Here is a 56692-nt window from a genome sequence, read left to right on the forward strand (position 1 = left end):
CAGCCAGACCAATGAGGTGGCCAGCATCATCAGCCAGCAATTGATCGCCATCAGGGCCGCCGGAACATGCAAATAGATGATCTTGACCGTCGACCCCTGCTTGTAGTCGTCCGGTGTAAAGAAAAAGCCCCAGGTCAGACCGACAACGATGCAGATGGTCGAGACGATCCAGAAAAACGGCAGGACCCGTTCGCTGGTTTCAAGAAACTTGCGCGGGTTGGCATATTCCCAGAGGGCGTTGGCTTTGGCTGCGATTGACATAGGCCCTATCTAGTCCGAGTTGGGGTGGTTCTCAATTGACATCCATCAAACTTGTCGCGGTTCACCGCAGATTGATACGTAGCACGGCAGCACTGGCAAAGGGCAACAATGCGATGGTTGCCGCCGTGATCCCGGCCAGCATCAGCAGTGGCGTCTGCACTTCCATCCCTGTTGCTCCACGCCGGGCAACTTCGGCCCCGAAAATCAGGGTGGGGACGTAAAGCGGCAACACCAGAAGCGACAGCAATAGCCCGCCACGTTTCAGACCAACGGTGAGCGCAGCACCAAATGTCCCGATGACGCTCATGGCCGGGGTACCGATCAGGAGCGAGATCACCAGCCAGAAAAACCCCGGTATCGGCAGGTTCAGCAAGACACCCAGAAACGGCGCGGCCAGAACCAGCGGCAGACCAGTGGTCAGCCAGTGGGCCAGCGCCTTAACTGTGACAACCGATTCAAGCGGCAGCGGTGCCGTGGCCAGCAGATCGAGCGAGCCGTCTTCCCAGTCCAGTGCCAGCAGGCGGTCAAGCGACAGAAGGCAGGCCAGCAAGGCCCCCAGCCAGAGCACACCGGGCGCAATCGTGGACAGCAGCGAGGATTGCGGCCCCACCGCAAATGGCACCATCACAGTCACGATCAGGAAAAAGGCCAGACCCAGCCCAAACCCGCCGCCTGCGCGGAAAGCCAGTTTCAGGTCACGCAGCAACAGGGCGATCACAGGAAACCTCCGTCGAAATCGTCGATGGGTTTGGGTTTGGCCTTGTTAGGACCGACGTCCAGAACCTCGCCATCAAGGCCAAGGTCGATATGGGTCGCGATCAGGGCTGACCCGCCCTGACCCAGATGTGCCCCCACCGCATCGGCAAACATTTGCACCGCATTCCTGTCCAGCGAGACGGTTGGTTCGTCCAGCATCCAGATTGGCCGCCCTGTGACCAGCATCCGCGCCAGCCCCAACCGCCGTTTCTGGCCCGCCGACAGATTGCCGGCGTGACGGTCGGCGAGTTCGTTCAACTCAAAAGCGTCCAGCGCCGGCTGGATGTCATAGGTGCCAAAGACCGCTGCCCAGAATGTCAGGTTTTCAGTCACCGACAATGTCGGTTTGAGCCCGTCCGAATGGGACGCGTAGGCGATCCGGTCCTCGGCCCCTTCGATCTTGCCTTCCAGCGGAGGCTGCAAGCCAGCCAACGTGCGCAGAAGCGTCGTTTTGCCGATACCGTTCGGCCCCCGCAGGATCAGAGCCTTGCCCGGCGACAGCTGAAAGCTGAGGCCCTCAAGGACGGGAACACCGCCACGTGTGATCGACAGATCTGTTACAGTCAAAGTCATGAGACCCGCTTAGCGGATTGTCAGCAGGGGCAAAAGGCGAGATTTGCCGCAGGATGCCAGCGCACCACAGCTGGCACATGTCGGAGTGAGGGGCCAGCCCCTCACACTCCCCGGGATATTTTCGGCCAGATGAAGAGGATCCCGTCAGACAGGGATCAGCGCAAGTGCGATGCGGCGGCCTTCAGCGAGCAGCACATTGTAGGTGCGACAGGCGGCGGGAGAGTTCATGACTTCAACACCAAGTCCGGCATTTTCCAACTCAACCCGTAGCGATTGGGGGATGTGGGCCATGTCCGCGCCCGTGCCGATAAGCAGGACGTCGATTCTGCCCGCCAGGTCCAGAAGGGGGTGTCGGTCGTCATAGCCGCCCCACTCTGCCGGGCCTTCCGGGCCTGTCAGGACAGCGCCGTGGAAGACATCGCCGCCAATTCGAAAAAAACCGGGGCCATAACCGTGTATGGGTTTGGCATCTGTAAAAGTAATCTGATTCAGACGCATGATGTCCCTTCTTCAATCCAGAAGCGGCAGCCCGGAAATGACGGCGATCAGGATGACCGAATAGGCCGCGAGGCGGTAGATCCGTTCCAGTTTCGGGTCGAACATTGCTTTGCCGATAAGCGTAGTGATCAGATAAGGCACGCACAGCAGCAGGACAATCCATAGGATCGACAAATCTGCGGCACCGCTGATGAGGATGTTGAAAACGATGACAACGTCCAGCAATGCCAAAAAAATGATGGTGTTGGCACGAATCTTGCGCACGTCGGTGGAACTGGCCAGATAAAACACGATGACAACCGGGCCGGTCAGCCCGGTCATGCCGCCGACAACGCCTGCGCTACCGCCGATGGCGAGACGTCCGGGCAGTCCCAGTTTACCCTCCCACCGCCAGCCAGTAACCACGGCCAGCAGGGTCAGACCGGTAATGCCGCAAACAACCCAGCGCAGCGCAACCGAGTCCACCTGCACCATGATCCACAGCCCCAGCGGCACGGTTATCGTTGCGGCAAAGCCCAGAGTGCTGATTTCGACCTTGTCACAATCCCGCCACGCCTGCGGAGCCAAGGCAAAGGTTGATGCAATACCGGTGGCGGCCATCAGAAAGACCACTTCTGCAATAGGCAGGAACTGGGTCGCCACCGGCACAAAGATCATCGCGGTGCCAAAACCTGTGAAGCCGCGGACAAGTCCCGCGGCTCCGATGGTAAGGATCAGCCAAGTGAGGCCCGGCAGGGCCAAGGCCTGTTGTAGAGCCTCAGGCATCAATATTGGCAAACTGGTTGCCCGCCGTATTCGACGGTTTGGACCAGTCGCGCTTGACCCCCAGCCAAAGCAGGATGGTCGAAGCCACGAAGACCGACGAATAGGTCCCGACAACGACACCCCAGATCATCGCGAAGACAAAGCCGCGGATGACGTCGCCACCCAGAACATAAAGTGAGATCAAAGCCAGCAACGTAGTAACCGAGGTCATGACAGTCCGGCTCAGGGTCTCATTGATCGAGATGTTCAGAACCTCCTTGAGGTCCTTCTTTTTGTATTTCCGCAGATTCTCGCGCACCCGGTCGAAGACGACAACCGTGTCGTTCAGCGAATAGCCGACGATGGTCAGCAGCGCCGCGATGATCGCCAGATCGAAGCGGATTTGCAGTTCCGAGAAGATGCCGATGGTCAGGATCACATCGTGCACCAATGCGGCAACTGCCCCCAGTGCAAACTGCCATTCAAAGCGCAGCCAGATGTAGACAAGAACGGCACCAATGGCCAAGACAACCGCGATCACAGCCGTCTGGATCAACTCGCCCGACACTTTTGGGCCAACGGATTCGACACTTTCAAAGGGCAGTTTTAGTCCGGGGTCTGCGGCAGCCAGCGCTTCGCCGACCTGGGTGATCACGTCTGCAGTGACCGCTTCGGCGTCTTCCTGAGCCTGAATACGGATCATCGCGACATTTTCATCGGGACCGAAGCTTGGATCAAAAATCTCGGTGATGGTGACGTCACCCAGTTGCAGCGGAGACAAAGCATCGCGGTAAACACCCACGTCGATTGCTTGCGTGCTTTGGGTCCGGATCGTGGTTCCACCGCGGAAATCGATCCCGAAATTCAGCCCCTGCAGCAGAAATGAGGTGAACGCGATCACCATCATCAGGCCGGAGATTCCAAGCCAGATTTTCCAACGATTGAAGAAGTCGAACGAGGTGTTCTGCGGTACGAGTTTCAGTCTCATGTCAAACCTCGATCGTTTTCGGTCGGCGGCGTTCGAACCACATGACAACCATCAGGCGCGTCACGAAGATCGCGGTGAAGACGGATGTCAGGATACCCAGGCCCAGAGTGATCGCGAACCCGCGCACAGGGCCGCTGCCCATGGCAAACAGGATAACGGCGGTGATGAAAGTGGTTATGTTGGCGTCCAGAATGGCCGACAACGCCTTTTCATAGCCCAGATCGATGGCGCGGGCCGGACCTCTGGCGGATTTCAGTTCTTCGCGGATGCGCTCAAAGATCAGCACGTTGGCATCCACTGCCATACCGACCGTCAGAACGATCCCCGCAATCCCCGGCAGTGTCAGTGTTGCGCCGATCAGGGACAGCAAGCCGAACAACAGGCCCACGTTGATGATCAGCGCGATATTGGCGAAGACACCGAACAGGCCATAGCTGAGCGCCATGAATACCAGCACCGCGACAAAGGCCACGATTGTGGCAACTTTACCTGCGTCGATACTGTCCTGCCCCAGTTCGGGGCCGATGGTGCGTTCTTCCAGGAACTCCAGCCCCGCAGGCAAAGCACCGGCACGCAGCAGGACGGCCAGATTGGTGCTTTCCTCAACGGTGAAGTTACCGGTGATGATGCCCGACCCGCCCGGGATATGGCTTTGGATCACGGGGGCCGAGATCACTTCGTCATCCAGCACGATGGCAAAGGGTGCGCCGATATTGTCACGGGTAAAATCCCCGAACTTGCGCGCACCGGATGTGTTGAACCGGAAGTTGACCGCAGGGCGGCCGTTCTGATCGAAGGACGGCTGGGCGTCGACCAGTTCCTCTCCTGTCACGACCGGAGCGGATTCGATGTTGTAATAAACTTCGTTTTCGTCAATCGACGGCACGATTTTTTCACCGACGCCTGCGACGGCATCCGGATCGGTTCCGCGCCCGACAACCGGATTAAACGTCAACTGTGCCGTTGTTCCGATAATTTCCTTAAGTTCGCCCGCACTGCCGATACCCGGCACCTGAATCAGGATGCGATCCGTCCCCTGACGCTGGATTGTGGGCTCTCGCGTACCGACTTCGTCGATCCGGCGGCGGATGATTTCCAGCGCCTGACGCACCGTGCGATCATCCGAGGCCAGTTTTTCTGCCTCGGACAGTTGAACAACAATCGTGTCGCCATCCGCGCGGGCTTCGATATCTGTGGCACCTACACCTGTCAGGGTCTGCACCTGCCGGGCCAGACCGCGAACAACCTCCAACGCCTGTGGCATTCCTTCGGGCTGGCTGATGCGCACGCGAATCTCATCCGCGGCCGAGTCCTGACGGCGGATGGTTCCCACCGTGGCACGTTCATCGCGCAGCGCGTCGCGGATTTCCGGCCACATCGCCTCCATCCGGGATTCGTAGACGTCCTGCACCTGAACTTCAGCCAGCAGATGCGCACCGCCGCGCAGGTCGAGGCCAAGATTGACCAGGGATGACGGCAGCCAGTTCGGCCATTGCGCGGCTTCAGCCTGTATCTGCGGCGTGTCATTGCCCAGCTCGATCGCAGCCTTGGCGTCGTTGGATTGCTCGACCCGCGTGTAAAACGCGTTTGGCAGGGCCATGAGCAGACCGGTCACGCAGACCAGCCAGATCAGAACCCGCTTCCAGGTATCAAATTGCAGCATTACCCTGCCTTTTCAAGGAATTGTCGCGCGAAGTTACTTCGCCGGCTCGGTCTTGTTAAGAACCTGGGCGATGGTCGATTTGACCACGCGAATCTTGACGCCCTCGGCGATTTCGACCTCGATCTCGTTATCGCCTTCCTTGACCTTCGATACCTTGCCGATCACGCCGCCTTGCGTGATCACCTGATCACCCCGACGCACGGCATCAACCATGGCCTGATGTTCCTTCATCTTCTTTTGCTGCGGACGGATCAGCAGGAAATACATGATCGCGAAGATCAGGATCAGCGGGAGAAACTGGGCGATTGCGCCACCATCCATGGGACATTCCTTTGTTCTAGTCTTGCGGCACAGTTCCGCAAATTTGGGCGGAACCTATGCTTTGAAATGTCGGTTTGCAAGCAAAGGCGGTCATGTAACCCACTTGAATACAGGCATGTCCCGGCAACTACGGGCAAAGCGTTGCAGATATGTCCTAGGAACATAACCGAAACCGGGTATAGTTTATCTGAAGGGGGACACATGACACGGCCACTCAAGCCTTTCCTTTCGTTGCTTTATTTACTGACTGCCCTGTCGGTGAGCGTGTGGCTGTCTGGTGCGGCCTTGTCGCAGGAAGCACCCGCTGAATCGCCCCTGTCCGAGACTTCGGAATCGGACACGTTCATGGCCCCGGTCATCGTGGACGGGGACGTTCTGTTTCAGGTGCGAGGATCAAGCGCTCTGCCTGCTCCGGAGCGCGCCGAGGACGTACAGAACAAGATCATTGCGGTTGCGGAAGCGTCGGAAGCACCTTTGGTCGAGATCACATATGAAGAGACCGAATTTGGCATCTGGATTCTGGCCGATGGCCAAAGAATCTCGATCGTTACTAAAGCTGACTCTGAACTGGATCAGATGGAACTAAGTGTTCTGAGCGTTTTGCATGGCAATGCGATCAAACAATCCATTGAGGCGTATCGAGCCAACCGAACCGATCAGGCGCGCGTTTCCGGTGCTATCGAAGCGGCTGCCTGGACGTTGGGATTTGCCCTGTTTGTTGTCACAATCCTGTGGCTGCACCGTCGGATCAGGCGTCGCACATTGAAGCTGGTAAAACGCTACTTAAAGGATGTCGAAACGGCGACAGCCAAAAGCGTTCAGGCCGAAGCAATCGCGGCCCTTATCCGCTATGGTCTGAACTTCGTGCTGCTGATCATCTTCTTTCTCGGTTTCTACTATTACCTGTCCTTTGTTCTTTTGGCTTTTGCGGAAACCAGATATTTCGCACAGCTTCTGCTAACCTATCTGACCGAGCCGGTGCTGCTTATCTTCCGGGGCATCCTCAGCTATATCCCCAATCTGATTATGCTGGGCCTGATCACATGGGTCACGCTGTATATCATCAAAGGTCTGCGCGTGTTCTTTGATGCGGTCGAAGCCGGTTCGTTCGAAATGGGTGATTTCGAAAAACACTGGGTCAACCCGACGTTCAACATTGCCCGTGTCGTCGTTATTCTGATCGCGCTGGTTTTTGCGGTTCCCTATATTCCGGGCTCAGACTCGGCCGCGTTCCAGGGATTGACCATTCTGGTCGGCGCCATGCTGTCTTTGGGCGCGAATTCGGTCGTGTCCAATATGCTGGCCGGGCTGTTTGTGATTTACCGCAGGTCTACCTCGATCGGCGACCGCATACAGATCGGAGACCATATCGGCGATGTCGTTCAGATCAAACTGATGGAGACCCATCTTAAGTCGATCAAGAACGAACTGATTTCAATCCCCAATGCACAGTTGATGAATTCAGATGTCGTGAACTTTTCGAAGAAAACTGATGGTAACGGGCTGTTGCTGCACACGACCGTTGGCATCGGCTACGAAGAACCCCCTGAAAAGGTTGAGGCGATGCTGATTGAGGCCGCCAACCGCACCAAAGGTATCAAGGCCAATCCCGAACCTTTTGTGTTGTGGACGGCGTTGGCCGATTACGCGATCAACTATCAGATCAACGGCTATACCACCCGCGGCAGCATCATTCCCAAAATCCGCTCGGACCTGCATCGAAACATTGTTGCGGTATTTAACGAAAACAATGTGCAGATCATGACGCCTTCTTATGTGGCTGACCCGCCTGAGCCTAAAATACCGGCCGGGGCATGGGAGGGCCATCTGGCGCATGAAACCCACGAAGACGCTGATAAGTCGTAACCGGTGCTACACCCTGCCCCGCAGATGGTGCATAAGCGGGTTCAGTGATTCACGCATTCAAGGATCTGAGACATGCACGACATCCGCGCCATTCGCGAAAACCCTGCCGCTTTCGACGCCGCCCTAGCGCGCCGTGGGGACGCGCCGGTGTCGTCAGATCTGCTGAGGCTGGACGAAAGCCGGCGTTCCAAGATTCTGGCTGCCGAAACCGCACAGGCCGAACAAAACAAGGCCAGCAAGGAAGTCGGTGCAGCCAAAGGGCGCGGCGACGAGGCTGAATTCGAACGCCTGCGCGCGCTGGTCGCCGAGAAAAAGGCCGAAGTCGCCCGGATGCAGACCGAGGCCAAGGATCTGGATGCCTTGCTAACCGATCAACTGGCCCGCATCGCCAACCTGCCCGCCGATGACGTGCCGCAAGGCGCGGACGAAAACGACAATGTCGAAGTCAACCGCTGGGGCACCCCGCGCGATTTCAGCTTTGCACCGAGAGAGCACTACGACATTCCCGCCGTCGCAGCCGCAATGGATTTCGAAACCGCCGCCAAAACCAGCGGCAGCCGGTTTGTGAACCTGTCCAAGGGGGTTGCCCGGCTCCACCGTGCGCTGGCCCAGTTCATGTTGGACACACATATCGACAAGAACGGTCTGACAGAAATGCAGACACCGGTTCTGGTTCGGGATGAGGCGATGTATGGCACTGATAAACTGCCTAAATTCGGTGACGACAGCTATCAGACGACCAATGGCTGGTGGCTGATCCCGACCTCCGAGGTCACGCTGACCTATTCAGTGGCCGGTGACATTCTTGAAGAGTCTGCCCTGCCCATCCGTATGACCGCCCATACCGTCTGTTTCAGGTCCGAGGCAGGAAGCGCGGGCAAGGACACTGCAGGAATGCTGCGCCAGCACCAATTCGAAAAGGTCGAGATGGTCTCGATCACCCATCCCGACGCGTCAGATGACGAACAAAAGCGCATGTTGCGCTGCGCCGAGGATCTGCTGGAACAGTTGGGCGTCCCCTATCGCACTGTTGTTTTGTGCACCGGTGATATGGGCTTTGGCGCGCGCCGCACTTATGACATCGAAGCGTGGCTGCCCGGACAGGACACCTATCGCGAGATCAGCTCGGTCTCGACTACAGGCGCGTTTCAGGCACGCCGGATGAATGCCCGGTTCAGGCCTGAAAGTGGTGGCAAACCCGAATTTGTTCATACTCTGAACGGTTCCGGTCTGGCTGTCGGACGTTGCCTGATCGCAGTTCTGGAGAATGGTCAGAATGAAAACGGCACTGTTTCGCTGCCCGAGGTACTTGGCCCCTATCTGGGCGGCAAGCTGACCCTACAACTTGACGGTACTTTGGCCTGACACACAAAACCGGCACCGTCAGGCACCGGTTAGGACATCAACTGAAGGCGAAGAGGTTTTAATTCTTCGCTTTTTTCTTGTCCTTCTTCTTTCCGCCTTTCTTGCCGTCTTTCTTTTTTCCGTCCTTTTTTGACTTTTTGTCCTTTTTCGACTTGGCTTTCACCTTGTCTTTGGCCTTGGAAAAGGCGGCTTCCATCTCTTTGCGCTTCTTCGCGGCTTTTTCGGCCTTGGCCTTGGCTTTGGCCTTTTTCTTTTCAGCAGCCTCGGCTTTTTCGGCGGCTGCTTTTTCTTCTGCCGCCTTGCGTGCGGCTTCCTCGACCCGTTTCTCGACTGCGGCTGCGGCGATTGTTTTGCGGGGTGCGGCTTTGCGTGCGGTCGGTCTGCGCGTCGCGGGCGTCCGGGCCGCAGTTCGGCGTGTTGCCGGTTTCGCAGCAGGCGGTTTTGCAGCAACGGCATCTTTGGCAGATGCAATCAAAACCAACGCGCGCGCCTCACCGATCCGAGGGACCTTGACCAAATCAGCAGGAGTGGCCTTGGCTATCGCCTCGGCCGTCTTGAAGCCATTGGCAACAAGGGCCTGGCCAAGTGCCTCTCCTACACCTTTTATGTCGGTCACAGCGGTCATTATAGGTCCTCTCTCTGTCTCGCTACCGGCTCGTATATACAAAAGATACACGAGCCCGCAAGCTGTGTGGTGGTCGCCCCTGTTCTGCCAGCTTAGTTATGGGCAAGACCAGCGGCTCGGTTGTCTCTCGGAAAGGGTACAAGGCGCTTGGCATTTTCGTCCCATAGCTTCAGGTTCAATGCTGCCACGGCCTCGGGAAATTTGATCCGGCGGGGGGTATATTCCGGCGGCAGGTTATAGTGGCAGGCACGCAGGCGATATGATGGGATACGCGCGTTGAAATGGTGGATATCATGCAACGTGATGCAAGCCACAGCCATATCGAACCACCATCCGAAATCCAGCGCGGATGACCCCTCAAGCGCTGCTGTCTGAGGATTCAGGTCAGGGCGGCGATCCCAATAGGTGTCTTCGAAGTTGTGCTGAAGATAAACGAGGAAGACGCCCAGCATTCCACCCAAAAAGGAAAACACCAGCCAGACCCAAATGCCCGTCATACCCGCGATCAGATACAACAATCCAAGAAAAACAACGATCGACAGGTTGTGCAACACCACACCTTTGGCGCCAAAACGCGCCGTATTCTTGGGCCAGCGGTATCGGATGAAGTAGGTGAACAACGCGCCGACCGGAACCAGGATGAACGGATTGCGATACAGCCGGTAAAACAAACGTGTTTTCCAATCAGCTGCATTCCACTCTCGCAGGGTCATCGTGTGAATTTCACCTGTCTCGCGGTGCTCAAGATTTCCGATGCCCGCATGGTGCAAATTGTGGTTCTGTTTCATCACCTCGAACGGGGCGAAAGTGAAGGGAGACAGGCCATGCCCTGCCCATTCGTTTTGCATACGTGTCTCGAACAGAGAGTGGTGCCCGCAATCATGTTGCAGCACATAAAGCCGTACTGCGGCAAAGGCGAACACGATCCCGGCGGGTATCATGATGTACCATCGATCAACAAATGTGATCGCAACGGTCAGCGACGCGAAATACACCGCAAATGTGCCAAAATAACTTGCCGCGGCCAATCTGTTGTCCTGCACCGCGTAATGTCTTGTATATTCCCTCAAATCCATCCAGCCGTCTCCTTACGATGGCCGTTCAGTTTTCTGTTCAAATCTAGGTGCGGCTAGTCCGCGTGCAAGCAGTGCTTGCCCAAACAAATGCACACGCATGAATGCTAGCGCGGAGAACAGAAACTGTCACGCCCCCGTGAGGTAAGATGCTGAAAATTGGCGCAGTTACGCGCGGCCCTTGAGATGCTTGGCCAATGCGCCCGCATTTTTCTTGCGCCGCCCCTTATACGGGTTCTTGTCGCCCTGCCCGCGCAGCGTCAGACGGATTGGGGTGCCAGGCATGTCAAAGTCCTGACGCAACCCGTTGACCAGATAGCGGGTATAGCTTTCGGGCATCTTATCGGGATGAGAACACATCACAACAAAACCCGGCGGCCGCGTTTTCGCCTGGGTCATATAGCGCAGCTTGATGCGGCGGCCCTGTGGGGCTGGCGGCGGGTGTTGTTCCAGCATGGCAGTCAGCCACCGGTTCAACGCCGCGGTTGGCACACGGCGGTTCCAGACGTCATGGGCGCGCAGGATGGCGGCGCGTAATCTCTCAAGCCCGCGGCCCGTTTTCGCCGAGACGGTAACCAGAGGGGCCCCGCGCAGCTGCGGCAGCAAGCGATCAAAGGCATCTTTCAGTTCCCGCAGCTTTTCCTGCTTGTTTTCCTCGACGTCCCACTTGTTTACAGCAACAACAACAGCCCGGCCTTCACGTTCGGCCAAGTCGGCAATTCTCAGGTCCTGTTGTTCAAACGGAATGGCCGCGTCCAGCAGTACGACGACAACCTCGGCGAACTTCACCGCGCGCAGACCGTCTGACACGGAAAGCTTTTCCAGCTTTTCCTGTACCTTTGCTTTCTTGCGCATTCCTGCCGTGTCAAAGATCCGCATCGGAATGCTTTCTCCATCCGGGTCGGCCCAATCGATCCGCAGGCTGATAGCGTCACGGGTGATCCCGGCCTCAGGTCCCGTCAACAGGCGGTCTTCGCCGATGATCTTGTTGATCAGCGTGGACTTGCCCGCATTCGGACGGCCAACCACGGCCACTTGCAAAGGCTTGGCAGCGGTGATCAGGGGCATTTCGCCCTCACCGTCTTCATCCAACTCAATATCTGTTTCCGGGGCTTCTTCGACCTGCTTTTCCTCGGCTGCATCCGCCAATGGCATCAGCTGAGCATAAAGGTCGGTCATCCCCTCGCCATGTTCACCCGACATGCGCACCGGTTCACCCAGACCCAGATTGTATGCCTCGAGCACCCCGGCATCCGCTGCGCTGCCTTCAGCCTTGTTGGCCGCAAGGATCACGTGCTTGGACCGCTTGCGCAGGATTTCTGCAAACATCTCATCCGTGGGCGTCAGCCCGACCCGCGCGTCGATCATGAACAGGCAGACATCGGCCATGTCCACGGCGCGCTCGGTCAGGCGGCGCATCCGGCCCTGCAAACTGTCATCTGTCGCGTCTTCAAGCCCGGCCGTGTCGATTACGGTAAAGCGCAGATCGCCCAGACGCCCTTCGCCCTCGCGCAAGTCACGCGTCACACCAGGCTGATCGTCGACCAGCGCCAGACGTTTGCCTACGAGGCGGTTGAACAATGTGGATTTGCCCACATTCGGGCGCCCCACGATGGCGAGGGTCAGCGACATGATACTCTACTTTCAAGACTCAAGTTGCGCCCTTTAACGCATCTTGCCGTCAACGGAAAGCGTGTAGATCACCTTTGGTCGAAACAACATACAGCGTCTGCCCGGCCACAACGGGGGATGCTGTCGCGCCTCCGGGAACTTCAGCCTGATGTACCAGTGTTCCGTCAACTGGATTGAAGAACCGCAGATACCCGTCGTTGGATGCAACGACAATACGACCCCCGGCCAGAATTGGGCCGTAGTGCGCGAAGATCGGTCCCCGGCGGCCACGCTTGTCCTTGACAAAGCCCGGCAGGTCCTGCGCCCAGATGACAGACCCGTCCGCCGCGTTCAGGCGCACCAGCTGGCTGCGATCACTGATCAGGAAAATGCTGTTGCCCGCAGGCCAGACTGTATCGACCGCACCTTCATCCGCCGTCCACTGGCGCTCGCCGGAAGCGGCATCAAATGCGACGGTCCGGCCCGAGTGATTGCCGATGTAGATACTGTTGCCAACAACCATCGGACCGCCGGTCACATCGACGATTTGTGCCGCAGCGCGCCCGCGACGCCCCCCTGCCACAGACGCGTTCCATCGACGGATACCGCCGCGGCGGAACGTGGCGGCTACGTCGCCCGAGCCAAAGGCAAATACGGCCAGATCAGACGCTATTGCAGGCGCAGGCGCACCCAGAACGTTCCCGACGCTTGGTGTGCCTTCGAATTGCCAGGCTATGCGTCCGTCCTTGGTGTTTACAGCCCAGCCGGTTTCGTCTCCGGCCACAACGTATAACAGCCCGTCGTTCACCAGCGGTGCGCCGCTGCCAGTCGCTTCCAAGCGTTTTTGCCAGCGCACAGAACCCGATTTGGCGTCCAGCGCAGTAAGCCGACCGAACCCTGACGACACATAAAGGACGCCGTCGGCATAAGCCAAACCACCACCTGTTGCATCCGAGTCGCCATCACTTGGCGGGATCAGGTCGGTCTCCCATGCCAACTGCCCCTGCGGTGTGACCGCTGAAACGGTCGCCCCCGAATCCAGTGTAAAAATCAATCCTCCCGCAACCACCGGCTCGGCGGTAATGCGCTGCTTGCGCGAGTCACCCTGCCCAATCGAAACAGACCAGATCCGCTGTGGCGTCGCGCGCAAGGCGGCATGCGTGGTCCGGTACGCGGGCGTTCCCGGACTTTGGGACCAATTGGCGTTGACCTGTTGCCCCGGCAAGCTGATCGGTTGCGAGCCGCGCTTTTCGACCGTTTCAAGATCTGAAACAGGGCGAATATCCTCGCGTTCACCCGGCAGAATGGCTTCGGGCGGCTCACAGGCCGCCAATGCGGTCAGGGCCAGCGCCGCAAAAGGCATTCCCGTGCGGGAAAAAAATCTTTTTACCATGATACTCCGAACTCGCCTGTCGTTAAGTCTTTTGTCCCGCCTGGTCAGCCTTGCTGCGCCACCAAAGGTTCAGGTTCACCACCCAAAGCAATGATCATTTGCGCGGCGCGCTGTTGCAGGTCGATACCCACCTCGGCATCCTGCCGCAGTGCCTGCAACCGGTCCAGCGCAGCATCGACATTGCCATCGGCCACGTCAATCAGGGCCAACTGCTCTTCCGCCAGCAACCGCAGCGGGGCTCCGGGGGCTGCCAACGCCTCGAACTGCTGGCGTCGGTCGGCGGCAGGCAAGGTATCGCCTTGCAACAGCAGCGATTTGAAGCTTGCAATCGCGCGGTAAATCTCGGGCAGGTCGCCCTGAACGGCCACCGCGTTCAGGCTGTTGACCGCGTCCTCTCGGGATCCGGATTCGACCTGTGACGCGGACAGCAACATATCCAGCACGGCTTTCCCGCCCGGTGACATCGCCTCTGCCTGCGCAAGACCTGCAGCCCTTGCAGCCGGGTCATTTTCGGACAACGCAGCAAGAATCGTGTCACCCAATTGCTGAGCTTGCGCCGTGGCCCGAGCCTTGCGGTATTCATTGAAAGCCGCACCGCCTACGATCAACACGACCGCGACGACGCCCACCCAGCCCCAGCGACGCAACAGCAGATAGATCCGGTCGCGGCGCACCTCTTCGGTGACCTCATCAATGAAACTGTCAGTATCGCTCATCCATGCCCCCGGGCTGTCAATCTTGTATAAGTGCGCCATGTCATACCCCGGCACCAACGCCAAGCCAAGGGTCCGATTTTGCACATTTTGACCGCTTTGCTTCCCTCTTGCGAAAAAAAGAAAACCGAACTATTCAGTTCAGTATGGAAAAGATGCCGAACAAACCCCATTTCAAGGCGTAACAGCCCAAGTTTTAATGGCGTAGATTCTTAGGAGAAACACTGTATGCGTTTGATTTCTTTCATCAACGCTCTTCTCGTGATTGTTGCACTGTATTTTTTGGTGTTTGAACGTGACACCTTGTTCGCCTTTGCCGGGCGCGGTGAAGCCGGGGAAGCGACACAAGACGAAGCAGCGGAAACCGATAACTCCGATATCTCTGCAGTGGGTGTTGTCGCCCTGCGCTCGCAAGCGCGTGAAATTGACAGCGCCGTGCTGCTGCGCGGTCAGACCAAGGCAAACCGGCAGGTCGAAGTACTTTCGGAAACCACGTCCACCGTTATCTCTGAACCTAAACGTAAAGGTGCGTTTGTTGAGGCGGGCGATATATTATGCGAGCTTGATCCCGGCACGCGCCCGGCACAACTGGCCGAAGCCATGGCGGGCAAACTGGAAGCCCAGAGCCGCATACCCGAAGCCGAAGCACGCCTGACAGAGGCACATGCGCTTGTTGCCGAGGCCGAGATCAATCTGACAGCCTCGCGCAAACTGGCTGAAACCGGCTATGCGTCGGAAACCCGTCGCATCTCCAGCGAAGCGGTGATGAGCTCAGCGGAAGCCGGTGTGAAAACAGCCGAAGCCGGACTGGAAGCCACGCGTGCAGGCATCGAAGCAGCCGCGGCAGCAGTCGAGGCCGCACAGCGAGAGGTTGGCCGCCTGACCATCAAAGCCCCCTTCAAGGGCTTGCTGGAAAGCGACACTGCAGAACTGGGAAGCCTGATGCAGCCTGGATCACTTTGCGCGACTGTCATTCAACTGGACCCGATCAAGCTGGTCGGCTTCGTACCCGAGACCGAAGTCAATCGGGTGCTTGTTGGGTCCGAAGCATCGGCAACACTTGTGACCGGTCGGCAACTGGGCGGTCGGGTCACGTTCCTGAGCCGGTCCGCGGACGAGACAACACGTACATTCGAGGTGGAAATCACCGTTCCGAACCCCGACTTGACCATTCGCGACGGTCAGACGGCGACAATCAGCATCGCCGCCGAGGGCGCGAAAGCCCACCTGCTGCCGCAATCGGCGCTGACTCTTAGCAACGAAGGGCAATTGGGTGTGCGCACAGTTGGCGCAGGCAACGTTGTTGACTTCATGCCAGTCCGCATCCTGCGCGACACCGCCGAAGGTATCTGGATCGACGGTCTTCCGGAAACGGTTGATATCATCGTGGTCGGGCAGGAATTCGTGATCCGCGGTGTTACCGTTGCACCAACTTATCGGGAAGCCTCGCAATGACGGGTATCGTCGCATGGGCCGCAGGCAGGGCCCGAATGGTTATGGCGTTCATCGCCATTTCACTGGTCGTAGGCGGCTTAGCCTATGTCTCGCTTCCGAAAGAGGGTGAACCGGATATCGAAATCCCTGCCCTTTTCGTTTCGGTGCAGTTTCCCGGGATTTCAGCGGAAGACTCAGAAAACCTTTTGGTCAAGCCGATGGAGACCGAACTGGCGGATCTCGACGGGCTCAAGGAAATGACGTCGACTGCGGCCGAAGGTTATGCCGGGGTCGCGCTGGAGTTTGAATTTGGCTGGGACAAAACCTCGATCATGGCGGACGTGCGCGATGCCATGAACACGGCCCAGGCTGATTTTCCCGAAGGTGCGGAACAATACTCGCTGACGGAAATCAACTTTTCCGAGTTCCCGATCGTCATCGTCAATCTGACCGGTGCCGTTCCGGAACGCACAATGGCCCGTGTCGCCAAGGATTTGCAGGACGAGCTTGAGGCGCTGGATTCCGTTCTCGAAGCGGGTATCGCGGGCAATCGTGACGAGTTGCTTGAGGTCGTTATCGACCCATTGCGGCTTGAAGCATACAACGTGACCGCAGACGAGCTGATCAATGTCGTGCGAAACAACAACCAGCTGATCGCGGCAGGCGAGGTCGAAACTGCGCAGGGTACATTCTCGGTCAAGATTCCATCGTCGTTCAAAACGGCGCAGGATGTTTATGGCTTGCCGATCAAGGTCAATGGCGACCGGGTTGTAACGCTGGGTGAGCTTGCGCAGATCAACTACACATTTGAAGATCGCGAAGGTACCGCCCGCTTCAACGGCGAGGCGACCGTCGCGCTGCAAGTTGTCAAACGCAAGGGCTATAACCTGATCGACACCGTTACGCAGGTGAAAGAAACCATAGCTCAGGCCAAGACCAAATGGCCGCCCGAGCTTCAGGCCGCGGTCGAGCTTGGAACGTCGAACGACCAGAGCCGCATTGTCGGTTCGATGGTCAGCCAGCTTGAAGGCTCGGTTCTGACCGCAATCGCTCTGGTGATGATCGTGGTTCTGGCCTCTTTGGGTACGCGGGCCGCGCTTTTGGTGGGCTTTGCAATTCCGACCTCGTTCCTGCTGTGTTTCGCATTTCTGGCGGTCATGGGCATCAGTATCTCGAACATTGTGATGTTCGGCCTCATTCTGGCCGTAGGGATGTTGGTCGACGGTGCCATCGTGGTCGTGGAATATGCTGACAAGAGAATAAAGGAAGGCGTCGGCCCGATGCATGCCTATGTCGAGGCGGCCCAACGCATGTTCTGGCCCATCGTATCCTCGACCGCGACGACGCTATGTGCCTTCCTACCCATGCTCTTCTGGCCCGGCGTTCCGGGCGAATTCATGGGGATGTTGCCCGTCACGCTGATCTTTGTTCTGTCGGCTTCGCTGATTGTGGCGCTGATCTACCTGCCGGTCATGGGCGGTGTTTCGGGACGTCTGAGCCGCGTTTTCGACCGGTCTTCGAACTGGCTCCGTGCGCGTACCCGGTGGTGGGTTCGGGCAGTGATGGTGCCCCCGTCGCTTTATATGATCTTCTTGGGTGCGATGCAGGTTCTGAACCCTGACTATCTACTGCCCGGAGGAGTGGTCGCTGGTGCCCTGCTGTTCCTGTTCGGGGCCTTTGCCGGGTCTGTAACACTGAGCGCGGCCAAGTTCGAGCGGGCGGAAGAAAACCACGTCCACACCGCTGACGAACACACACCTTTCGGGCATGTGATCCGGTTCCTTGTCGGCAACCCGATCATGCCGATCGTGTCGCTGGCGGCAGTTTTCTCTGCCGTGTATTTTGTGACCTTCGTCTGGTTCCCACAGGAATCAAGAGGTGTCGAATTTTTCGTTGAAAGCGAACCGGAACAGGCAACAGCTTACGTCCGTGCCCGTGGCAACCTGTCACTGGCAGAAAAAGACAAGATGGTCCTGCAGGCCGAACAGATCATTGGATCTCATCCGGCGGTAATCAACGTCTTTTCCTTTGCCGGCGAAGGCGGTCTTGACCAGAATACCGGCGGCGCGCAGGCACCGGCGGACACGGTGGGGCGGGTCCAGTTTGAAATTATCCCATGGGAAGATCGTCCGAACGTTTCGGAATCCGCTTTGTGGGGATTGTTTGAGCGCCACTTTGTGGCACCCGAATATGATGGCGATTACGTAATCGGCGATCTTAACGCCAAACTGGCGACAATACCCGGTATCGTTGTTGAAATCCTGGCATTGGAACAGGGCCCGGCCTCGGCCAAACCGGTTCACCTGCGTATCAAGGGGGACGGTTGGGACGAATTGAGATCGGCCACCGTCGCCGCGCGCCAGGTCTTTGACGAAACGCCGGGGCTGATCAAAACCGAAGATACCCTGCCCCTGCCTGGTATCGATTGGCAGATCGATGTCGACGTGGCCAAAGCTGGTCGGTTCGGCGCTGATGTAGCCACTGTTGGTGCCATGGTGCAGCTTGTGACACGCGGCATCCTGTTGGGTGAGATGCGCCCAGACAATACGGATGAAGAGATCGAGATCCGTGTCCGATTGCCGGAAGAGGATCGCGTGCTGTCGACTTTGGATACGCTCAAGGTCCGCACTCCGGACGGGTTGGTTCCGCTGTCGAACTTCGTGACCCGGGAACCCGTGGCCAAACTGGCCCAGATCAACCGTGTCGACCAGCAACGTTACTATGACGTCAAAGCGGATGTTGAACCGGGTCTGAGCAAGGTTGTGACCAAAGGGCCGGACGGGAAAGAAGAACGTCTAGCTGTAATGCGCGAAGTGACCGACGTCTACACTCCAACCGGCACCGTGTTGGACGGCGACGTAGGAAAGTCCTACGAACTGGTTCAACTGACCGGTGCAGAGAATATAGACCAGCTACGTAGCGTGATTGACGCGGGAGACGCGCAGTTCGCCCTGATCAACCCGAATGAGCGGATCGCAGTACTGACCGAATGGTTGGAAACCAGCCCCTTTGCCAACTCGATCAGCTGGCAATGGACCGGTGATCAGGAAGAGCAGGAAGAATCCGGCGCATTTCTGGTGAACGCCTTCATGGGCGCATTGGGGCTGATGTTCGTGATCCTGCTCGCCCAGTTCAACTCGTTCTACAACTCGGTATTGGTGCTGTTGGCGGTTGTTCTTTCGACCACCGGGGTTCTGATCGGCATGATCGTGATGGAGCAACCCTTCTCGATCATCATGACCGGCACCGGCATCGTTGCGCTGGCGGGAATTGTGGTGAACAACAACATTGTTCTGATCGATACCTATCAGGAATACAGCGCCTATATGCCGAGGATCGATGCAATCGTCCGCACTGCGGAATCCCGCATCCGCCCGGTTCTGCTGACCACGTTGACCACGATGGCCGGTCTGACCCCGATGATGTTTGGGCTTTCGCTGGACTTTATCAATGGCGGCTATTCCATCGACAGTCCCACCGCCCTGTGGTGGAAACAGCTGGCCACAGCGGTTGTCTTCGGTCTTGGCATCGCCACTGTTCTTACACTGATCGTGACGCCGTCGCTTCTGGCACTGCGTGTCTGGGTGACAACTTACGCTGTCTGGCTCAGCCGCGGGCTTGCCCGTGTGACTGCGGGGCGGTCCAGTCAGATCGCGCAGGACATGGCTATTGGTCGCTCGGCCCGCAAACTACAGGCGACCGAGATTGTGTGGGATGAACCGTCACAATCCGAAGCCCGGTCACGAGACGAGCCTATAGATCAGGTTCCGGGATCGCCGCTAAAAGCCGCAGAATAAGAATGAAAGGACCGGGATTTCCGGTCCTTTTCGTTTTCTGTCGTCACAATCTGGACCATGTCTGGTGCGCGCAAATCGCGTGTTCACAGCCTTTGACCATGAGCTTGTTTCCCTGCAACGTCATCTGAGGAACAGCGTCAACGTCGATCAGGGGAACCCAGAACTCACCCCCGCCGTATTTTCCACCGCCTTCGCTCGACACATCCCAGAACAGCTTTTTCCCAATATTCGGCGTTTGAACCTCCTTGCCTGATGAATCAAAAGCCGAAAGTATCGTGCCGCAGAACTTGTCCGCGCAGGCGGATATCTTGATATGCGAGATCAGGTTCTTGCGATCAGGCTCGGTCTTCCAAACGCCCTCGATCGGGTCAGCTGCGACCATAGCCGGAAGAAGAACCGCCACAGCGACAGGTACAATTCGTCTTGCTAATCCATTGATCATGGCGTTCACCTTCATGCGCAGCGCATCCTAGCACATTCCGCAGGGCAAGATGAGCCCCTCAGGCGGCCTCACTGTCCGACTGCTGGCGGTTCCACAGTTGAGCATATCGCCCAGACCGTGCCAACAGTTCGTCATGTGTGCCCTGTTCGATGATCTCACCGGCCTCAAGAACAACAATCCGATCAGCCTCGGCAATGGTGCTGAGGCGATGGGCAATCGTGATCACGGTCCGCCCTTCCCCTGCGCGCGCCAGCGCATCCTTGATGTCCTGTTCCGTGTCGGTATCCAGGGCCGAGGTCGCCTCGTCCAGCAACAGGATCGGAGGGTTCTTCAGCAATGTCCGCGCTATGCCAACCCGTTGTTTTTCGCCGCCGGACAGTTTCAGACCGCGCTCACCCACCATGGTGTCGTACCCGTCGGGCAGCGAAGTGATAAAGTCATGAATCTGAGCGGCGCGGGCTGCGGCCTCGACATCCCCAGGGGTGGCATCGTCGCGCCCATACGCAATGTTGTAGCGAATGGTGTCGTTAAACAGCACTGTATCCTGTGGCACAACGCCGATCGCTGCATGCAGGCTGGTCTGGGTCACGTCCCGAACGTCCTGCCCGTCGATCTTCAGCGCGCCTTTGGTCACGTCGTAAAACCGGAACAACAGCCGCCCGATGGTCGACTTGCCAGACCCAGTCGCCCCGACGATTGCGACCGTCTGTCCGGCCGGAACCATCAAGGAAACACCCTTGAGGATTTCCCTTTCGGGGTCATACCCAAAATGCACATTCTCAAGTGTGACCTCACCACCTTTGACAACAAGCTCGGGTGCATCAGGCTGATCGGTGACTTCGGCAGGTTGTTCGAGCAGATCAAACATCTGCCCCATATCAACCAGCGATTGCCGGATCTCACGATAGACCGTCCCCAGAAAGTTCAGCGGAACGGTGATCTGGATCATATACGCGTTGACCATGACAAAGTCGCCCACGGTCAGGTTTCCATTCTGAACGCCAATTGCTGCCAGAACCATAACTCCGATCAGACCGCAGGTAATCAGGAAGGATTGGCCGAAGTTCAAAAACGCCAGCGAATAGGCGGTTTTCAGCGCCGCCCCGGCATAGGCTTTCATCGACACGTCGTAACGTGCAGCTTCGCGCGCTTCCGCGTTGAAATACTTGACGGTTTCGAAGTTCAGCAAACTGTCAATGGCGCGCTGATTGGCTTCGGTGTCCTGATCGTTCATCTCACGCCGCAGCTTTACCCGCCATTCGGTCACGGCAAAGGTGAACCAGATATAAAGGCCGATGGTGACGGCGACGACGACCAGATACCAGACGTCGAACAACCACATCAGGATGATCGCAACCAGCAACAGCTCAAGGATCAGCGGCCCGATCGAGAACAGCAGGAATCGCAGCAGGAATTCCACGCCTTTGACGCCCCTCTCGATGATACGGCTCAGCCCGCCGGTGCGGCGCGAGACGTGATAACGCATGGACAGGTTATGGATATGCCGGAACGTCTCCAACGCCAGCGCCCGCAAGGCCCGCTGTCCGACAGGTGCAAAGGCGGCGTCCCGCAGTTGCTGGAACCCAACCGTCATCATACGCGCCACGCCGTAGGCAACCGTCACACCCACTGCGCCCAGCGCCAGCGGCGGCACGCCTTCACCTGCCAAAGAATCAACGGCGCCTTTGTATAGGATCGGGGTATAGACCGCGATCAGTTTGGCCAGAACCAGCATCGCCATTGCGATAACCACGCGGCGCTTTACCCAAACCTCGTCCTGCGGCCAGAGGTAGGGCGCAACCTTGCGGATTGTCCGCCAGCCTGAACTGCGCTCGCCGCTCTGCACCCCGTCACTCGAGGCCATCGGAGATGTTCGTCTCATCACGTACCTTGTCTGCGGTCAGAGAAAGGCTCTGGCCCGCAAAGGGCCAGCGCGTTGATTATTCCGGTATCGTAAAGATTTGCCCCGGATAGATCAGATCCGGGTCGCGGATCAAGTCGCGGTTGGCTTCGAACAAGCGCACATACAGGATGCCATCGCCAAAGCGGTCACGCGAGATCGCCCACAGCGTGTCACCCCGCTGCACAGTGACCGACCGAATTGCCGGGGCGTTGTCCTGCGCGGCCGTTCCGTCACCGCCACCTGATGCTGCTTCCAAAACTTCCACAGGCTCGCGTTTGAACGGGGTTTCGACCCGGCTGAGGACCTTCCCGTCCGTGTTCACCGCGTCAACACGCAACGTGTAAACACCGGGGTCGATACCGTCCAGATCACTCCGCCAGGATCCATCCTGTTCCGGAGCAAGGTCGGCAACCAGACGATTGTCCAGATACACCCTGATGGCCGCCCCGTCCTGTACTCGCCCGGTCAACTGGACGTCACCGGTTTCGGAATACCCGATTGTATCCAGCGCGACCTGTTCCGGCGGGGTATCCCGAACCACGGGCGGTTGCACGAGTTCAACGCCTTCTTCGCCCGACCGCAGTACCGCGATCTGCTGACCCGTTTCAGATGTCTCTGCCGACTGGTCGGCAACCTGCGCTTCGCTGGCTTCTGGCGCGGTCGCCACAGGGTCTGATGTTTCGGTTTCAGCTGGGGTTTCGGTCTCTGGATCGACAACCGCCGAGGCTATCTGTTCTTCAGCTTCGGTTGTTTCGCCCTGATCGGCAGCATCAGTTTGCTGCGCAACCGGCTCTTCCTCGACCGGCTTCGGCAGAGCGGCGATCAGATAGTCGTCAGACCGGGTTGTTTGCCCGCCGCTTTTGCTGCGCAGGATTAGCCCCTGCGCGGCATCGCTGAAGGGGATCGAGACGAACTCGGCGAACTGCCCGCTGCTGTCCACCGTGAATGTGTGCACGGTTTCACCGTTCAACAGAACCTCAATCTGACTGCCCGGTTCGGCGTCACCTGACAAAAGCGCCGTTCCGTCTGCTTCAACAAAAATCTGATCCAAAACCGGGGGGGCCGTGGGTGCCTGTACATTCTCTTCCGATTGGGCCGTTGTGGTATCTGTGTCTGAAACAACATCTGTTGCCGCAGCCGTGTCTTCGGCGGGATCAGCGGTTGGTACCTCATCCGGTGTCACGGCGGCCTGCTCAGCTGGTTCTGTTGTGGTAGTTTCCGCAGGCGCTTCGGCCGCTTGTTCCTGCGGTTGCGTGGCTGCAACAGACACGGGTTCCTGCGGTGCACCCGCCTCAGGCTCTGGCGCTTTGGTGAAAGCGCCGGACAGATACAAACCCCCAACACCCAGCACGGCAACCAGACCCGCAATCACACCCCAGACAAAATTGCCCGAGCTTCCGTTTCCCGATTTGGCGTCCATTGTTTTCCTTTCACCCCGCCGTACAAAAGCTTTGTCTTCAAAAGCCTTCCAGCGGACAGTTGAGCCAATCTATCAATCCCGCTATCAGGGGTCAAAACCTCTGACACAACCCCGGAGCGTCTCTTTCATGTCTCAGAAATCCGTCTGTGTGTATTGCGGGTCACGCAATGGGGCCGAGAAAGCTTATTCTGAAACCGCACGACAGTTTGGCAGCCTGCTTGCGCAGGAAGGCTGGCGGCTGGTTTACGGTGCCGGAGATGTCGGGCTGATGGGCGAAGTCGCCCGGGCCGCGCAACAAGCCGGTGGCGAGACCTTTGGTGTCATTCCGGTGCATCTGGTCAAACGAGAGGTCGGCAAGACCGACCTGACCCATTTCGTGATCACCGAAACCATGCACGAGCGGAAAAAGGTCATGATCATGAACGCTGACGCCGTTGTTGTCCTGCCCGGTGGGCCGGGATCACTGGACGAGCTTTTTGAAGCGCTGACCTGGCGGCAGCTGGGCCTGCACGACAAACCCATCGTCATCGTCAATGTGAACGGCTATTGGGATGCGTTGAAAACCCTGTTGCATCAGGTGATCGGGCAAGGCTTTGCTGATCGATCACTGGGTGACTTTGTCATTTGGGCTGAAGATGCAGAAACAGCGATGACGGCCCTGCGCGACAAGCTGCGGTAAACCCGGCAGGTCGCGAAAGAGTCTGACCGAAAGCAGCTGTGCATCGTTGCCGCACATATGCGGGCAAGACATTGGGCTGGTCGATTTGGTGAAGCCTCAGGTCTTTAGGCAGACAGTTCGATAACCGTGATCTCGGGGGTTACACCAAATCGAACCGGAAGGATGGAACATCCGATTCCGCCGGACACAACCAAATCACGCCCGCCTTCGCGCACATGCCCATAGGCATATCTGTTGCCGTATTTGGAGGGCACGATCGGCGACCAGCCAAACAGACGAATCTGACCGCCATGCGTATGACCGGATAGCGTCAAAGCCACCCTGTCGGGCACTTGAGGGAAGATGTCGGGCTCATGCGCCATCATCACAACCGGGGCATCATCGGTGATTTGCGCCAGTGTCCCCGACAGATCATCCAGCCCCTGCGGTTTACCGTTGCGCCAGATCGCAAGCTGATCTTCAAGACCCGCCAACCAGAAACCAAGAGCTTCTAGCTTGATGGCGGTATTCGACAAAACCGTAATTCCGCTCTGCTCCAGCGCATCGACATATTGGTTGGGGCCAGCACCACGGCGCTGCGCCTGCCGGTCATCCCACCAGTCGTGATTGCCAAGTACAGCAAAGACGCCGTTCTTGGCCTCAAGGTTGGCAAGAACCGGTGCCAGATCTTTCATTTCGACAGGACGCAAAACGCCTTTGTGGCTTGCGAAGAAATCACCCAGAAGCAGGATCATATCCGGCGCAAGCGCATTCGTACGCCGTACCACCTGTTTTATTCGGTCCAGCCCGACCAAAGGTTCGCCCAGATGCAAATCTGCCAGTACGGCAATCCTGAGCGGCGGCGCAGTCCAATCCTCTCGCCGGACGCGCCATTTTCGCACGCGCAGCCGCAGGGCGGGTTCGATGAAAAACCCGTAGACTGATGTGATTAGGCCTGCCAGCGTCACCGCCAGCAGGCCCTTGATAAACCGGCGTCGGTTCAATGACTTACATCCGCGACGCGACGTTTTCCCAGTTCACCAGATTGTCGAGGAAGTTCGACAGATAAGCCGGACGCTTGTTGCGGAAGTCGATGTAGTATGAGTGTTCCCAAACGTCACAACCCAGCAGCGCAGTCTGACCAAAGCAAAGCGGGTTCACGCCGTTTTCAGTCTTGGTCACGGTCAGCGAGCCGTCAGCATTCTTGACCAGCCACGCCCAGCCCGAGCCGAACTGACCGGCACCAGCGGCGCTGAACTGCGATTTGAATTCATCAACCGAACCAAAGCTTTCGGTCAGAGCTTTCTCAAGCTCACCGGGCATGGCGTTATCGCCGGGGCCCATCATTTCCCAGAACTGGTTGTGGTTCCACAGCTGGCTGATGTTGTTGAAGATACCGTTCTGCGCGACGGCATTTGCGTCGTAGGTGCCAACGATGATCTCTTCCAGCGACTTGCCGTCCCATTCGGTGCCGGCGATCAGTTTATTGCCATTGTCGACATAGGCTTTGTGGTGCAGATCGTGGTGATATTCCAGTGTTTCCGCGGACATACCCTTGGCTGCCAGCGCGTCATGTGCATAAGGAAGATCAGGAAGTTCAAAAGCCATGTCGGCCCCCTGTTTAAATTTGAGTTGCGGTTCCCAAGGTTAAATGCTTTGGCAGCCGCCGCAGGTCAAGGGCCGAGACAAGAAAACCCGGAGGCAGGCGATGCTGACACAGGCGCGCAAGATGTTCTACCGCGCCCGCGGTTACTATGCGGGCAACCTGAACGGCGAGCCGTTTCGTCTGGACCCTTATCACTCAAAGTTCTGGCGCAAAGCCTCCACAGGCCAGTGGGAGCCTGAAACCTTTGCTGTTCTCGACCGGTATCTTTCGCCTGAAAGCGATTACCTGGATATCGGCGCATGGATCGGACCGACCGTTTTATACGGCGCGCGCAAGGCTCGCCATGTCTGGTGTTTTGAGCCAGATCCCACAGCGTTCCGCCACCTGGCCTGGAACCTTGACCTGAATGACATTCATAACGTTTCCGCCTTGGGTGTCGCGCTGTCGGATAAGTTCGGTGTCGCCCGCATGGCCTCGGTTCGTGGCGAGCCCGGAGATTCTACCAGTTCCCTTCTGCACGACGGCGCGCACGGAACCGATGCCCTGACGATTGCCTGGGATCAGTTCGCCGCAGTGAACGATCTGTCCGCCGTGTCTTTGGTGAAGATGGATATCGAAGGCGCCGAATTTTCGGTGCTGCCGACGCTGGTGCCATGGCTGAAACAACAGCGCCCTGCCCTTTATCTTTCTACACATGCGGGACTGTTGGAGCCGAAGACACGACTGGATCGTATGGAGGAATTGGCTGAGCTACTTTCGTTCTACACTCACTGCCAGACAAGTGACGAGACCTGTCGAAGCTTTGAGTGTATGACCAAAGCTTCGACACTTTCCGGCTTCAAAACATTTTTGCTGACAGGTTAAGCGCCGCAATTGACGCGATGGCTTAGTATTCGCCTAGTACAGGCCTGCAGACGCAATTGGTTTGCACGTGCCTGTCCCATATGGTCGCAGACCCACATTTGCGTGCGGGAAGCTGACCCTCATTTTTATGGCATTGTTCTTGGGATTGAGCGTTGCAGTATATGCGACCCTGTAGTCGCCTGTTGCCTGAGCTGGCAAAGTCACACGCCACGACAACCGATACTCCCCTTTCCCCGTTTTCTTGAATTTGGCGTCTGCCGGTGTTTCAACAGGAGTATTTGCCAGTTCATTTGACGCACGAATTGCTCCGTCATAGGCTCTTGCGCGCTTGCCGTCTGCATCAACGCTCAAAAGCACCTTGCGTGGAATCCATCCCCGATCCTGTGTGCTATGTAGGTCGCATTCATAGCTTTGCACTTCCGCCTGAGCGGCGGCAGCCAACAAACAAAAAGCCAGAAAAAAAGAAGTTAGTTTCATTAGTTTTACCATTTCTTGTGTTCTCTTTGTTTTCAACTCGCGCCCCTCGGCCACCGGTCCTGCATTAGCAGCAGAGGGATCAAAAGAAGGGCTGTGAGAATAATGATGCTTCGTCATTACGCCCTTGCGAAAATTAGGGCCTATCCGGGAAAATGACCATGCCATCTAAACCAAGTGCTTTGATTTGCAACCAAATTTTAAGTCAGACGCTCTTTCGCATCTAGCGCGAACAGACTGAAGCACTTTCTCCAAATGGATGCAAGACCGTCGCGCTCATAATCGTAAGCCCAGGTTGAAAAGGAATATTGAGTTGGCTGTCCTGAAAAAAGAAACCGCCCGCAATCAGCGGGCGGTCTTGTATATTCGGGCCGAGAAAACTGTCAGTAAACGCCAACCTCACTGCCGGGCTGTGCCGCAACCTTGAGCAGTTTGAAAACGTAATCCGCAGCCGAACGGAAGCAGACCACGCGGAAGGTTTCGGCATCGTCCATCCAGAACGCACCTGCCACTTGCGCCAGGCGCGAGCGGCGGATTTGGCCGGGTTGGAAGGCCTCGGCCGACAGATCAACCGGGGCGACTTTGCCCAACACTTCTCGTGCACTGGCGCCTGATATCGTGAATACCGCGCGGGCATCCGAGACGTTCACGGCCAGTGCGTGAGTTTTTCCCAAAGTTTTGACCATTGCGGCCAGTTTGGTCTCGACCTCGGCATAAGGGACCAGCACCAGCAGCTCGTCCGGTGACATCCAGCATACGCCGGTATCGCCGCTGACCAACGCCTCGCGCTGACCGGGTACGTTCTGTCCAGTCACATCCTTTACGGCCTTGGCGAGGCTTTTGTCGGACAAGTCGCCGCGCAGGGTGATCATACCCTGCAGGCCACATTCCCTGACATTGGCGATGCCATCATAGCTGGCGTGGTTCAATGCGCTGATGGGTTCAGACATTCTGCTTCTCCCCGTCCTTGTCGAAGAAGATCGGGTCCACGATCTTGGCTTTGTAGGTTTTGCCGTCCGTGCCCGGGAACTCGACGATTTCACCCATCCGGTCCGGGCCGTGCTTGATCAGGCCCATCGCGATCCCTTTACCGAGGTTGGCCGAGTAATAGGTCGAGGTCACACGCCCGATCATGTTGCGCTGACCATTGGCATTCACGCCCTCGCCCACCGCATAGGCACCGTCCGGCAAAACTGATCCATCCACAGTCTCCAAACCGACCAATTTCCAGCGTTCTGGATCGGCCATGTGAGTCCGTGAATGGGCGCGTTTACCGAGGTAGTCCTCTTTCTTTTTCGACAGCGCCCAGTGCAGCCCAAGATCCTGCGGGATCACGGTGCCGTCGGTCTCGTCGCCGATCATGATAAAGCCCTTCTCGGCCCGAAGAATGTGCAGACATTCTGTGCCATAAGGCATCACACCGAATTCCTTGCCTGCCTCCACCAGGGCGTCCCAGAACGCCTGACCCTGCGAGGCAGGAACGGCGATTTCGTAGGACAACTCGCCCGAGAACGAGATACGATAGGCGCGGCAGTCGAACGCGCCGATCTTGCCATCGCGCCATTCCATGAAGGGCAGCGCCTCGCGGCTGACATCCATACCGCCCAGCTTTTCAAGAACCTTGCGGGCGTTCGGGCCGACCACAGCGACCTGAGCATATTGCTCGGTCACGTTGGCGACATAGACTTTCCAGTCCCACCATTCGGTTTGTAGCCATTCTTCCATGTGACCATGGATACGCTCGGCCCCGCCGGTGGTGGTGTGGCACAGCCAGGTGTCCTCATCGATGCGGGCGACCACGCCGTCGTCAATCAGAAAGCCGTTTTCCGAACACATCAGGCCATAGCGGCATTTGCCGACCTTCAGCGTGGACATCATGTTGGTGTACAACATGTCCAGAAACTTGCCTGCGTCGGGGCCTTTGACGATCAGCTTGCCCAGCGTCGATGCGTCCAGCAGGCCAAGGTTTTCGCGGGTGTTCTTCACCTCACGGTTCACGGCGTCATGCACGGATTCACCAGGACGGACATAGGCGTAGGTCCGGCGCCAGTGGCCGACCGGCTCCCAGTCCGCGCCGTTCTTGTCGTGCCAGTTGTGCATTGGTGTCTGACGGATCGGCTGGAACACTTCACCCCGCGCTTCACCGCCGATCGCGCCCATCGAGATGGGGGTATAAGGCGGGCGGAAGGTCGTGGTGCCGACCTTCGGGATTTCGGACTCCAGCGCATCAGCGAGGATCGCCAAGCCGTTGATGTTGCTCAACTTACCCTGATCCGTCGCCATACCAAGTGTGGTGTAACGCTTGGTGTGCTCAACACTCTCATAGCCCTCGCGCGCGGCCAACTGCACGTCCGAGACTTTGACGTCATTCTGGAAGTCGAGCCAGGATTTCATGCGCAGCTGGATTTCGGCGTTTGCCGGCATCAGCCAGACAGCCTCCATCGGTGCTTCTGCAGTGGTTTCGCCAACCGGAGCCTTGATGTTTTTGGGCTTGAATCCGGCCGCCTTGGCTGCTGCTTTTCCCACAGTGTGGGCGTCAGTCAGAACATCGCCCAGCGCCAACGCGCCATTCGATGCCCCGGCGGCCAGAACAAAGCCCTCACCATTTGCGCCCAGCGGCGGGCGTGAGGGATCGGGGCGGAAAAAGGCATTCGCGTCATCCCAGGTCAGCTTGCCACCGCAATGAGACCACATATGAACGACCGGCGACCAGCCGCCCGACATGGCCACTGAATCTGCTTCAACCTCTTCACGAGCGCCTCCAACACCTTCCTGGTTGCAGATGGCGACTTTTTTGACGCGCTTGCCGCCCTTGACCTTGGCAATGGCCTTGCCCGGATCAACGCGGATACCCAACTGGCGGGCTTCCTCTGCCAAAGGTCCAGCCGTTGCCCGTGCGTCAACAATACGCAAAACATCCACACCCGCTTGCTTCAGCGTAATCGCGGTGCGATAGGCGTCGTCATTGTTGGTGGCGACGATGACACGTTCGCCCGGGGTGACACCCCAGTTCACGGCATAATCGCGCATGGCCGAGGCCAGCATCACACCCGGAACATCGTTACCCGCAAAGGACAACGGGCGTTCAATTGCGCCGGTTGCAGTCACAATTTGCTTGGCGCGGATACGCCAGAGGCGGTGGCGCGGGCCCTGCACGCCCGGCGTGTGGTCTGTCAGGCGCTCATAACCCAGAACGTAACCATGGTCATAAACACCCGCGCCCATGCAGCGAGAGCGCATGGTGACGTTGTCCATTGTTTCGAGTTCGGAAACCAATTGCTCCACGAACTTATCCACAGGCTCATCATTGACTGTGCCGCCGTCAACCGGAGCGCGACCGCCCCAATGTGCGCTCTGCTCAATCAGCAGAACCTTGGCACCCGAAGCTGCCGCCGCCTTTGCCGATTGTAGGCCAGCCACACCGCCACCGATGACCAGAACATCGGTGAAGGCATAGAAGTGCTCATAGGTATCGGCATCGCGGCTGTCCTTGTCGGGCGCTTTGCCCAGACCGGCAGACTGACGGATGAACGGCTCGTAGACGTGCTTCCAGAACGGTTTGGGGTGGATGAACGTCTTGTAGTAGAAGCCAGCCGGCAGGAACCGGGCGAACGCCGTATTCACCGCGCCGATGTCGTGTTCAAGGCTTGGCCAATGGTTTTGCGAAATCGCAGTCAGACCGTTGAACAGCTCGGTCGTGGTGGCGCGCTGGTTCGGTTCGAACCGGTTGCCCTGCCCCAGCCCGACCAGAGCGTTTGGTTCTTCCGCACCGCTGGCGACAACGCCGCGGGGGCGGTGGTATTTGAACGACCGGCCCATCATCATCTGATCGTTGGCCAGCAGCGCCGAGGCAAGCGTGTCGCCCTCATAGCCCTGCATCGACGTGCCATTGAAGGTAAATGTGACCTTTTTCGACCGGTCAATCAGCCGGCCTTGTTTTGCGAGACGGGTGCTCATTGTGCGGACCTTTCGCGGGTGGAGGCGTCGGAGCCTCCGGCGGGAGTATTTTTGAAAAGATGAAGCATCAGGAGAACTCTCTCCAGGTCCATCCGGGACGCTTTGCGGCGATGGCCTCTTTGATGTCCTGCGGTGGCTCGGAGGTCTGAGCCGTGTAAGTGCCAAACACTTCTAGCGTGCTTGTGCAGCGCGCCGCGTGAAACCACTTGCCACAGCCATTGGCATGGCGCCAGCGTTCAAAGTGTACGCCTTTGGGGTTTTCGCGCATGAACAGGTAGTCGTGGAACTCGTCATCCGACGAGCCGGGACCAAAACGCTTCAGATGCGCCTCGCCACCGGCGGCCAGTTCTGTTTCTTCGGCATCAACGCCGCAGTAAGGGCAATTCAGGATCAGCATGTTGTCATCCTTTTGGCGGTTGGTTGGCGCAGCGGCCAACCAGAATTCTGTTTCTTGGCAACCTCGGACCCACCTTCAGTGGGCCACCCCGGCGGCCACGCTTTCATCGATGAAGCGGCCTTCCTTGAAGCGGTCCAGCGAGAAGGCCTCGGTCAAAGGTGAATGACCTGTGGCCATCAGCTGCGCCATGCCCCAGCCCGAGCCCGGGATTGCCTTAAAGCCGCCGGTGCCCCAGCCCCCATTGATAAAGCATCCCTGCAGCGGAGTTTTCGACAGGATAGGCGAGCGGTCACCGGTCATGTCCACAATCCCACCCCACTGGCGCAGCATCTTCAGGCGCGAGATCATCGGGAAGGTTTCGACCAAGGCGCGGACGGTTTCCTCGATATGATGGAAGCTGCCACGTTGGGTGAAGTTGTTGAACCCGTCGGTACCACCACCGATCACCATCTCGCCCTTGTCAGACTGCGACATGTAGCCGTGAACGGTGTTGGCCATCACGACCACGTCCATGCAGGGTTTGATGGGTTCGGATACCAGTGCCTGCAATGCGACGGCTTCCAGCGGGAGACGGAAGCCCGCCATCTCGGCCAGTTGACCGGAGTGGCCCGCAACGACGATACCCAGCTTGTCGCAATCGATGGCACCCTTGGTGGTGTCCACGCCGACGACACGACCGTTTTCCGAGCGTACGCCGGTGACCTCGCATTGTTGGATGATATCCATACCCATCGCCGAACAGGCGCGCGCATAGCCCCACGCCACGGCATCGTGACGCGCAGTGCCCCCGCGTTCCTGCCAGAGCCCGCCCAGAACCGGATAACGGGGACCGTCCAGATTGATGATAGGCACAAGTTTCTTGACGCGTTCCGGCCCGATCCATTCGGTCTTCACACCTTGAAGGGCGTTTGCATGGGCCGTGCGCTGATAGCCGCGAATCTCATGCTGGGTCTGCGCCAGCATGATCACGCCACGCGGGCTGAACATGATGTTGTAGTTCAGATCCTGGCTCAGATCCTCATAAAGGCCACGTGCTTTCTCGTAGATCGCCGCCGAAGGATCCTGCAGGTAGTTCGAACGGATGATCGTTGTGTTTCGACCCGTGTTACCACCACCCAGCCAGCCTTTTTCGATCACCGCGACATTCTGAATGCCGTAGTTCTTGCCAAGGTAATACGCGGTCGCAAGACCATGCCCGCCAGCACCGATGATGATGACGTCATAACGTTTCTTGGGCTCGGGCGAACGCCAGGCGCGTTCCCATCCGGTGTGATAGCGCAGGGCCTCCCGCGCGACAGCAAAGGCTGAGTAGTGTTTCATAAGCGAATCCATCCGGTTCGGTGATTGCGCGCAGATATGCCGCGCGGCGACAGTTTAACCGCGCCGCGCAACGCCGCAATATCGCACTATTGCGACATGTCGTTCATTCGCGGCCATTTGTCCCTTTTGTCGGACGCCCCACAGGTCTAAGTCAGGGCAGTATCTTCGGAGGGGCCATGACGTTCTGGGTTCTGATTTTTCTTGTCGCGCTTCTGATTGCGGCATTTCTGAGCTTCACATTGCTGCGCAAACGCCGTGGGGATGAACCTGCGGCGGCTTACGATTTGCGGGTGTATCGTGAACAACTGTCTGGTGTTGACCGGGATCTGGCGCGCGGGGTGATTGGTGAGGCAGATGCGGAACGGGTCCGCACCGAAATCTCGCGACGAATTCTTGCCGCTGACGAACAAATGAAAAAGGGTGGCTCGGGTGCCGGGCCATCACGGACCGTCTCGATTGTGACGATTCCGGTTGTCATGCTGATCATCATCGGGGGGGCGATGGCGATGTATCATCGTATCGGCGCCGTCGGGTTGCCTGACATGCCCCTGACCGCGCGGCTGGAACTGGCCGAGGAGGTGCGCGCAAATCGTCCGTCCCAGAGCGCCGCAGAAGAACTGGCAACCCCACCTCAAGCGGCGCAGCTTGACGAAAATTACTCGTCTCTTCTCAAGCAGTTGCGAGAAACCGTTTCGGCCCGCCCGGATGATCTGCAGGGGCAGATGCTTTTGGCGCAGCATGAGACCAATTCAGGAAACTTCAAGGATGGATATAGCGCGCAACAAAGGGTGATCGAACTGTCAGGCGACGCAGCCACAGCCGAGCACTACGCGGATTTTGCCGAGATGATGATCCTGGCTGCGGGTGGATATGTGTCGCCCGAAGCTGAACAGGCTCTTGCCGAAGCTTTGAAACGCGATCCCCATCACGGCCCGGCCCGATACTATTGGGGGCAAATGTTGGTTCAGACCGGACGACCAGACCTTGCCTACCGCATTTGGGTTGAAACGCTGAGGGAAGCCCCGGCAGGCGCGCCGTGGGCAGGCGCGATCCGGGACCAGATTGATGAGTTGGCCTTTCGGGCAGGGGTTTTCAACGCACCGGACCTGAGCGCTCCGTCCGGCCCAAGTCGCGAAGACATGGCCGCAGCAGCGGAAATGAGCCCCGAGGAACGGCAGCAGATGATTCAGGGAATGGTGGATCAGTTGTCCGACCGCCTGGCGACAGAAGGCGGCGCACCCGAGGAATGGGCTCGTTTGATCGCCGCTCTGGGTGTTCTGGGTCAGGGCCAACGGGCCATGGATATCCACAATGAGGCGCTGGAGGTGTTTGCCGGAAACACCGAGGCGTTGCAGATCATTGATGCCGCAGCCCTGCAAGCCGGGATTGCGAAATGATCTACGACGTGTTCGAAGACTTCGCCAAGGCGCTGCCCCCGATGCAAGCGCTGATAGGGCTGGATCTGGGCGAAAAGACCATCGGTGTCGCAGTCTCCGACCGGATGCGGGGCGTGGCCAGCCCGTTGGAGACTGTAAGGCGCAAGAAATTCACACTCGATTCCGCCCGGTTGATTGAAATTGCTACGGATCGCGAGATTGGCGGCATTCTGTTGGGTCTTCCCAAAAACATGGACGGCACAGAGGGGCCGCGCTGCCAATCTACGCGGGCATTTGCGCGAAACCTGTCCCGTCTGACGGAATTACCTATCGGATTCTGGGATGAACGGCTGAGTACGGTTGCGGCAGAAAAAGCACTGCTTGAGGCGGATACGTCACGAAAACGTCGCGGACAGGTTATTGATCACGTTGCAGCAGGTTATATCTTGCAGGGAGCGCTGGACAGGCTGCGCTTTTTGTAACAGGTCGGAGACCGATTGATGACGAACATGGTTTGGAAGCGCAATGAGGTCGAAAGCCCTTGTGTCCAGATTTGTGTTGTCCATCCGGCCGAGCGTATCTGCACCGGATGTTACCGCACGATCGACGAGATCTCTCGCTGGTCCAGGATGGACAGTAGCGAACGCGCTGAAATCATGAACGACCTGCCGTCTCGTAAACCGCGGCTCAGCAAGCGGCGCGGCGGGCGTGCCGCTCGCATGAATGGCTCCTGACCGATCAGCGTAGACGTTTTGATGACATTTCTGCCGGCTGTGTGACCCGTCTCGGGATAGGTGCGTTCGGCGCGGTGCCCCGTAATTCTTTCTGAAACAGAAGCGCAATCTCGGATTGGCTGGTTTTGGACCGCCGATCATCATTGCGCACGCATTCTGATTGCAGCACGTCAGCCGCACGTTTGGTCTTTCTGGTATTAGTGAGTCTTCCGATCAAAGTCTTTAGTGGCATTGCGGACGTCCCGTTTCCAGTAACCGTGCCACTGCGGGTCGAGTTCGAGCTCCGAGGGGGTCTAGCTCTTGAACATTGTGGTTCAACGTGAGTGGTAACCCGCAGCGACAGGGTGTGGCTAAAGGTATTTCCCGTCACAAGTAGGGGGAAAACACGCGGCGTTTGATCGTTATTGACGCCTCAATCAAGAAAAACTCACAAAAGCACATAATTTCCTTACGTCACTTTTCGATCCGACTTTGCCAAGACTGGGAAAGTTGGGGCTGAAGCTGTGAAAATCCGCGGTCAGTAGCCGAATCATGCCTGACATCGCACAACCGGATCAGTGGCTGCGTCACGAACTTGACCGATTGGGTGTTGCCTGCTCAGGCGTTTCACAGTCGAGGGTTTTATCCGGCGGCAAGCCATGCCCTGGCGTTGTCGTATTCTTCAGACGGGAAAAACTGAGTCCGGGTTCCTAAAACATGGCTCGCGACCTTCTGCGCCATACGCTGCCAGCTTTTGTCCCCAACGATGGCAGCTCGGTCCAGTTGCCCGATATTCCGGCTGGCCAACCGAAAATGCGCCGCAAGCGCTGACAGCCCTTGCCAGCCGTCAAACTCCCTGAGGTCTATCAGCAGGCGAAACCCTGGCCGGTCCTGTAACAATGCATCCAGATCACGTTCTGCCTGTTTGTACCATTCAGGGTCCAGCTTGCCCAATAGGCTGATCTGAACACATGGGCCGCTCAGGTCAGTCACGTGGATCGATCCTAGGGACTCACGCATCCAGCGTCGGGCCGCCTCAAGCTCGACCAGATCGAACACCTGAACCGGACAGGGCAGGATGGGGGCAGCCAGACGAACGCTTGTCTGCACCCAGCCCTGGTCAGCAACAACTGCGATCCGGTCGAAACCTCGCCAATGGCTTAACCCCAGCTTGGTGTCGGACCAGGCCGCGCCCAGATCGTACCCCTGGAATTCAGGTTGGATTATTGCCAGCAGCCGAACCGTGTCATGTTCGGTCAGCGCAGCCTCGATCGCGGGAACCAGAGTATTGGCGTAGTCGGCGCTGGTCACTTGCCCCGACAACTCGACTTCTATGAGTGCACCGTCAGAATTCGTATGAACCGTCATCATCGGTCAAAACCTCCAAAGCCAAATAATGACAGGACGTTAGGCGGATTCGATCCATTCGGCTACTCCACCGGAGCATTCGGGGCGGAAATAGGCGATCATTCGACCATCCTGCCCCGCCGTCGCCCCTGCGGCCCAAGGTGCAACCCCGTGCAGGCAATGGCGGTGCAGCAGATAGGCCTCTCCCGGCTTTGCAGGCACCTCGATCCTTGGGCAGGTCGCAAACACCTCGCGACGGGCGGATTGGTAGATCTCCGTTATGTCAACGTCGTGCAGGACCTCAGGCGGCATCCCTTCTAGCGCCTGCCTGAACGCGGCCCGTAGAATGTCATGACTGCCGTCCCACACCACCATCGGAGACGCGTCTGCGCTGGCCTCGGTCAGTGGAATGCCCAGAATCCAGGCATGAGGTTCGTCAACCCGGCGGCGGCGATCCGGTCCTGTCGGGCGCAAACCGTCCACATGGGCCGCATCCCTGTTTCGACGGTAGCGGGTGGCCGCTTCATTCTCGCCCCGGCGCGGGCGCGGATAACCCGGATAAACAACCGAAACCTGCCCCTTGTGCAGCGGTAAATCTCCAAAGTGCTTGTCGATGAACGCCATGGCCTTCCCGGTCAGAGGCCCGGACTGCCCGACCCTGCCCTTCGTGTCATTGGGCAGTGCGTCGACACCGATGAACCACGTCCCTTCACAATCCAACCATTCCGCATGGGCCGGGTCCGTTGTAGACGTCTGTGCGGCAGGCAAGGCGTAGTTCACCCATTCGGCCAGCACCGGGTCATACGGGAATTTCACCCAGCCCCGGGCCAAAAAATCGCTCATAAGCCCACGGCCTTGCGCAGCATATTCAGCGCGACCAGCGTCAGGAACACGGCGAAGACACGTTTCAACGGTTTTGGGTCCATCGCATGGGCCAGCTTTACCCCCCAGGGCGCGGTAACCATTGTCATTGCAACAACGATCCCGAAGGCCACAAGATTAACCGTGCCGATGGTCAACGGGGGGCGATGCTCGGGCGCGATATCCACAAACAAGAACCCAATGACCGACGGTACGGCAATGATCACCCCAAACCCGGCAGCGGTCGCGACCGCGCGGTGGATAGGGGTGTTATAGAGGCTCATCAGCGGCACACCGAAACTGCCACCGCCGATGCCCATCAGAACGGAAAGAAACCCGACCAGTGGGGACAGGACGGCCCGTTTGATACCGCCGGGCATTGCGTCGCCCAACCGCCATTCTGCGCGACCCAACCCAAGATAGGCACCGATCACCATGCCCAGAATTCCGAACAGTGCCTGCAAAGCCTCGGTCCGCAGCGCCGATGCGACCAGCACTCCGACAATTGCGCCGACGACAATACCCGGCCCCCAACCGCGCAGGATATCCCAGTCCACCGCACCCTTCTTGTTGTGGGCAAGAACTGACCGCATCGACGTTACAATGATCGTGGCCAGCGACGTCGCCAAACAAAGCTGCATCAATTGCGGACCACCATAGCCAAGCGTTTGAAACGCATAGAAGAACGCGGGGACCAAAACGATACCGCCGCCCACTCCCAACAGCCCGGCAAGCACACCGGCCAGCGCGCCGATCACAAGCAAAAGGCCCATCATCTGGGCTAGCAACATTGTCTCGGGCATCGTCCCCCCTTTTGCCGTCTAAACCTCGACCATCGGCGCTATGTGGTTCAGGGCCTGTAGCATGACTTCTGGCCCGGCCCCTTCATGCACGGCCCCTTCGGACAATGCGCGCCGCCATGCCCGCGCACCGGGACGCCCTGCAAAGAGACCCAGCATATGCCGCGTGATCTGGTGCAAACGCCCGCCATTGGCAAGGTGCCCCTCAACATAGGGCACCATTTCTTGAACAACCGTCATCGGATCGCGAACGGTTCCAACGCCAAATATGCGCCGGTCAGCATCTGCCAGGATATCACCGGGTTGATGATAGGCCGCCCGACCGATCATGACACCGTCAAGACCCGCGTCCAGATGTGCTGCTGCTTCATCCAAGCTGGCGATACCACCATTGATCGATATATGCAGATCCGCAAACGCGGCTTTCATCCGATGCACAAGGTCATAATCAAGCGGTGGAACATCGCGGTTTTCCTTGGGGCTCAACCCCTGCAACCACGCCTTGCGCGCATGGATCGTTACTCTTTGACAACCTGCCGCACTGATCTGCTCAAGAAACGCAGGCAGAGCTTCTTCGGGCTCTTGATTATCCACACCGATGCGGCATTTGACCGTGACATCCACATTAACCGCGTCGCGCATTGCTGCGACGCATTCTGCAACCCGCGCCGGATCTTTCATCAGAACCGCCCCGAAAGTACCAGACTGCACCCTGTCCGACGGGCATCCACAGTTCAGATTGATCTCATCATATCCTGCATCAGCACCCAAACGCGCCGCTTGCGCCAGCTCCTCCGGATCGGACCCACCCAACTGCAAAGCCACGGGATGTTCCTGCGGTGAATGGTCCAACAGATGCAGCGCCCCACCCCGAACAAGCGCCGGTGCGGTTACCATCTCGGTATACAGCAGGGTTTCCGAGCTAAGCAGTCGATGAAAATACCGACAGTGGCGGTCGGTCCAGTCCATCATGGGTGCAATGGAGAGGCGCGCTGACCGCCTCACTTCGGAAAACCCTGATTTTTCTTGGTTTTTCGAATCCGCCATCTTCACCGTTTTCCTCGTTTTGGCCCGATTTAGCCCCGTTTTCGGGTGCGGTGCTACAGAACGTAGCACCGACGGCGCCGTGTAGCACTTTTTTCGCCCCAAGTTCCAGAACTCCTGTTCGAGCACTGCCGGGCCGCCATCCTACCCCATCAGTCCCGCCCCATTCGGCTGGATCGCCCCCGATTTGGGTTTCAAACCCAGTCAAACCGGCTTCAGAAAAAATCTAACGATCAGATGTCCCGGCCATGGAAAACCCGTGACTGAAAGGAACACCCATGGGAACTATCACAGAACGCCTCAAGGCCAATGGCAAACCGAGCTTAACCGTCCAGATTCGCAAGAAGAAAAACGGAAAGGTCATCCTCAACCTGGTCGAGACATTTACCTCGGAGCAGGCTGCAAGAAGCTGTTTGAAGTGTCATGAAGACGCCTTGAAAAAGCCGGGCGGGCTGGAACGCGCCGTAAAGGCAAAAGACGCGCAAAAGCGTTGCTGGACCTGTCGCGGTTTGTTGCCGCCCCAAGTGCTCGTTTAGGCCACTTTTCCTTCGAAAACGAGGATATCTAGTGAATACGGCAATCATGATGATGGCAATGTACAACGCCCAGGCGATCATCAATTCAGAAACGGTCGCACGCGATTGGTTCAAACTTTCTGTCGGGAAGTTTCATGAGAAAATCCGGTCAGGCGAAATCAGGATTCCGCTCGTGCTCATGGAAGAAGAAAGCCAGAAATGTGCCAAAGGGGTGCATTCGATGGATTTGGCTGAGTATGTCGATACCCGACGAGCGGCGGCCGAAAAAGAACTAAAGCAGAAGGGGTGAGGAAACGAAATGACAACCCTGTTGCTGCTGTTGACCCGCCATGATGGGCAAGAAGACATCTCGTTCCGCGAGATGGCCAACGAGTACTTTGGGCTCGAGCCGGAAGCGCTTGAGCAGAAAATGAAGAACGGGAGGATTCAGTTCGATCTCCCAACCAAGGGTGCCAATGCGATCCGTACTTCTAGGATACCCCATACCCATTTGGCGAAGTACATTCAGGAAAGACGGGCTGCGGCGATCGCCAGAATGATAGAGTATGGGCAAGATTGAGCTTGTTGTGACAAGGTGCGAGAGCGAGAAGAAAGACTTGCTGTTCATGGGAACGGAACAGGCAAAACAAAAACAGCCACATACATGTTACAGACTTGTATCAATTTTCAGGACAGGCCATAATTGCTACAAGGACGTAACTTCTGGGTGACTCGGTCAGAAAATGATACAGACTTGTATCAAGACCTCATGGTTGGAAGAATTGCTACAGAGATGTAACAGCCGAGAGCAATGAATATGGAACTAAGCACCGCAGAGCAAAGGCTTGCCAAGGCATTCGGGGACGGCATTCGAAACCGGAGGAAGAAACTTGGATACACGCAGGAAAAACTGGCATCCATGATTGGATCAAACCGCCGGTTCATCAGCGAACTGGAAAGCGGAAAGGGAACGAGCTACCTCGCCCCCTCGCTGGCAGCTGCCGAGGCTCTGGGCCTGAACCTCTCGACCCTGTTCGAGCAGGCAGCGAGACCATCGAATACGAAACTGCCCCCGCTTTGAGGACCGGACATTGAAGATCTACTTCGAACGGCACCCGGTTGGGGAAATCGTGGAAGACGGGAAGGAACCTCCTGTCTTTCAATATGCACCGGAATGGATCAATCAACACGGGGCCTTCCCGATTTCGACGACCATGCCCATCCGGGAGCACCCTCATGGCTGGGACTTGCTCGGCCCGTGGCTGCTCAACCTCCTTCCGGAAGACAACGACGCCATTCGACAGATCGCCCGGATCCTTGATGTCCCACATACCGATGTTCTTGGGCTGTTGCAGCAGGTCGGCCGGGATACCTCAGGGGCCATTTCGTTTGCCGAGCGCGGCGCGACGGATCTGAAGGTCATTCCGGTAGAAAGTGAAGACGCGCTTGAACGGATCATCAACGACCTTCCCAAAAAACCCTTTCTGGCAGGTGACGATGGCGTGTCGATGTCTCTTGCCGGGGTTCAGACCAAGCTGGCAGTACGTGTCCTGGATAACGGCCAGATCGCAATTCCCGTAGATGGCGCGGCATCCAGCCACATCCTGAAGCCAGACAGCAAGAACCTTTGGGGCAGTGTCCACAACGAGGCCTTTTGCATGACACTTGCCAATCTGGTTGGCATCCCCACTCCCCCCGTGACAACAGGCATCGCCGGATCACGCACGTACCTTCTTGTCGGACGATACGATCGTCTGGACCAGGGTGACGTCCTTCGGCGGCTGCACCAGGAGGACTTCTGTCAGGCTCTTGGCTTACCGCCATCCGCGAAATACCAGCATTCCCAATTCCGCGGCCCCAAGGGAAATTTCGCCATGATGGCGGATCGGTTGCGACAGGTTGCCGGAGCCGGTGAAGTCCTGAAGCTCTGGGACGCGATGGTCCTCAACATTCTGTGCTGCAATACAGATGCGCATATGAAGAACTATTCGATCCTGATTGCCGGTGACGGGATCGAATTGACCCCGATCTATGATGTCATTTGTGCCGCTGTCTGGGACGGCATCACCAGGAACTTCGCACTGGACATCGGAGGGATACGAGACGGCGACTACCTCGAAAGACGCCATTGGGAACGCGAAGCGAAGAAATGTGGCCTGAGGCCTGATGGAGCTGTCCAACGCGTTGAAGCACTTTCCCGGGCTGTCCTGGAGCAGGCGGAACCAGCCCGAAAGATGGTCGAGGCCATGCCCGCGGGCGGCCACGCGCTTCTTGGTCAAATCGAAGAAGCTGTCGCCAGGAGAAGCCGGACCATTCTGAATGGTCTGGACCAATAGCCGTTTGCTGCGCCAACCCCGGTTGCAGGCAATTTGCACGAACCAACGGTGAAAATGAACTGCACTTGCGACTGCTACCGTTGGCTTTGCAATGAGGAGTGCTGCCCCTGCCGGTAGCTTTGAAACGAGCCGAAGGACCTGACGCTTCTTTTCATCCTTACTAGAAAGTTCAACGGCTCAGGAAAACTGGCTTACTATGTTGGGGCCCTGACCGCCAATCCGTGCTGAAAAACACAACCCGAATCTTCACCCGACAAAACCCGGTGCTACAATCAATGCTACAAAGTTCAAAGGCGCCTCGAAACCCCAGTAAAACAAGGGCTTTCAGAAAGCCCCCATCCCATCCATCATGGGTGCAATGCTCGGTATGGCATCGTGTTGAATGTTATCTCTTCCACGTGCAGTCAACTCAACCATCCTCAAGAGTCGAAACCCGCAGCTATCATAGAAAAATCGTCGAAATAAGCCAATTTTTGAGGAGTGGTCAAAAGAAGCTGCTTTGCGGGTTCAGGCGTCGCATCAAATCCGATCGCCGTGCTTTCAACACTGGGAAAATCTAACCACTCTCTGACTTGCCGCAGACAACGCCATTGTGGAATATGTTCAATGGATTAACAGATACTCCCATGATGTTTTCACTGCTGGAAATGCGAGACGCGAGCTTTGTCGGCAGGACCACTTTTGCACTCAACCAAAAATCTATGTCGAGCAGCCGCATCTGACCCAAAAATCAAAATTTGATCAAATTTGGTGACAAATCCGATCCATTGAAGTACATCACGGGGAAACAGAATTGACGGAGCCCCAAATGGACCTGAGCGCCCTGCACAGTTTTCGTGTGACTGCCTGTGACCTGAACGGTCAGATGCGGGGCAAGCGCGTGCCCCCTGAATATGCGAGCAAGCTGGAGAAAGGTGCAGTGCGAATGCCGTTCTCGGCGCTCAATGTCGATCTCTGGGGCGCGGACATCCACGGCAGTCCGCTGGTGTTTGAAACCGGCGATGCCGATGGCGTGCTGCGACCAACCGACCGGGGCCCGGTGCCTGTCCCCTGGCTTCCGAAAGAAACGGCGCTGGTTCCGATGAGCTTGTATGACGATGCAGGCACTCCGTTTGCGGGTGATCCGCGTCACGCTCTGTCTGCCATTCTTGACCGATATGCCAAACGCGGTTGGTCGGTCGTCGCGGCGACCGAACTGGAATTCACACTCATCGATGCCTCGGGCGCGCAACCGCAACCTCCGTTGAACCCGATCACCGGGCGCCGCCTGCTGCACGAATCCGTTCTGTCGGTCGCTGAAATGGACGCGTTCGAGGATTTCTTTACAGACCTTTACGATGGCTGCGCCGCCATGGACATCCCCGCGCAAACCGCCATCTCGGAAAGTGGCGTTGGCCAGTTCGAAATCAACCTGAATCATCAGGATGCCATGCGCTGCGCCGACGATACGTGGCTTTTCAAGGCGTTGACGCGCGGCCTGGCGCGCAAACACGGGTTTGCCGCAACATTCATGTCAAAACCCTATGCCGATGATGCCGGCAATGGGATGCATGTGCACTTCTCAGTGCTGGACCAATGCGGGCGCAATGTGTTCGACAATGGCGGGCCTGAAGGGACCAGCATTCTGCATTCCGCTGTCGCGGGTTGTGTGGCGGCCATGCCAGGCAGCACGTTGATTTTTGCTCCGCATGGCAATTCATACACCCGGCTTGTACCGGGTGCGCATGCGCCGACCGGGGCCTGCTGGGCCTATGAGAACAGAACAGCCGCAATTCGCATCCCGGGCGGAGCACCAGCAGCGCGGCGCATCGAACACCGCGTCGCGGGTGGTGACATCAACCCTTACCTGATGCTGACGGCGGTATTGGGCGCAGCCCTTGTCGGGATCGAAGACGGCCTGCACCCCCCTGCCCCGATCACAGGCAATGCTTACGATATTGAAGACCTGCCCCAACTGATGCCGGACTGGGCAACTGCAATTGACAGGTTTGAAACCGACCCCCTGGTCGCCCGACTTTTCTCGGCTGACCTGATCCAGTACCTGACCATGACCAAGCGACAGGAAGTTGAACGATTTGAGCGCATCACTCCTGAAGATCACTGGCTGAGCTATCTCGAGGCGGTTTGACCCCCCTTGCCGCCTCATTGGGACTCAGCTAGAGTGAATTTGATCAAATTTGGTGACACATGAAAATCGGCATATTACAAACCGGCCACACACCAGATGCGTTGCATGGCGAATTCGGCGACTATGATGAGCTGTTTCCTGCACTTCTCGGTGGCAACGGATTCGAGTTCCAGACCTTCGCCGTGGTCGACGGCATATTCCCAAGCGGTGCGGGTGACGCAGATGGTTGGGTCATTACCGGTTCGCGCCACGGCGCGTACGAAGACCTGCCGTGGATCGCCCCACTGGAAGACTTGGTCAGAGAGATACAGCAAAGCGGAAAGCCACTGATCGGCGTATGCTTTGGGCATCAGATTATCGCGCAGGCACTGGGCGGCAAGGTCGAGAAATTCAAGGGCGGTTGGGCTGTCGGACGCACTGAATACGAGTTTGACGGCAACACTGTCTGGCTGAATGCCTGGCATCAGGATCAGGTCGTCGAGCTACCCGAAGGGGCGCGCGTTCTGGGTCAGAACGCATTTTGCGAAAACGCTATGCTGGCTTATGGAGACACGATCTGGACGGTTCAGGCCCACCCCGAATTCACCAATGGTTTTGTCGCGGGCCTGATGCGCACACGGGGAAAAGGCGTCGTCCCCGAAGACCTGATGCGCGAGGCCGCAAATCGCGAAACCGCTCCGGATGACAACGCCACAATCGCGCGCCATATGGCCGAGTTTTTAAAGAAAGAGAGAGCCTGATGGCTGATTGGACTGATAAACTGCCGGAAGCCGCCAAAGCCTATTTCCACGGACAGCGGCTGGACGAGGTTGAATGTATCATCTCGGACCTTCCCGGAATTGCGCGCGGCAAGGCCGTGCCTGCTACGAAATTTGCCAAGCAATCCTACTTTCACTTGCCCGACAGCATCTTCTTCCAGACCATCACGGGGGACTGGGGTGAAGCCGCGGGTGACGACGGGTTCATCGAAAAGGACATGATCCTGAAGCCCGACTATTCGACGGCTTCAGCCGCGCCCTGGACCGGGGACTGGACGCTGCAGGTGATCCACGACGCCTATGACCGGGATGGTGATCCGATCCCTTATAGCCCCCGTAACGTGTTGAAACGCGTGGTCCAGCTGTATCACAACCGAGGCTGGAAACCGGTTGTTGCGCCAGAGATGGAGTTCTTTCTGGTCGCCCCCAACGTCGATCCCGCACAGGAAATCAAGCCGATGATGGGGCGTTCTGGCCGCCCGGCTGCGGCGCGGCAGGCGTATTCGATGACTGCGGTGGACGAGTTCGGCCCGGTCATCGATGATATCTATGACTTTGCCGAACATCAGGGGTTCGAAATCGATGGCATCACCCAGGAAGGCGGTGCGGGCCAGTTGGAGATCAACCTGCGCCACGGCAACCCGGTCAAACTTGCTGATGAGGTTTTCTACTTCAAACGCCTGATCCGCGAAGCGGCATTGCGGCATAATTGTTTTGCAACCTTCATGGCCAAACCGATCGAGGAAGAGCCGGGTTCGGCCATGCATATCCATCATTCGATTATCGACGTGGAGACCGGCCAGAACATCTTCTCGGGCCCGCAGGGCGGCGAAACGGACGCGTTCTATCACTTCATTGCCGGGTTGCAGAACCATCTGCCCGCCGGTCTGGCCGTGATGGCACCTTATGTGAACTCGTATCGTCGTTACGTGAAAGACCACGCGGCACCGATTAATCTGGAATGGGCTCGCGACAACCGCACTACAGGCATTCGCGTTCCTCTGTCCGGACCTGAATCGCGCCGTGTCGAAAACCGCATCGCCGGTATGGATTGCAACCCGTATCTGGGCATCGCCCTGTCGCTGGCGTGCGGCTATCTGGGTCTGGTTGAACAGGAACGCCCGCGTCGTCAATTCTATGGTGACGCCTATGAAGGCGAAGGGGATATCCCGCAGGTCATGGGCGATGCGTTGGATCTGTTTGACGAAGCCACCGCCCTGCACGAAATCCTTGGCCCCGAGTTTGCCCGTGTCTATGGCATCGTGAAACGGGCCGAGTATGAAGAATTTCTGCAGGTCATCTCTCCGTGGGAACGGGAACATCTGCTGATCAACGTTTGAGACTTTTCGTGAACCTGCTCTATTCCAATGACCGCAAGGGCGAATACCCTGCCAGCTGGTATGCCGCGACGGCAAACCCAACGGAACGCTTTCCTGTTTTGGCCGAAGATATTACGGCGGATGTCTGCGTTGTGGGCGGCGGCTACACAGGCCTGTCCGCAGCATTGCATCTGGCCGAGGCGGGGTTCGATGTCGTTCTGCTTGAAGCCCACCGTGTCGGATTTGGTGCCTCGGGGCGCAATGGTGGCCAGCTGGGCAGCGCGCAGCGGATGGATCAGGAAGACCTCGAGCGCCTTGTTGGCGACCCGGATGCCGCAAAGCTGTGGGACCTGGCCGAAGACGCCAAGGATCTGGTCAAATCACTGATCGCCAAGCATCAGATCGCGTGCGACTTGCAACCCGGTGTCGCGGTTCTGGGTCTGTCAGCTTCGGAACGAAAAGAGCTGCATGACCATGCAGGCCATCTGTCCGACCGGTATCACTATGACCAGATCAAGCTGCTGGATGAAGATGAAGGCCACAAACTGTGCCCCTCACCCGCTTATAAGGGTGGGTATCTGGACATGGGGGCCGCTCATCTGCACCCATTGAACTTTGCGCTGGGGTTGGCACAGGCTGCGGCCAAAGCGGGTGTTCGCATCTTTGAGGGCACCGAAGTCATCGATATTGACGAAACCCAACCTGCCTTGATCCGGGCCGCCAGGGGGAACGTTAGGGCCGACCATGTTGTGCTGGCCTGCAATGGCTATCTTGGCAATCTCAACCGGACCGTCGCGGCCCGTGTCATGCCCATCAACAACTTCATTGCAGCGACCGAACCCCTTGGCAGCGAGGCTGCGCGGGTCCTGACTCAGGATGTCGCGGTCGCGGATACCAAGTTCGTGGTGAACTATTTCCGCCTCAGCGCCGATGGCCGGCTTTTGTTCGGTGGCGGCGAAAGCTATGGCTATCGTTTTCCTGCGGATGTCGCTGCGAAGGTCCGCAAGCCGATGACCGAGATTTTCCCACATCTGCGCGATGTCAAAATCGACTACGCTTGGGGTGGGACGCTGGCCATTACCATGCGGCGGATGCCTTATCTGGTGCGTATCGCACCCAATATTCTGTCTGCTTCCGGCTATTCCGGTCATGGTGTAGGCACCGCGACCCATGCCGGGCAACTGATGGCGCTGGCCATTCAGGGACAGGCAGAAGGGTTCGATACAATGGCCCGCGTGCCAACCTTGCCCTTCCCCGGCGGGTCCGCCCTGCGCAACCCGCTGCTGGTGCTGGCAATGACATGGTTCGCCTTGCGGGACCGGCTTGGGATCTGATCCACGTTACTTGTGACAAATTGGTGAATTTCCGCTGGCGCGGCGATTGAGGGCTTGGATTGCCACCCGAATAGCTTTATCTTTACCAAAGATAGAATTCGGGAAATCCAAATATGACGCTTCCACCAAACGTTCATGACGCCGAACCCATCCCAGAAGCAGCAAAAGAAGCCATCGACGCCCTGATGCAGTCGGGCGACTTGTTTCGTTATACCGCCCCGCAAGATGCCCCGGTGTCTTTGCTAGAGGCCGAGTTTGCCGAACTGCTGGGCACAAAATACGCTCTCGCTGTTTCATCCTGTTCTGCTGCGCTGTTTCTGTCACTCAAGGCACTGGGTTTGCCGCGCGATGCGCGCGTCCTGATCCCCGGCTTCACATTTGCCGCGGTTCCCTCGTCAGTCATTCACGCGGACTGCATCCCGGTTCTGTGCGAAGTGGGTGAGAATTATCGCATCGACATGCCCGATTTCGAGGCCAAGCTCGACAGCGTTCATGCGGTGATAATCAGCCACATGCGCGGCCACACATCTGATATGGACGCGATCATGGCGCTGTGCGACGCGCGTGACATCCCGGTTATCGAAGACGCTGCGCATTCGCTGGGCACGACCTGGCATGGCAAAAATATCGGCACCATCGGCAAGGTCGGCTGTTTCTCGTTTCAGTCCTACAAGATGATCAATGCGGGCGAAGGCGGTATTCTGATCTCAAACGATGCTGATCTGGTGGCCCGTGCCGTCATCATGTCGGGCGCGTACGAACATAACTGGAAGAAACACAAAGGACCGCACGGCGACAACTCGCCCGAGCTGGAAGAGGCCTTCGCTCGCTGGCAGAACAAGTTGCCACTGTATAACCTGCGTTTGAACAACCTGAGCGCCGCTGTGATCCGCCCGCAGATCCCGGAACTGGCCCGTCGTGTTCGCGACGGTCTGGCGAACCACGACTATGTTGCCGGACGCTTGAATACCTCACCCCATATCAACGTGCCCGCACCCTTGCCCCCCGAGCAGCGCGCGCCGGATTCGATTCAGTTCAATCTGGTTGGGTTGCAGGAACACGAGATTCGCGCATTTGCCGCCGCATCCGAGGCACGCGGTGTCAAAGTTCAGGTCTTTGGCCTGAGCCAGGACAATGCGCGCGCCTTCTGGAACTGGCAATTCCTGCCGGAAACGTTCGAGCTTCCGCAAACACGTGACATGCTGATGAAAGCGTGTGACGTCCGACTGCCCGTACGCCTGACGCGCGCAGAGCTGGACGTGATTGCAGATATTTTGCTGGCCGCCGTTGGCGAAGTGACCGGCCCAATGCCGGTCTACGGTACCTGAGACTAGAACTGGCCCACTTAAATGGTGGGCCTTTTCCTCCGGCTCACCCTAATTCAGTTTCGAAAGCTTCTGTTGAAGTTCAGCCAACTGTTTCTTGATATCGTCAAGATCCTCTTTCGGCTCTGACTTTTCACTTTCCTTCTCTGGCGAGGACCATCTGCCAGACAACCCACCCGTCATAGCCTTCAGAAATGCCTGCTGCTGTGCTTGCAACGCTTCAAAACCCGGCATCTGGGACATCGGGTTCATGGCGTTCATGTTTTCCATCATCTTGCTTTGGCTTTCGCGCAGCATATCGAACGAGCTTTGCAGGAATTGCGGCATCATGCCCCCGCCCGGCAGCATGTAGCTGCGCACCAGATCATTCAGAACATTGACCGGCAGCACATTCTCGCCGCGGCTTTCATGTTCAGCAATGATTTGCAGCAGATACTGCCGTGTCAGGTCGTCGCCGGATTTCAGGTCGATGATCTGTACTTCGCGCCCGTCACGGATGAATCCCGCGATATCTTCGAGCGTCACGTAATCGCTGGTCTCGGTGTTATACAGCCGACGGCTGGCATAGCGCTTGATCAGCAGCGGTTTTTCTTGGTCCGACACCGGGTACCCTCCCCAAGGATGATGCGTTGCAGCACAGGTTATGCGAGTGCAGCACAAAAAGAAAGGGCAGGTCAATGGACCTGCCCAACGCGATTGCACCTATAGGGAGGGTCGGGTGCGTTTCGCTGACTTTTCTTACTTCGCAGCAGCAGCTTTTTTAGCGGCTGTGGTCACGTCGTTGGTTGCTTTTTTAACAGCGGCGGATGCTTCTTCCGCAGCTTCTTTACCAGCAGCCATCAGCAGTTCGACGGTTTCGGTCTGAACTTTTTTCGCGATTTCTGCGAAAGCGGCCATGTTCTCGGCTGCAACTTCAGCAGACGCGCTTGCGAAATCGGTTGCTGCTTTTGCGTAGTCGGCAGGCTCTGCCTTGGCTTTCGACATCTCGGTCAGTTTGGCCAGCGTGTCTTTGGTCCATTTGCTCGAGATTTCTGCCGATTTCTCTGCTGCTTCCAGAGCAACGCCCGACAGCTTTTCATTCAGCGAAGCGGTCGATTTGAATGCGCCTTCCATTGCGGTTGTGTCCACGGGGAATGCACCCATCATGTCTTTCATGATCGCGGTAAAGTCTTGGGTCTTAGCCATTGTCATAATCCTTTTAGCCAGTCCGGGCCCACCCCGGGTTTCATCAGCTTGAGGACAATATGATTGCTGCAACGCAGCATTGCAAGTTTTTTCTTGCTGCGCTGCAGAAAAAATTAAGTTTCAGAATGAAATCAGGCGTTTGGTTTTGCCACTACATACGTTCCGGGTGCAGCAGCCAGGCTCGGGTGCTTCGAATCGCCAGGTTCACGGGCCGGTACCTGCTTGCCTGAACGTTTCTTAAGCCAGGCATCCCACATGGGCCACCATGACCCTTCATGAAAATCGGCTTCCTTTAACCAGGTGGCGGCGTCTGGTTTCAAATCCGGGTTGGTGTAATGCCCATACTTTTTCTTGCTGGGCGGGTTCACGATGCCCGCAATATGACCCGACTCGGAAACCACGAAAGTTTTTGATCGCGAGCCCATTTTTTGCACACCGCGATAGCAATCTTTCCACGCCGCGATGTGATCGGTTTCGCATGTGATGGCCATAAGGGGCACATCAACGTCACCAAGCTTTAGCTTATGCCCCAGCAACTCAAAGCCATCGGTGGCGAATTCGTTGCGCTGGCATAGTCCACGCAAGTACTCAACCGCCATTTTCGCCGGCAGGTTGGCTCCGTCACCGTTCCAGTACAGCAAATCAAAGGCCGGGGGCACTTCACCCATCATATAGCTGCGAATGGCCGGGCCATAAATCAGGTCACGTGATCTCAGGAAGGACATTGTGCGCGCCATGATCCACGACCGCAGAACACCTTCCTTTTTCACTTCTTCTTCGATTCCGTCGATAAAATCGTTTTGAAGGAAGGGCGTGAACTCTCCCTGATCGGAAAAATCCGTCAATGCGGTGAACAGAGTCGCCGATTTGACCGACTTGTCTCCTCGTTGTTTCAGCAGTGACAGCGTCAGGCTCAGGGTGGTGCCCGCGATGCAATACCCCACAGCGTTGACCTGTTTGACCTTGCAAATCTTCTTGGCCGTCTCGATTGCAGTCAGGAAACCGTCCTGAATGTAGTCTTCCATGCCTGTTTCGGCATAGCTTTCGTCCGGATTGACCCAGCTTACAACAAACAGGGTATACCCCTGTTCGGTGATCCATTTGATCATGCTGTTCTGGGCTTTCAGGTCCAGAATATAGAACTTGTTGATCCAGGGCGGAAACAGAACAATCGGGGTCTCGTAGACCGTTTCGGTCGCTGGCTTGTACTGAATCAGTTCCATCATCCGGTTGCGAAAAACCACCTCCCCCGGCGTCGTCGCCAGATTACCGCCGACCTCAAAAGCGCTTTCATCTGCCAGTTTGACGACCAATTCTCCATTATTGGCCTCAAGATCTGACACAAGGTTTTCCAACCCCTTGATCAGTGACTGGCCCTCGGTTTCGACCGCTTTTTGCAAGGCATCCGGATTGGTCGCCAGGAAATTTGTCGGCGCCATCATATCGACGATTTGTTGCGAGAAATATTGCAGCCGCCTTTTGTCTTTGGCATCCAGATCATCCACGGACGCAACAGCCTGCGCGATTGCTTGCGCATTGGTCTGGTATTGCTGGCGGATCAGACGGAAATAGGGATTGGTCTCCCAAAGGGGGTTCGAAAATCGCTTGTCTTCTGGCTTGGGTGCTTCGCTTTCCGCGTCAGACGCAGTCAGCGCTTTCTGCGCCTCGGCAAAGTTCAACACTGACTTGCCCCAAAATTCTATCTGTTGTTCCAGCAATTTGGCGGGATTTTGCCAAGCCTCTGCCCAATAGGCACTTGCTGCTCGTGCGAAAAGCTCTTGATTCGGGCCGTCCAGCGCGGGCGTGTGGGGCCGTTTTACAGCCATGACCTCAATCAGGCGCTTCGATAACTTCTCAACCTTTTCCATATTTTCTTTAAGGCGTTCAATGTGTTCTTCGGATACGTCTGGCATGTGGTCTTCACTAGTTGTCATTTTAACAATTCCCCCCTAACCTCGCTGCTATGCAGAATAACGTCGTGGGTGCTGGGGGGCAAAGCGACGAATGGTCCGAACTATCAGGCTGACACTCAGGAGGCCCCATTTATGCGCTATATGATGACCTACGACCTGATGGAAACTGCGCGAAACACCAACCAGTGGCTTGGTGCAACCGCCAGCGCGATGGCGTCTTATCCGATGTTTTCCATGGTGCCGAACCCCGCATTCAACTGGATGGCCGCCTGGGGTGAAGTGACCGAGCGTACGTTCCAGCGGATGGTTGCAAAGCCCGATTGGGGAATTCGCACGTTCACCTGCGAAGATGGCAAGGATCATCTGGTTGAAATCACGACTGTTCTGGAACGCCCTTTTGGTGATCTGGTACATTTCCGCGTCAATGGCCGGAAAGAACAACCCCGCAAAGTGCTGTTGGTTGCCCCGATGTCCGGGCACTATGCAACGTTGCTGCGCTCGACGGTCAAAAGCCTTCTGGTCAATTGCGAAGTCTACATCACCGATTGGCATAATGCGCGTGATATCCCTGTGTCCGCAGGTAAATTCGATGTCGAAGACTACACGCTCTACCTTGTAGATTTTATGAAAGAGCTTGGACCGGACACCCATGTTGTTGCCGTTTGCCAACCTGCGCCTCTGACATTGGCCGCAACGGCATACCTGGCCGAAATCGAACCCAAAGCGCAGCCAAGCACTCTGACGCTGATTGGTGGCCCCGTCGATCCGGACGCAACGCCGACCGATGTGACAGACTTTGGCCGTCGCGTCACCATGGGCCAGTTGGAAGAAACAATGATTCAGCGCGTTGGCTTCAAGTACAAAGGCGTTGGACGTATGGTCTATCCGGGTCTGCTGCAATTGGCCTCGTTCATGTCCATGAATGCAGATCGTCACTCCAAAGCGTTTTCCGACCAGATTCAGCGCGTCATGCGGGACGAGGCCTCAGATCAGGATGCGCATAACCGCTTCTACGACGAATACCTGGCCGTTATGGACATGACGGCCGAGTTCTATCTTTCGACGGTCGAGCGGGTCTTTAAGAATCGAGAGATTGCGAGAAACGAGTTCGTGGTCGCGGGTCACAAGGTGGACATCAGTAAGATTACTGATGTTGCGGTGAAGACTGTCGAAGGTGCAAATGATGACATCTCTGCACCCGGCCAGTGTATTGCCGCGCTGGATTTGTGCACCGGCCTGCCCGACAGCAAAAAGGCAAGCCACGTTGAACCCGGCGCCGGTCACTATGGTATCTTCGCAGGCCGCAGCTGGCGCGACAACATTCGTCCTCTTGTGATTGATTTCATGAACGAAAATGCGCGAAAACCAAACCGTCGCGCGGCCAATTCCAACAAGGTTGCCTAAGCGACATGAGCGGGCCAGCGCAAAATGGCCTTACCTTTTCCTGCCAATGCGGCGCGTTGCAGGGGCGTATTTCACCCCGTGGTGTTCGGCAAGGCACACATGTTGAGTGTTTCTGCCATGATTGCCGGGCCGCTCAACTATATTTCACGCAACCGGACCCGGCACCCGGACCTGTCGAGATTTTTCAGATCGCACCGGATGAAATCGAAATCAGCGCAGGAAGTCAGTATCTTGCGGCGATGCAACTCAGCCCCAAGGGTATGCTGCGTTGGTACGCCAGTTGCTGTAACGCACCTTTGGCAGCAACGCCCAAAACCGCGAAATTCCCGTTTGCTGGCGTTATCGTCGGCCGGGTTGCGGGTGGAGCTTCGGCGCTGGGACCCGTCACGACACGTGGGTTTGTTCCCCAACCGGACGGAAAGCAGAAGCACGAAAAACCTGGCCCCGCCATTCTTGGGCTGTTGCGCAGGGCCGCCGGATCGCGCCTGTCCGGGCGGTGGAAGAACACACCCTTTTTTGACTGGAAAACTGGTAAACCCGTGGTGACGCCAACCGTCATTTCAAAGACCGAACGCGCGACGTTTTACCAGTAATCAAACCGTTGCTGGGCGTCCAACCAGGTTTGCAGCGCCTCATTGACGAGGTCGGGCGTTTCGAGGGTCGGCAAGTGACCAGCCTTTTCAATAACCAGCAGTTCCGCTCCGGGTATGAGCTCTGCCATGAAAGAATGCCGTTTGACCGGTGTCATAGTGTCATGCGCACCGCACAGAACCAACGTGGGAACTTTGATGCGACGCAATGCGGCTTGTTGATCCGGGCGGCGTTGCAGAGCACGCATCTGACGCACGAAGGTTTCAACACCCAAATCCTGTGCCATTGCCAATAAGCCGTTCAGGATGGGAATGCGCTGCGGGCCCGGTGCCAGCGTGTTGGACCCCACAAGTTTCCGCATGACCTCCTCCAACCGGCCACCCTGCGCGCCAATGATCAGGTCTTCGCGACTGGCGGCAATTTGAGGCGTGTCCGCCTGTGCATCAGTGGCCATCAGGCACAGGCGTGACACACGTTCCGGTGCCCGGCGGATCAGCTCTAACGCGACCACACCACCCATGCTTAATCCAGCCAGTGCAAACCGATGTGGAAGCTGGTCCAGCAGACCCGAGGCGATCTCTTCGATACGCTCACCTGCGGAAATCGGCGCAACGGTTACGGGTCGCGTCCGCGAAAACACCTCGATCTGAGGGCGATACAGTCGGGCATCGCACATCAGTCCAGGTAGCAGTACCAGCGGCTCGATCACACGGGGCCTCCATGCGCTCGGTATTCCGAGCCTTTGGGTTTGTAGTCAGGTTGAGAGTTTATCACATTCAAACCAGCGGAACGTCACGGATAGGCGATTGCCCGAAAAGCCGGAAAGTCAGCATAGCGGGACCGTCGTGAAGCTGCACTTTCCTCGGGCTCAGCGCCCGGTTTCAGCAGGCATCCGCGTGGCGCAATGTAGCTGTCAATCCGGCGCTGCGGTTTAGGGCGCCACACCAGATTGAAAGCGCAGAGTTTCGGAAAAAACCAGATCTCGGAGTAATCCAGGTGATCATGCATCCACCATGCCAGATCCCGCCAATCCCTGCCCTGCGCAAACTGATCCGCGAACCAGGGAATTACAACAGACGCCCCGGCAATCCGCGCATCACCGGCCCCACGATCCCAGATGTGGCATTCCAACGGGTGATCATTCCGGGCGCAGTTCAGTTTGTTTTCATTGCCAAACCTGTTTAGCGACGGTGAGCGATAGCCCGAGCGCACGGCGATCCTGCCAAAGGTCTCTTCCAGCGGGTCCAGCAGAGTTTCACAGAACGCACGTCCTGTCTCGATAGCCAGATCCGGGTTGTCTGGAATGTTCTGTTTCTGGTGAAAGTTCCCGATCTCGGAATAGAGGAAATCGCGCATGAAGAAATACCGGGACAGACGAACGCGCCCCAAGGTCTCAAGGCTCCACATACTGCCCGGCTTTCGCATCGTCCCTCGACCCGAGGCCGCCGTCATTCCACCCCCAGCCCTTTTAGCCAATCCAGAATACCGGCCACAGCCGCGTCGGTCTGCCCTGGCGACATCAGGCGACCGGCAATAACATGAGATGACGGATCATCCTCGGGACCCATTGTCACCAGTTTGACGGATGCTGGCGCACCCCACGCTTCGGCAACCTCGTGTGTGCGGTCAGGGCGCACCACCTGATCCTTGTCCGAGAACCAGAACAGCACGGGCACCAGGGCGTTCGAGAAATCCAGCGCATAGACTTTTTCGACCAGAACGGACATCGGCACGACCGATTCCCACGGATAGACCGTAGACCAATATTTGTTCTTTTCCGGGTCTGGCCCCGATACATCGCGTTCGTCCCCCATCAGGACCGGTAACCAATCCCTCGCCCATGGCAAAGTGGGAATCCATGCCGCGGCCGTATTGACCCCGAAATTCGGAGAGACAAAGACCATGCCGACAACATCTTCGCTGAGACTGGCATCCAAAGCGGCGGCGGCTGCAAGCGTCGCACCGGTCGAAGTTGAGATTACGATCACCTTGTCCCCAACAGCACGCGCGGCCGCCAATCCCTCGGCCGTGTCCTGCATCCAGCCCGAGGCAGTGCCTTCCGCCATGGCTGACCCGGTTCGCCCATGACCTTGCAGGCGTGTGTAAACCAGATTGGCCCCCAGCGCGTCTGCCACAAGGTCCGGCACAGGCCGGATTTCCTCGGAACTTGCTGAAAAGCCATGGATGTAAAGAACGGAATACGGGGTGCGCCGTTCGTTAAAGCCATCCTGCCAGATCACTCGTTTTTCGACACCCGGAACGATATCGTCAAACGCGGCTTCGGAGCTTTCGAAATAAACCTGTACGCCCTCACCGAACTTGCGCGGATCAAAGCTTGGGCTCAGGTTCACCTCTTCGCGCGGACCAAACCAGTAGATAAGGCCGCCGATGACAATCAACGCAAGGAACAAGCGCCCCAGAAGCCATCCCAAACGCCGCATCACGCGTCTCCCAACACATCCAGAACCGCCGCCTCGATCAAGCCAAGACATGCATCATCCGAGAACCTGTGATCGGCATCCTTGACCAAAAGAAGCTGCATGTCCGGCCCTGTTGCGTGGTCCAGCAACCGAACGGCCGTTTCAGTCGAAACGGCCGTATCCGCTGTTCCCTGTAGGAAACGAACCTTGAACGGCAGGTTCAACGTGTCGCGCAGTACAAGGCGCTGCCGCCCATCTTCGATCATCCGTTTGGTGACGATATAAGGCTCCATGTAATCGGACGGCAACTCGACATGCCCGACCGTTTCCAGGGCGGCTTTCTGGTTATCGGTGAATGAAGCCCAATAGCCATCTTCCGTGAAATCCGGCGCGGCGGCGATCGTGACCATACCTGCAATCCGGTCCGGCAGGGCCTTGGCCAGCAAAAGCGCCTGCCACCCTCCCATGGACGAGCCGACAACGATCAGCGGCCCCTTGGTCAAGGCATCGACCGCAGCAACAGTGTCCTCATGCCAATCCCCAATGCAGCCATCCGTGAAAGCACTAGAGCTTTCGCCGTGACCGGAATAATCAAACCGCA

General features: G+C 57.4%; 55 protein-coding genes (2 of these 55 only partly in view). 21 read left to right on the forward strand and 34 right to left on the reverse strand.

All coding sequences use genetic code 11. The features are described 5' to 3' along the window. The 8 genes from ACR0BZ_RS08025 to yajC form a co-directional block, all read right to left on the reverse strand. Positions 1 to 261: the start of a heme ABC transporter permease gene (locus ACR0BZ_RS08025; RefSeq protein ID WP_480473412.1), read on the reverse strand. It extends 513 nt beyond the left edge of the window; only the first 261 of its 774 coding nucleotides appear in the window; it begins with the start codon at positions 259 to 261; its stop codon lies off the left edge, out of view. A 61-nt stretch (positions 262 to 322) separates the two neighbouring features. Further along, on the reverse strand, positions 323 to 979 hold the full coding sequence (ccmB, locus tag ACR0BZ_RS08030; protein ID WP_480504686.1) for a heme exporter protein CcmB: 657 nt from the start codon (positions 977 to 979) through the stop codon (positions 323 to 325). Then, complete coding sequence (gene ccmA / locus ACR0BZ_RS08035; protein WP_480480340.1) at positions 976 to 1590, reverse strand: heme ABC exporter ATP-binding protein CcmA; 615 nt, start codon at positions 1588 to 1590, stop codon at positions 976 to 978. The genes ccmB and ccmA overlap by 4 nt, the downstream gene beginning before the upstream one ends. 144 nt (positions 1591 to 1734) lie before the next feature. Next, complete coding sequence (locus ACR0BZ_RS08040; protein WP_480919934.1) at positions 1735 to 2088, reverse strand: Mth938-like domain-containing protein; 354 nt, start codon at positions 2086 to 2088, stop codon at positions 1735 to 1737. Between the two features lie 12 nt (positions 2089 to 2100). Further along, positions 2101 to 2853 (reverse strand): sulfite exporter TauE/SafE family protein, encoded by a 753-nt coding sequence (locus tag ACR0BZ_RS08045; protein WP_480919935.1) that lies wholly within the window; start codon positions 2851 to 2853, stop codon positions 2101 to 2103. Next, on the reverse strand, positions 2846 to 3820 hold the full coding sequence (gene secF / locus ACR0BZ_RS08050) for a protein translocase subunit SecF (RefSeq protein ID WP_480919936.1): 975 nt from the start codon (positions 3818 to 3820) through the stop codon (positions 2846 to 2848). The genes ACR0BZ_RS08045 and secF overlap by 8 nt, the downstream gene beginning before the upstream one ends. A gap of 1 nt (position 3821) precedes the next feature. Beyond that, positions 3822 to 5483, reverse strand: a complete 1662-nt coding sequence (gene secD, locus ACR0BZ_RS08055) for a protein translocase subunit SecD (RefSeq protein ID WP_480919937.1) — start codon at positions 5481 to 5483, stop codon at positions 3822 to 3824. Positions 5484 to 5516: 33 nt separating this feature from the next. Further along, the gene (gene yajC / locus ACR0BZ_RS08060; protein ID WP_209503494.1) at positions 5517 to 5804 is read right to left on the reverse strand and encodes a preprotein translocase subunit YajC; all 288 of its coding nucleotides are present in this window, start codon (positions 5802 to 5804) and stop codon (positions 5517 to 5519) included. Between the two features lie 201 nt (positions 5805 to 6005). On the opposite strand from yajC, the gene ACR0BZ_RS08065 reads away from it, so the two are divergent. Together ACR0BZ_RS08065 and serS are read left to right on the forward strand one after the other, a co-directional pair. Further along, entirely contained in the window at positions 6006 to 7670 is a 1665-nt protein-coding gene (locus ACR0BZ_RS08065) for a mechanosensitive ion channel family protein (protein WP_480919938.1), read from the forward strand. Between the two features lie 72 nt (positions 7671 to 7742). After that, complete coding sequence (gene serS, locus ACR0BZ_RS08070) at positions 7743 to 9035, forward strand: serine--tRNA ligase (protein ID WP_480919939.1); 1293 nt, start codon at positions 7743 to 7745, stop codon at positions 9033 to 9035. A gap of 58 nt (positions 9036 to 9093) precedes the next feature. On the opposite strand, the gene ACR0BZ_RS08075 is transcribed toward serS, so the two are convergent. From ACR0BZ_RS08075 to ACR0BZ_RS08095, 5 genes are all read right to left on the reverse strand, one after another. After that, complete coding sequence (locus ACR0BZ_RS08075; protein ID WP_480919940.1) at positions 9094 to 9660, reverse strand: helix-hairpin-helix domain-containing protein; 567 nt, start codon at positions 9658 to 9660, stop codon at positions 9094 to 9096. A 92-nt stretch (positions 9661 to 9752) separates the two neighbouring features. Continuing rightward, on the reverse strand, positions 9753 to 10736 hold the full coding sequence (locus ACR0BZ_RS08080) for a fatty acid desaturase (RefSeq protein WP_480919941.1): 984 nt from the start codon (positions 10734 to 10736) through the stop codon (positions 9753 to 9755). 165 nt (positions 10737 to 10901) lie between these two features. After that, on the reverse strand, positions 10902 to 12365 hold the full coding sequence (gene der / locus ACR0BZ_RS08085; protein ID WP_480919942.1) for a ribosome biogenesis GTPase Der: 1464 nt from the start codon (positions 12363 to 12365) through the stop codon (positions 10902 to 10904). A 49-nt stretch (positions 12366 to 12414) separates the two neighbouring features. After that, positions 12415 to 13737 (reverse strand): PQQ-like beta-propeller repeat protein, encoded by a 1323-nt coding sequence (locus ACR0BZ_RS08090; protein ID WP_480564196.1) that lies wholly within the window; start codon positions 13735 to 13737, stop codon positions 12415 to 12417. 44 nt (positions 13738 to 13781) lie between these two features. Continuing rightward, positions 13782 to 14453: a hypothetical protein gene (locus tag ACR0BZ_RS08095; protein ID WP_209596865.1), complete on the reverse strand. Its 672-nt coding sequence runs from the start codon at positions 14451 to 14453 to the stop codon at positions 13782 to 13784. A 225-nt stretch (positions 14454 to 14678) separates the two neighbouring features. Here ACR0BZ_RS08095 and ACR0BZ_RS08100 point away from each other — a divergent pair, with 225 nt between their 5' ends. Both ACR0BZ_RS08100 and ACR0BZ_RS08105 read left to right on the forward strand, forming a co-directional pair. Next, the gene (locus ACR0BZ_RS08100) at positions 14679 to 15905 is read left to right on the forward strand and encodes an efflux RND transporter periplasmic adaptor subunit (RefSeq protein ID WP_480919943.1); all 1227 of its coding nucleotides are present in this window, start codon (positions 14679 to 14681) and stop codon (positions 15903 to 15905) included. Next, the gene (locus ACR0BZ_RS08105) at positions 15902 to 19681 is read left to right on the forward strand and encodes an efflux RND transporter permease subunit (RefSeq protein WP_480919944.1); all 3780 of its coding nucleotides are present in this window, start codon (positions 15902 to 15904) and stop codon (positions 19679 to 19681) included. Before ACR0BZ_RS08100 ends, ACR0BZ_RS08105 begins: the two co-directional genes overlap by 4 nt. A gap of 43 nt (positions 19682 to 19724) precedes the next feature. Here the strand turns inward: ACR0BZ_RS08105 and ACR0BZ_RS08110 are convergent, their stop codons facing one another. From ACR0BZ_RS08110 to ACR0BZ_RS08120, 3 genes are read right to left on the reverse strand one after another with little or no spacing between them, the layout of a single operon-like run. Then, on the reverse strand, positions 19725 to 20123 hold the full coding sequence (locus ACR0BZ_RS08110; RefSeq protein WP_480919945.1) for a DUF2147 domain-containing protein: 399 nt from the start codon (positions 20121 to 20123) through the stop codon (positions 19725 to 19727). A gap of 58 nt (positions 20124 to 20181) precedes the next feature. Beyond that, positions 20182 to 22005: an ABCB family ABC transporter ATP-binding protein/permease gene (locus tag ACR0BZ_RS08115; RefSeq protein ID WP_480564183.1), complete on the reverse strand. Its 1824-nt coding sequence runs from the start codon at positions 22003 to 22005 to the stop codon at positions 20182 to 20184. A 58-nt stretch (positions 22006 to 22063) separates the two neighbouring features. Next, complete coding sequence (locus ACR0BZ_RS08120; RefSeq protein WP_480538153.1) at positions 22064 to 23446, reverse strand: LysM peptidoglycan-binding domain-containing protein; 1383 nt, start codon at positions 23444 to 23446, stop codon at positions 22064 to 22066. A gap of 127 nt (positions 23447 to 23573) precedes the next feature. Between ACR0BZ_RS08120 and ACR0BZ_RS08125 the strand changes: the two genes are divergently transcribed. Continuing rightward, positions 23574 to 24125 (forward strand): LOG family protein, encoded by a 552-nt coding sequence (locus ACR0BZ_RS08125; RefSeq protein WP_267366848.1) that lies wholly within the window; start codon positions 23574 to 23576, stop codon positions 24123 to 24125. A 104-nt stretch (positions 24126 to 24229) separates the two neighbouring features. Here the strand turns inward: ACR0BZ_RS08125 and ACR0BZ_RS08130 are convergent, their stop codons facing one another. Then, a complete protein-coding gene (locus ACR0BZ_RS08130; RefSeq protein ID WP_480480305.1) occupies positions 24230 to 25108 on the reverse strand; it encodes a metallophosphoesterase in 879 nt (292 codons plus the stop codon). A 4-nt stretch (positions 25109 to 25112) separates the two neighbouring features. Further along, positions 25113 to 25712, reverse strand: coding sequence for a superoxide dismutase (locus tag ACR0BZ_RS08135; RefSeq protein WP_209503468.1), 600 nt, complete (start codon positions 25710 to 25712; stop codon positions 25113 to 25115). Positions 25713 to 25812: 100 nt separating this feature from the next. On the opposite strand from ACR0BZ_RS08135, the gene ACR0BZ_RS08140 reads away from it, so the two are divergent. Beyond that, positions 25813 to 26574, forward strand: a complete 762-nt coding sequence (locus ACR0BZ_RS08140; protein WP_480919946.1) for an FkbM family methyltransferase — start codon at positions 25813 to 25815, stop codon at positions 26572 to 26574. A gap of 33 nt (positions 26575 to 26607) precedes the next feature. On the opposite strand, the gene ACR0BZ_RS08145 is transcribed toward ACR0BZ_RS08140, so the two are convergent. The 5 genes from ACR0BZ_RS08145 to ACR0BZ_RS08165 all read right to left on the reverse strand — a co-directional run bounded on the left by ACR0BZ_RS08145 (position 26608) and on the right by ACR0BZ_RS08165 (position 32722). Beyond that, positions 26608 to 27168, reverse strand: coding sequence for a hypothetical protein (locus ACR0BZ_RS08145; RefSeq protein ID WP_480919947.1), 561 nt, complete (start codon positions 27166 to 27168; stop codon positions 26608 to 26610). A gap of 263 nt (positions 27169 to 27431) precedes the next feature. After that, positions 27432 to 27998, reverse strand: a complete 567-nt coding sequence (locus tag ACR0BZ_RS08150) for a sarcosine oxidase subunit gamma (RefSeq protein ID WP_480919948.1) — start codon at positions 27996 to 27998, stop codon at positions 27432 to 27434. Continuing rightward, positions 27991 to 31005, reverse strand: a complete 3015-nt coding sequence (locus tag ACR0BZ_RS08155; protein ID WP_480919949.1) for a sarcosine oxidase subunit alpha family protein — start codon at positions 31003 to 31005, stop codon at positions 27991 to 27993. The genes ACR0BZ_RS08150 and ACR0BZ_RS08155 overlap by 8 nt, the downstream gene beginning before the upstream one ends. A 67-nt stretch (positions 31006 to 31072) precedes the next feature. Beyond that, positions 31073 to 31402: a sarcosine oxidase subunit delta gene (locus tag ACR0BZ_RS08160; RefSeq protein ID WP_480473438.1), complete on the reverse strand. Its 330-nt coding sequence runs from the start codon at positions 31400 to 31402 to the stop codon at positions 31073 to 31075. A gap of 75 nt (positions 31403 to 31477) precedes the next feature. Next, positions 31478 to 32722 carry a sarcosine oxidase subunit beta family protein gene (locus ACR0BZ_RS08165; protein ID WP_480919950.1) on the reverse strand — a complete coding sequence of 415 codons (1245 nt, stop codon included), beginning with the start codon at positions 32720 to 32722 and terminating at the stop codon, positions 31478 to 31480. Between the two features lie 176 nt (positions 32723 to 32898). Here ACR0BZ_RS08165 and ccmI point away from each other — a divergent pair, with 176 nt between their 5' ends. Genes ccmI through ACR0BZ_RS08180 form a run of 3 tightly spaced genes read left to right on the forward strand, consistent with a single transcriptional unit; the run spans position 32899 to position 34832 of the window. After that, complete coding sequence (gene ccmI, locus ACR0BZ_RS08170; RefSeq protein WP_480919951.1) at positions 32899 to 34119, forward strand: c-type cytochrome biogenesis protein CcmI; 1221 nt, start codon at positions 32899 to 32901, stop codon at positions 34117 to 34119. Then, positions 34116 to 34580, forward strand: a complete 465-nt coding sequence (gene ruvX, locus ACR0BZ_RS08175) for a Holliday junction resolvase RuvX (RefSeq protein WP_480830516.1) — start codon at positions 34116 to 34118, stop codon at positions 34578 to 34580. Before ccmI ends, ruvX begins: the two co-directional genes overlap by 4 nt. An 18-nt stretch (positions 34581 to 34598) precedes the next feature. Beyond that, entirely contained in the window at positions 34599 to 34832 is a 234-nt protein-coding gene (locus ACR0BZ_RS08180) for a DUF1289 domain-containing protein (protein WP_209503450.1), read from the forward strand. A gap of 621 nt (positions 34833 to 35453) precedes the next feature. Here ACR0BZ_RS08180 and ACR0BZ_RS08185 read toward each other — a convergent pair. The 4 genes from ACR0BZ_RS08185 to dusA are packed head-to-tail and all read right to left on the reverse strand — an operon-like array spanning position 35454 to position 38866. Further along, positions 35454 to 36179: a SpoIIAA family protein gene (locus ACR0BZ_RS08185; protein WP_480919952.1), complete on the reverse strand. Its 726-nt coding sequence runs from the start codon at positions 36177 to 36179 to the stop codon at positions 35454 to 35456. A 39-nt stretch (positions 36180 to 36218) separates the two neighbouring features. Continuing rightward, positions 36219 to 37001 (reverse strand): hypothetical protein, encoded by a 783-nt coding sequence (locus tag ACR0BZ_RS08190; RefSeq protein ID WP_480919953.1) that lies wholly within the window; start codon positions 36999 to 37001, stop codon positions 36219 to 36221. Next, on the reverse strand, positions 36998 to 37822 hold the full coding sequence (locus tag ACR0BZ_RS08195; RefSeq protein ID WP_480504631.1) for a sulfite exporter TauE/SafE family protein: 825 nt from the start codon (positions 37820 to 37822) through the stop codon (positions 36998 to 37000). The genes ACR0BZ_RS08190 and ACR0BZ_RS08195 overlap by 4 nt, the downstream gene beginning before the upstream one ends. An 18-nt stretch (positions 37823 to 37840) precedes the next feature. Further along, positions 37841 to 38866, reverse strand: a complete 1026-nt coding sequence (dusA, locus tag ACR0BZ_RS08200; RefSeq protein ID WP_480919954.1) for a tRNA dihydrouridine(20/20a) synthase DusA — start codon at positions 38864 to 38866, stop codon at positions 37841 to 37843. 275 nt (positions 38867 to 39141) lie between these two features. Between dusA and ACR0BZ_RS08205 the strand changes: the two genes are divergently transcribed. The 10 genes from ACR0BZ_RS08205 to ACR0BZ_RS08250 all read left to right on the forward strand — a co-directional run bounded on the left by ACR0BZ_RS08205 (position 39142) and on the right by ACR0BZ_RS08250 (position 48581). Further along, the gene (locus ACR0BZ_RS08205; protein WP_480919955.1) at positions 39142 to 39399 is read left to right on the forward strand and encodes a hypothetical protein; all 258 of its coding nucleotides are present in this window, start codon (positions 39142 to 39144) and stop codon (positions 39397 to 39399) included. A gap of 31 nt (positions 39400 to 39430) precedes the next feature. Further along, on the forward strand, positions 39431 to 39688 hold the full coding sequence (locus ACR0BZ_RS08210) for a pyocin activator PrtN family protein (protein WP_480919956.1): 258 nt from the start codon (positions 39431 to 39433) through the stop codon (positions 39686 to 39688). Positions 39689 to 39697: 9 nt separating this feature from the next. Further along, complete coding sequence (locus ACR0BZ_RS08215) at positions 39698 to 39958, forward strand: pyocin activator PrtN family protein (protein ID WP_480919957.1); 261 nt, start codon at positions 39698 to 39700, stop codon at positions 39956 to 39958. Positions 39959 to 40195: 237 nt separating this feature from the next. Then, the gene (locus tag ACR0BZ_RS08220) at positions 40196 to 40459 is read left to right on the forward strand and encodes a helix-turn-helix domain-containing protein (RefSeq protein WP_480919958.1); all 264 of its coding nucleotides are present in this window, start codon (positions 40196 to 40198) and stop codon (positions 40457 to 40459) included. A gap of 10 nt (positions 40460 to 40469) precedes the next feature. Further along, on the forward strand, positions 40470 to 41714 hold the full coding sequence (locus ACR0BZ_RS08225; RefSeq protein WP_480919959.1) for a HipA domain-containing protein: 1245 nt from the start codon (positions 40470 to 40472) through the stop codon (positions 41712 to 41714). Positions 41715 to 42522: 808 nt separating this feature from the next. After that, the gene (locus ACR0BZ_RS08230; RefSeq protein WP_480919960.1) at positions 42523 to 43842 is read left to right on the forward strand and encodes a glutamine synthetase family protein; all 1320 of its coding nucleotides are present in this window, start codon (positions 42523 to 42525) and stop codon (positions 43840 to 43842) included. 59 nt (positions 43843 to 43901) lie between these two features. Then, positions 43902 to 44582, forward strand: a complete 681-nt coding sequence (locus ACR0BZ_RS08235; RefSeq protein ID WP_480919961.1) for a type 1 glutamine amidotransferase — start codon at positions 43902 to 43904, stop codon at positions 44580 to 44582. Beyond that, a complete protein-coding gene (locus tag ACR0BZ_RS08240; RefSeq protein WP_480919962.1) occupies positions 44582 to 45940 on the forward strand; it encodes a glutamine synthetase family protein in 1359 nt (452 codons plus the stop codon). Before ACR0BZ_RS08235 ends, ACR0BZ_RS08240 begins: the two co-directional genes overlap by 1 nt. 8 nt (positions 45941 to 45948) lie before the next feature. Beyond that, entirely contained in the window at positions 45949 to 47253 is a 1305-nt protein-coding gene (locus tag ACR0BZ_RS08245; protein ID WP_480919963.1) for an NAD(P)/FAD-dependent oxidoreductase, read from the forward strand. Positions 47254 to 47366: 113 nt separating this feature from the next. Next, positions 47367 to 48581 carry a DegT/DnrJ/EryC1/StrS family aminotransferase gene (locus ACR0BZ_RS08250; RefSeq protein ID WP_480558232.1) on the forward strand — a complete coding sequence of 405 codons (1215 nt, stop codon included), beginning with the start codon at positions 47367 to 47369 and terminating at the stop codon, positions 48579 to 48581. Positions 48582 to 48629: 48 nt separating this feature from the next. On the opposite strand, the gene phaR is transcribed toward ACR0BZ_RS08250, so the two are convergent. From phaR to ACR0BZ_RS08265, 3 genes are all read right to left on the reverse strand, one after another. Then, the gene (gene phaR / locus ACR0BZ_RS08255; RefSeq protein WP_267365377.1) at positions 48630 to 49181 is read right to left on the reverse strand and encodes a polyhydroxyalkanoate synthesis repressor PhaR; all 552 of its coding nucleotides are present in this window, start codon (positions 49179 to 49181) and stop codon (positions 48630 to 48632) included. 135 nt (positions 49182 to 49316) lie between these two features. After that, entirely contained in the window at positions 49317 to 49763 is a 447-nt protein-coding gene (locus ACR0BZ_RS08260; protein ID WP_209503426.1) for a phasin family protein, read from the reverse strand. Between the two features lie 131 nt (positions 49764 to 49894). Then, positions 49895 to 51697 carry a PHA/PHB synthase family protein gene (locus tag ACR0BZ_RS08265; RefSeq protein ID WP_480919964.1) on the reverse strand — a complete coding sequence of 601 codons (1803 nt, stop codon included), beginning with the start codon at positions 51695 to 51697 and terminating at the stop codon, positions 49895 to 49897. 111 nt (positions 51698 to 51808) lie between these two features. Between ACR0BZ_RS08265 and phaZ the strand changes: the two genes are divergently transcribed. Together phaZ and ACR0BZ_RS08275 are read left to right on the forward strand one after the other, a co-directional pair. Beyond that, positions 51809 to 53080, forward strand: coding sequence for a polyhydroxyalkanoate depolymerase (gene phaZ, locus ACR0BZ_RS08270; RefSeq protein ID WP_480473454.1), 1272 nt, complete (start codon positions 51809 to 51811; stop codon positions 53078 to 53080). Between the two features lie 5 nt (positions 53081 to 53085). Beyond that, positions 53086 to 53673, forward strand: a complete 588-nt coding sequence (locus tag ACR0BZ_RS08275; RefSeq protein WP_480919965.1) for a DUF6151 family protein — start codon at positions 53086 to 53088, stop codon at positions 53671 to 53673. On the opposite strand, the gene ACR0BZ_RS08280 is transcribed toward ACR0BZ_RS08275, so the two are convergent. From ACR0BZ_RS08280 to ACR0BZ_RS08295, 4 genes are all read right to left on the reverse strand, one after another. Beyond that, a complete protein-coding gene (locus tag ACR0BZ_RS08280) occupies positions 53664 to 54380 on the reverse strand; it encodes an alpha/beta fold hydrolase (RefSeq protein ID WP_480919966.1) in 717 nt (238 codons plus the stop codon). The two genes, ACR0BZ_RS08275 and ACR0BZ_RS08280, sit on opposite strands and share 10 nt — an antisense overlap. An 83-nt stretch (positions 54381 to 54463) precedes the next feature. Further along, positions 54464 to 55078 (reverse strand): hypothetical protein, encoded by a 615-nt coding sequence (locus tag ACR0BZ_RS08285; protein ID WP_480920026.1) that lies wholly within the window; start codon positions 55076 to 55078, stop codon positions 54464 to 54466. 41 nt (positions 55079 to 55119) lie between these two features. Further along, entirely contained in the window at positions 55120 to 56112 is a 993-nt protein-coding gene (locus ACR0BZ_RS08290) for an alpha/beta hydrolase (RefSeq protein ID WP_480919967.1), read from the reverse strand. After that, positions 56112 to 56692, reverse strand: partial view of an alpha/beta fold hydrolase gene (locus ACR0BZ_RS08295; RefSeq protein ID WP_480919968.1) — the 3' portion only. Its footprint extends 169 nt past the window's final position; only the last 581 of its 750 coding nucleotides appear in the window; its start codon lies beyond the right edge, outside the window — the gene reads right to left on this strand; the stop codon is at positions 56112 to 56114. The genes ACR0BZ_RS08290 and ACR0BZ_RS08295 overlap by 1 nt, the downstream gene beginning before the upstream one ends.

The sequence above is a fragment of the Ruegeria sp. P8 genome, from assembly GCF_056534665.1.

What these genes read in the sequence shown, in the direction of transcription:
- ccmA (WP_480480340.1), bottom strand. Translation starts at nt 1,590, where the DNA reads ATGACTTTGACTGTAACAGATCTGTCGATCACACGTGGCGGTGTTCCC.
- ACR0BZ_RS08285 (WP_480920026.1), bottom strand. Translation starts at nt 55,078, where the DNA reads ATGTGGAGCCTTGAGACCTTGGGGCGCGTTCGTCTGTCCCGGTATTTC.
- secD (WP_480919937.1), bottom strand. Translation starts at nt 5,483, where the DNA reads ATGCTGCAATTTGATACCTGGAAGCGGGTTCTGATCTGGCTGGTCTGC.
- dusA (WP_480919954.1), bottom strand. Translation starts at nt 38,866, where the DNA reads ATGGCGGATTCGAAAAACCAAGAAAAATCAGGGTTTTCCGAAGTGAGG.
- ACR0BZ_RS08215 (WP_480919957.1), top strand. Translation starts at nt 39,698, where the DNA reads ATGACAACCCTGTTGCTGCTGTTGACCCGCCATGATGGGCAAGAAGAC.
- phaZ (WP_480473454.1), top strand. Translation starts at nt 51,809, where the DNA reads ATGCGCTATATGATGACCTACGACCTGATGGAAACTGCGCGAAACACC.
- ccmI (WP_480919951.1), top strand. Translation starts at nt 32,899, where the DNA reads ATGACGTTCTGGGTTCTGATTTTTCTTGTCGCGCTTCTGATTGCGGCA.
- ACR0BZ_RS08120 (WP_480538153.1), bottom strand. Translation starts at nt 23,446, where the DNA reads ATGGACGCCAAATCGGGAAACGGAAGCTCGGGCAATTTTGTCTGGGGT.
- ACR0BZ_RS08145 (WP_480919947.1), bottom strand. Translation starts at nt 27,168, where the DNA reads ATGACGAAGCATCATTATTCTCACAGCCCTTCTTTTGATCCCTCTGCT.
- ACR0BZ_RS08220 (WP_480919958.1), top strand. Translation starts at nt 40,196, where the DNA reads ATGGAACTAAGCACCGCAGAGCAAAGGCTTGCCAAGGCATTCGGGGAC.
- ACR0BZ_RS08290 (WP_480919967.1), bottom strand. Translation starts at nt 56,112, where the DNA reads ATGCGGCGTTTGGGATGGCTTCTGGGGCGCTTGTTCCTTGCGTTGATT.
- ACR0BZ_RS08150 (WP_480919948.1), bottom strand. Translation starts at nt 27,998, where the DNA reads ATGTCTGAACCCATCAGCGCATTGAACCACGCCAGCTATGATGGCATC.
- ACR0BZ_RS08230 (WP_480919960.1), top strand. Translation starts at nt 42,523, where the DNA reads ATGGACCTGAGCGCCCTGCACAGTTTTCGTGTGACTGCCTGTGACCTG.
- ACR0BZ_RS08100 (WP_480919943.1), top strand. Translation starts at nt 14,679, where the DNA reads ATGCGTTTGATTTCTTTCATCAACGCTCTTCTCGTGATTGTTGCACTG.
- ACR0BZ_RS08115 (WP_480564183.1), bottom strand. Translation starts at nt 22,005, where the DNA reads ATGAGACGAACATCTCCGATGGCCTCGAGTGACGGGGTGCAGAGCGGC.
- secF (WP_480919936.1), bottom strand. Translation starts at nt 3,820, where the DNA reads ATGAGACTGAAACTCGTACCGCAGAACACCTCGTTCGACTTCTTCAAT.
- ACR0BZ_RS08205 (WP_480919955.1), top strand. Translation starts at nt 39,142, where the DNA reads ATGGGAACTATCACAGAACGCCTCAAGGCCAATGGCAAACCGAGCTTA.
- der (WP_480919942.1), bottom strand. Translation starts at nt 12,365, where the DNA reads ATGTCGCTGACCCTCGCCATCGTGGGGCGCCCGAATGTGGGCAAATCC.
- ACR0BZ_RS08190 (WP_480919953.1), bottom strand. Translation starts at nt 37,001, where the DNA reads ATGAGCGATTTTTTGGCCCGGGGCTGGGTGAAATTCCCGTATGACCCG.
- ACR0BZ_RS08265 (WP_480919964.1), bottom strand. Translation starts at nt 51,697, where the DNA reads ATGACAACTAGTGAAGACCACATGCCAGACGTATCCGAAGAACACATT.
- ACR0BZ_RS08160 (WP_480473438.1), bottom strand. Translation starts at nt 31,402, where the DNA reads ATGCTGATCCTGAATTGCCCTTACTGCGGCGTTGATGCCGAAGAAACA.
- serS (WP_480919939.1), top strand. Translation starts at nt 7,743, where the DNA reads ATGCACGACATCCGCGCCATTCGCGAAAACCCTGCCGCTTTCGACGCC.
- ACR0BZ_RS08140 (WP_480919946.1), top strand. Translation starts at nt 25,813, where the DNA reads ATGCTGACACAGGCGCGCAAGATGTTCTACCGCGCCCGCGGTTACTAT.
- ACR0BZ_RS08240 (WP_480919962.1), top strand. Translation starts at nt 44,582, where the DNA reads ATGGCTGATTGGACTGATAAACTGCCGGAAGCCGCCAAAGCCTATTTC.
- ruvX (WP_480830516.1), top strand. Translation starts at nt 34,116, where the DNA reads ATGATCTACGACGTGTTCGAAGACTTCGCCAAGGCGCTGCCCCCGATG.
- ACR0BZ_RS08095 (WP_209596865.1), bottom strand. Translation starts at nt 14,453, where the DNA reads ATGAGCGATACTGACAGTTTCATTGATGAGGTCACCGAAGAGGTGCGC.
- ACR0BZ_RS08090 (WP_480564196.1), bottom strand. Translation starts at nt 13,737, where the DNA reads ATGGTAAAAAGATTTTTTTCCCGCACGGGAATGCCTTTTGCGGCGCTG.
- ACR0BZ_RS08180 (WP_209503450.1), top strand. Translation starts at nt 34,599, where the DNA reads ATGACGAACATGGTTTGGAAGCGCAATGAGGTCGAAAGCCCTTGTGTC.
- ACR0BZ_RS08235 (WP_480919961.1), top strand. Translation starts at nt 43,902, where the DNA reads ATGAAAATCGGCATATTACAAACCGGCCACACACCAGATGCGTTGCAT.
- ACR0BZ_RS08275 (WP_480919965.1), top strand. Translation starts at nt 53,086, where the DNA reads ATGAGCGGGCCAGCGCAAAATGGCCTTACCTTTTCCTGCCAATGCGGC.
- yajC (WP_209503494.1), bottom strand. Translation starts at nt 5,804, where the DNA reads ATGGATGGTGGCGCAATCGCCCAGTTTCTCCCGCTGATCCTGATCTTC.
- ACR0BZ_RS08075 (WP_480919940.1), bottom strand. Translation starts at nt 9,660, where the DNA reads ATGACCGCTGTGACCGACATAAAAGGTGTAGGAGAGGCACTTGGCCAG.
- ACR0BZ_RS08165 (WP_480919950.1), bottom strand. Translation starts at nt 32,722, where the DNA reads ATGAAACACTACTCAGCCTTTGCTGTCGCGCGGGAGGCCCTGCGCTAT.
- ACR0BZ_RS08155 (WP_480919949.1), bottom strand. Translation starts at nt 31,005, where the DNA reads ATGAGCACCCGTCTCGCAAAACAAGGCCGGCTGATTGACCGGTCGAAA.
- ACR0BZ_RS08045 (WP_480919935.1), bottom strand. Translation starts at nt 2,853, where the DNA reads ATGCCTGAGGCTCTACAACAGGCCTTGGCCCTGCCGGGCCTCACTTGG.
- ACR0BZ_RS08135 (WP_209503468.1), bottom strand. Translation starts at nt 25,712, where the DNA reads ATGGCTTTTGAACTTCCTGATCTTCCTTATGCACATGACGCGCTGGCA.
- ACR0BZ_RS08065 (WP_480919938.1), top strand. Translation starts at nt 6,006, where the DNA reads ATGACACGGCCACTCAAGCCTTTCCTTTCGTTGCTTTATTTACTGACT.
- ACR0BZ_RS08110 (WP_480919945.1), bottom strand. Translation starts at nt 20,123, where the DNA reads ATGATCAATGGATTAGCAAGACGAATTGTACCTGTCGCTGTGGCGGTT.
- ACR0BZ_RS08105 (WP_480919944.1), top strand. Translation starts at nt 15,902, where the DNA reads ATGACGGGTATCGTCGCATGGGCCGCAGGCAGGGCCCGAATGGTTATG.
- ACR0BZ_RS08080 (WP_480919941.1), bottom strand. Translation starts at nt 10,736, where the DNA reads ATGGATTTGAGGGAATATACAAGACATTACGCGGTGCAGGACAACAGA.
- ACR0BZ_RS08040 (WP_480919934.1), bottom strand. Translation starts at nt 2,088, where the DNA reads ATGCGTCTGAATCAGATTACTTTTACAGATGCCAAACCCATACACGGT.
- ACR0BZ_RS08250 (WP_480558232.1), top strand. Translation starts at nt 47,367, where the DNA reads ATGACGCTTCCACCAAACGTTCATGACGCCGAACCCATCCCAGAAGCA.
- ACR0BZ_RS08260 (WP_209503426.1), bottom strand. Translation starts at nt 49,763, where the DNA reads ATGGCTAAGACCCAAGACTTTACCGCGATCATGAAAGACATGATGGGT.
- ACR0BZ_RS08185 (WP_480919952.1), bottom strand. Translation starts at nt 36,179, where the DNA reads ATGACGGTTCATACGAATTCTGACGGTGCACTCATAGAAGTCGAGTTG.
- ACR0BZ_RS08195 (WP_480504631.1), bottom strand. Translation starts at nt 37,822, where the DNA reads ATGCCCGAGACAATGTTGCTAGCCCAGATGATGGGCCTTTTGCTTGTG.
- ACR0BZ_RS08125 (WP_267366848.1), top strand. Translation starts at nt 23,574, where the DNA reads ATGTCTCAGAAATCCGTCTGTGTGTATTGCGGGTCACGCAATGGGGCC.